Genomic DNA, 57671 nt, shown 5'->3' with positions numbered 1-57671 from the left:
CAGCAGCTTGCCGTCCAGCAGCAGGCGGGCACGCAGGTCAAGGAACTCCAGCGTCAGCTCGAGGAGTCCCGTGAGCGTGAGAACAAGCTTCGTGCGCAGATCGAAAAGGTCGAGCCGAGCACCGAAACCGGCAGCCTGCAGAAGATCGCAGGTGCCGCACAGAGCGCTTCCAGCGAACCGGAACGCGCCACCGCGATGCTCACCTTGGCCATGCAGCTGCACGACCAGTATGTTGACAAGGGCAAGGCCAAGGCCAAGGAAATCACCGAGGCAAGCCAAGCCAAGTACGAAGAGCTTGTCACCAAGGCCAACGACTATTCAAGCCGTACCCGCACCGAGGCTGACGACTACAACAAGACCACTCGTGCTGACGCTGACGCGTACAAGAAGCAGGTTCACTCCGATGCTGACGGCTACTCTGTCAAGACCCGTCAGGACGCCGACCTGTACGCGAAGAACAAGCGTGAGGAAGCCGACAACTACGAAGCTGAAGTGCAGCGTCGTGCCGCCGACTATGACAACAAGACCCGTTCCGGCGCAGACAACTACGCCAAGCAGGTTCGCAATGAGCTTGAGAACCAGGTCAAGGTCATCGAAAGCAATATCCAAGGGCTCAAGCAGTTCGAGACCGAGTATCGTACCCGTCTCACTGATTTCCTTGGCCAGCTGATGAATCAGGTGTCCGATTCCAACAACTACAGCAAAGTGGACCAGTCCCAGTCCAGCCCGCGTCGCCACTGATCGCGCTCCGGTCAGGTAACGGTTTTCAGGGTTGGAATCAATGCATCCACCGAAAGTAACAAGACGGTCGCGTAGCAAGTACGTGGCCGTCTTTGCTGTTGTGGCAGTGATCGTGCTCGTCCTCGACCAAGGGACAAAAGCGTGGGCGAAGCAGGCGCTGTCAGGCGGCAATATCATCGAGGTTATTCCGCACGCCTTGAGGTTTGTGCTCGTGCACAACCCGGGCGCATCACTCGGTTTTGGCTCGGGACATACATGGATCATCTCCGTGCTGGCCATAGTAGCGTGCGTGTTGCTGGCGTTCGCGTCCGCTCAGACCGATTCGCACGAGTGGGCGGTCATGCTGGGAGCGGCGTTCGGCGGAGCAGCTGGCAATTTGATTGACCGTGTCGCATACGCGCAGTATGGGCTTGACGGTCGTGTCGTCGATTTCATCGACTACGGCTGGTCGGTCGGCAACGTCGCGGATATCTTCCTTACCCTTGCCGGGATTGGCGTTGTCGCGCTCGTACTGCGCGGGGTCGCCTTCCGCAGTGGTCGTGATGGGCGCAAGGCCATCATGGGTGATGAGCCTGACGGTGAAGACACTGATGGTGACGTGTCCGGCCATGACGAGCCGGTCGTCATGCCGCGGCAAGCATCGCAGCCGGGCGAATACGCAGACGGTGCCCGGCGGGACGTTGAACCGCACGTTGAATCGCGTGTCGCACATGCCGACAATGCCGGAACCGCCAACAAGGATAGCGAGGTGAACGGCCAGGGGAGTGAGGCCCGATGAGTCGTCTTGCACCAGCCCCCGACGCCCTGATCGGCAAGCGTTTCGATGTCGCCGTCTCCAAGATGCTCGGCATGTCACGTGCAAAAGCGGCGGAACTGATCGAAACACACCAGGTCCGTGGCCTGAACCGTGAAATGGCCAAGTCAAGCACCCTGCTCGAAGGTGACATCGTCGAATTCGACCTTGTTGAAGAACGGCAGGAGCCTGAGCCTCTTGCCGAGGACATGGCTGTCGCCTATGAGGATGACGATGTGATTGTCGTAGACAAGCCGGTCGGGGTCGCTGCCCACGCCTCAGTCGGCTGGACCGGTCCGACTGTTTTAGGAAGCCTGCTGCAGCGTGGCGTGCATATCACCTCGCTTGGGGCGGCGGGTCGGCAAGGCATTGTCAGCCGACTCGATGTCGGCACAAGCGGGCTGATGCTCGTATGCAAGTCGGATCTCGCATACAAGGAGATGCGCCGGCAATTCGCCGAGCACGAGGTCGTGAAAACCTATCATGCGCTCGTCCAAGGCAATCTCAAAGAAGACAAGGCGACCATCGAGGCGCCGATCGGACGCGCCAAAGTCTCCGACTTCCGATTCACGGTCACGCCGACCGGCAAAGAGGCGATCACCCACTGGGACGTGCTGGAGCGCTTCGGGGAAGCCACGCTGGTCAAAGTCAATCTCGAGACCGGCCGCACCCACCAGATCCGCGTCCATTTCTCGTCCATAGGTCACCCTTTGGTAGGCGATCCGATGTACGGAGCGAACCCGGTGATGGCGAAGGAACTGGGGCTTGAACGCCAGTGGCTGCACGCCATGCAATTGGAATTCCGCCACCCGCGCACCCGTGTGTGGACGACCGTCAAGTCGCGGTACCCCGCGGATTTGCAACACGCATTGGATTCGCTGGAAGCCAAGCACGCCACGCCGCCGGTCAACTCGCTTGGTTAGAGTGGACGGCATGACAGATTCCGGAAACTTCGTCCAGCTGCACAACCATACGCATTATTCGCTGCTCGATGGCGCTTCGAAAATACCGGATCTGGTCAAGCGTGTCAAGGAACTCGGCATGCCGGCCGTCGGCATCACCGACCACGGCAACATGCATGGCGCATACGAATTGTGGAGCAACGCAGTCAATCAGGGCATCAAGCCGATTATCGGCATTGAAGCGTATGTGACGCCGGAGACCGCACGTCAAGACAAAACCCGCGTCTCTTGGGACACCAATTGGGTGCCGCAGCCGCATCATGAACGCAATCCTGACGACGTGTCCGGCGGCGGTCTCATCACTCACTTGACCTTGTGGGCGGAAAACGACGAGGGGCTCGTCAACCTCATCAAAGCTTCATCTGTCGCCAATCTTGAGGGGCGCGTCATGCGTTACCCTCGTATGGACAAGGAAGTGCTTCAGCGCTATCACAAGGGAGTCATCTGCTCGTCAGGCTGCCCTTCAGGCATCATCCAGACCCGATTAAGGCTCGGCCAGTTCGATGAAGCCCTGCGCGCCGCCGGCGAAATGCAAGACATCTTCGGCAAAGACAATTTCTACATCGAGCTGATGGACCACGGGCTCGAAATCGAAAAGCGCGTCACCAAGGACCTGCTGACCATCGCCAAGAAACTGAACGCCCCGCTGCTCGCAACCAACGACTCCCATTACGTGCATGAGGAGGACCGTGACGCACAGGACGCCATGCTGTGCATCAACTCCGGTTCGCGGCTGGACGATCCGGACCGGTTCAAATTCGACGGTTCCGGCTACTACATCAAAACCGCGCAGGAAATGCGAGACCTGTTCAAAGAGCTGCCTGAAGCGTGCGACAACACCCTCGTTGTCGCCGACCGGTGCAACGTGATGTTCGACGACCACGAGGACGGCGCCTTCATGCCGCGCTTCGACTGTCCCGAAGGCTGGGATGAGACCTCCCTGTTCCTCAAGCATGTGGATGAGGGGCTCAAACGCCGGTACAACGGCAATCCGCCCATCGAAGTGCTCAAACAAGCCGACTACGAGTGCGGTGTCATCTGCCAGATGCAGTTCTGCGGCTACTTCCTCGTCGTGGCCGATTACATCAACTGGGCGAAATCGCACGGCGTCATGGTCGGCCCCGGCCGTGGTTCCGCAGCAGGCTCCATGGTCGCCTACGCGATGGGCATCACCGAACTCGACCCGCTCAAACACGGCCTGATTTTCGAACGCTTCCTCAACCCTGAACGCGTGTCCCTGCCTGATATCGACGTTGACTTCGACCCTGACGGGCGCATGAAAGTCCTCGACTACGTGGCCAACAAGTACGGGCACGACAAAGTCGCCCAATGCGTGATTTACGGCACGATCAAAACCAAGCAGGCGTTGAAGGATTCCGCCCGCATCATGGGCTACGAGTTCTCCGTGGGCGAGCGCATCACCAAAGCGTTGCCGCCGAGCAAGAACGGCAAGGACGCGAGTCTGCACGACATTTTCGACCCCACATCGAAACGATACGCCGAGGCCCGTGAGTTCCGTGAGCTCTACGATGCCGACCCGGATGCCAAGCGCATCACCGAGGAAGCCAAGGGCATCGAAGGGTTGATTCGCCAGACCGGTGTGCATGCGTGTGCGACGATCATGGGTTCCGAGGCGATCACGAACACGTCGCCGCTGCTGGAACGCACCGATGGCACCATCACCACGACCTTCGAATACCATACATGCGAGACGCTCGGCTTGGTGAAGATGGATTTCCTTGGCTTGTCCAACTTGACGGTCATCCGTGACACGCTGACCAATATTCAGAACAACGGCAAAGAGCCGATTGACTATACGAAGATTCCGCTGGACGACAAGCCGACGTACGAGCTGCTCGCCAGGGGGGACACGCTTGGCGTGTTCCAGCTGGATTCCGACGGCATGCGTTCGCTGCTGAAAACCTTGAAGCCTGATAACTTCAATGATATTTCCGCTCTGATTGCGCTGTACCGTCCGGGCCCGATGGATATGGATTCGCATAACAATTATGCGAAGCGCAAGAACGGGTTGCAGAAGATCACGCCGATTCACCCGGAGGTGGCTGAACCGCTGAAGGAAGTGCTTGGCGAGACGTACGGCCTGATCGTCTACCAGGAGCAGGTGCAGTCGGCGGCGCGAATCCTTGCCGGCTATTCGCTGGGCAAAGCAGATGTGCTGCGTCGAGCGATGGGCAAGAAGAAGCCTGAAGTGCTGGCCAAGGAAAAAGTCCCGTTCTTCCAAGGCATGAAGGAACACGGGTATTCGATGGAAGCCGCGCAGGCGGTGTGGGACATCCTGGTTCCGTTCTCCGGGTATGCGTTCAACAAGGCGCATTCCGCTGCATACGGCTTGATCTCGTATTGGACGGCGTATCTCAAGACGCACTACCCTGTCGAATTCATGGCCGCCCTGCTGCAGAACGAACGCACAAACAAGGACAAAACCGCACTGTACTTGGGTGAAGCGCGGCGTATGGGTATCAAGGTGCTGCCGCCGGATGTCAACGAGTCTCGACTCGAATATTCGGCAGTCGGCGATGTCGTGCGTTTCGGCCTTGGCGCCATTCGCAATGTGGGAGACAAGGCGGTTGACGATATCATCGCCGAACGTGAAACCGCGCGCGGCAAGTACGTGAATTTCATGGACTTCATCCGCCGCGTGCCGGTCACCGCCTTGAACCGCCGTCTGGTGGAATCGCTGATCAAGGCGGGCGCGTTCGATTCGATTGACCCGAACCGGCGTGCCTTGTATGAAATCCATGAAACCGCCATAGATTCGGTGATTGGGCTCAAACGCAAGCAGGCAGAAGGGCAATTTGACCTGTTCGCCGATGACGATGACGGTGGTGCGGACATGATGGGTGATGCCTCCGTCGTAGTGCCGGACATCGAGGAATGGGACAAGAAAACCAAACTCAATTTCGAGCGCGAAATGCTCGGCTTGTACGTGTCCGATCACCCGTTGAGCGGAATGACCGCGATTCTGGCGAACCTTCGGGAAATGTCGATCGCGCATCTGATTGACCGGGCGAAAACCATGGGCGATGGCCAGCAGGTGACGATCGCCGGACTGGTCACGAATGTGGATCGACGGGTGTCCAAGAAGGGCAATCCGTGGGCGATTGTGACGGTGGAGGACATGGAAAGCTCCATCCAGTGCATGTTCTTCGGCAAGGTGTACGAGAACGCCGCCGCACAACTGGCGATTGACGAGGTTGTGCAGGTGCGCGGGCAGGTGGAAGTGCGTGACGAGACGGTGAGCTTGCGCGCCACCGAAATGCAGGTGCCGTCGCTGGAAGCTGACGATTCGCGGCCTGTGGTGATCACGTTGCCGCCGGTTGCGCTTGATCGGGACCATGCGATGCAGCTCGGGCGCGTGTTGATGAATCATCCGGGGTATTGCCCGGTGAAGCTGGCGATCATGGGGGAGAAGGGCGACGCGCAGGTGCTGACTTTCGGCGACCGGTTCCGGGTCAAGCGCGATACCTCGCTGTTCGCGGAGATCAAGACTCTCTTTGGCCCCAGCTGCCTGCCTGCCGCTTGAGGTATCGGGCATCTGCCTGCCGTGTGACGGAATGGTCACATGGCAGGCAGATATCGCGGTTTGGACGGGTTGCGTGTGGGGATATCGGTGTGCGGTGTGACCGGATCGTCACACGGTGGCCGTGTTGCGTCGAGTCGGAACGGGTTATGGCGGTCGCGCGTGAGCCTGACTGGCTGTCATCTCAGCATGTGACAGAGCTCAGGGTTTTTCCCGCACAAGGTTTTTGCCCGTTGCTACCATGGTGGCTATGAGTGACAATACGATGCGAATCATTGACCTGCGCGGAAAGCGCCTCACCCGTGCCGAGATGCTGGCAGCGATGCCACGCGCCGAGATGGGCACGAAGGAAGCCACCGATTTGGTGCGCCCGATCCTCGACGATGTGAAGGAGCGCGGCGCTGCTGCCCTTCGCGATTTCGAGGAAAAATTCGACCACGTGCGCCCCGAGCATCTGCGTGTGCCGGTGGAAGCCATGAAGCAGGCGCTGGATGAGCTTGACCCTGAGGTGCGTGCCGCCATCGAGGAGTCCGTCCGTCGCAGCCGTGCGGTATCCGCCTCCCAAGTTCCTCAAGATTTCCATACCGATTTGGCTCCCGGCGCCCGTGTCGCGGAGCGTTGGATTCCTATCCAGCGCGTTGGCCTGTACGTGCCGGGCGGCAAGGCCGTCTACCCGAGCTCCGTCATCATGAACGTGGTGCCCGCCCAGACGGCAGGCGTCGAATCACTCGCCATCGCCACTCCGCCGAGCAAGGCGACCGCAGACGGTCTGCCGGACAAGACGATCCTCGCCACATGCGCGATTCTCGGTGTTGACGAGGTTTACGCGGTCGGCGGCGCCCAGGCAATCGCCATGTTCGCTTACGGCGCCCGCGGCAGCGAGCCGCAGGACGGCGAGGTGCTGTGCGAGCCGGTCGACAAGATCACCGGACCGGGCAACATCTTCGTCGCAACCGCCAAGAGCATGGTGTCCGGCATCGTCGGCATCGACGCTGTCGCCGGCCCCACCGAAATCGCGATTATCGCCGACGCCGGCGCGAACCCCAGCTGGGTCGCGGCCGATCTGATCGGCCAGGCCGAGCATGACGAACTCGCCGGCTCCGTCCTGATCACCGATTCCGAAGACCTCGCCAAGCAGGTTCAAGCGAGCCTCGACCAGCGTGTGCCTCGCACCGAGCACGCAGAGCGTGTGGCCACCTCACTGACCGGCCGCCAGTCCGGCATCATCCTGACTGACAATCTTGACCAGTCCATCGACGCGGCGAACGCCTATGCGGCCGAACACCTCGAGATCCAGACCGCGGACGCGGACGCCGTCGTGCCGCGCATCAAGAACGCGGGCGCGATCTTCCGTGGCCCATATTCCCCGGTCCCGCTGGGCGATTACATGTCCGGTTCGAACCACGTGCTGCCGACTTCCGGCACCGCACGGTTCGCTTCAGGGCTGGGCGTGCACACCTTCATGAAGCCGGTCGAAGTCATCGAATATGACGAGGAAGGCCTCAAGACGCTCGCCGCGCGCATCAACACCTTCGCCGTCTCCGAAGATCTGCCGGCGCACGGTGAATGCGTGCTGAGCCGCTTCATCAAGGACCCATACGACAAGGCGACCATCAAGCAGCAGGAAGAGCAGGCAGGACTGCGATGAGCGACAACACCATCCCGTCCAGCCTTCCGCTGCGCAACGACCTGATCGGCGAGGAACCCTACGGCGCCCCGCAGCTCGACGTGCCGGTCTGCCTCAACGTCAACGAGAACCCGTATCCGCCGAATCCGGACGTCATCGACACCATCGTCGAGCGTGTCCGCGAAATCGCCCCCACGCTCAACCGCTATCCGGATCGTGAGCATATCAAGCTTCGTCAGGCATTCAGCGACTATCTCGCCAAGGAATCCGGCGCACGGCTCGATATCAGCCAGTTGTGGGGCGCAAACGGCTCGAACGAGATCATGCTCCAACTCTTCCAGGCCTTCGGCGGCCCGGGGCGTACCGCGCTGAGCTGCGACCCCACGTATTCGATGTATCCCGAGTACGCGCGCGACACGTTCACCGGCTGGAAGGTCGTTCACCGCAACGCCGATTTCACGCTCGACGTGGACCGCACCATCGAGGCGATCAACGACATCAAGCCATCCATGGTGCTGCTGACAAGCCCGAACAACCCGACCGGCACCCCGTTGCCGCTCGAGGACACCGAACGGCTGCTCGACGCCTGCGAACACGCCGAAGTCGCTGGTGCCGCACCTGGCGTCCATCCGATTCTCGTGATCGATGAGGCCTACGTGGAGTTCCGCAATCCGGGTACGCCGAGCGCAGTCACGCTGGTCAACAAGCATGACAATCTCGCGGTCAGCCGCACCATGAGCAAGGCGTTCGCCTATGCGGGCGCGCGTGTCGGCTATCTTGCCGCATCGAAGGGCATCATCGACAGCGTGCGCATCGTACGCATGCCGTACCACCTGTCCGCAGTGACCCAGGCCGTGGCGCTCGCCGCGTTCGAACATACCGACGAGCAGCTCAGCCGTGTCGCCCATCTGCGCGAGGTTCGCAACCAGACCGCTGCATGGCTCAAGCGCCAGACCTACAAAGGCCAGCCGCTGGAAGTCGCCGATTCCGAATCGAACTTCCTGTTGTTCGGCGGTCATTTCGACAATCGTGAGCGGATTTTCCAGGAACTGCTCGACCGCGGTATCCTCATCCGGGTCGTCGGCCCGGACGGTTGGCTCCGCGTGTGCATGGGCACCGATGACGAGATGGCGCGCTTCTGCGAAGGACTCACTGAAGTGCTGCGCATCGTGGAAGCAGAATAATCCGCAATAGCTGAATACACCAAGCCAGTCAGTGCGGTTCGTGACAACGAGCATTGACCGCAACCGGATCAATCCGGCCTGTCGCAAGACCGGAGCTGAGGAGGAAAGATGGCACGTACAGCCCATATCGTGCGCAGGACCAGCGAATCGACAATCGACCTGTCACTGGATCTCGACGGCACGGGCAAAACCCAGATCGACACGTCGGTGCCCTTCTACAACCATATGATGACAGCGCTCGGCAAGCATTCCCTGATCGACCTGAACATCAAGGCGAGCGGCGACACCGATATCGACGTGCATCACACGGTTGAGGACACTGCGATTGTCTTCGGCGAAGCCCTGCGTCAGGCGCTCGGCGACAAGCGGGGCATCCGCCGGTTCGCCGATGCGACCGTCCCGCTGGACGAAGCCCTCGCCAAAGCGGTCATCGACATTTCCGGCCGCCCCTACGTGGTGTGCTCCGGGGAACCGGAAGGTTTCGAATACTGCATGATCGGCGGGCATTTCACCGGTTCGCTTGTACGTCACGTCATGGAATCGATCGCACTGCATGCCGGCATCTGCCTGCACCTGCAACTGCTCGCCGGCCGAGACCCGCATCATATCGCTGAAGCCGAATTCAAGGCGGTCGCCCGCGCGCTGAGGTTCGCCATCGAGCCGGATCCGCGTGTTGACGGCATCCCCAGCACCAAGGGAGCCCTGTGATGGCCGACGATCTCAGCGATTCCGGTGCCGAGAACGGGGACGGCCTGCATTTCAACGACGCCGACCTTGACGCTGCGATGGCGGATTTTGAACGCGAATTCGACCAGACGCAGCAATCCGAAGGCCAAGAGGATGATTTCTCCCAAGGTGAGGCATCGTTTGCTAATGACGATACCGGGACTCCCACTGAACAGCCGGACGGCCAGCAATCCTTCGAAGCGAGCTTCGACGACGAATTGCAAGGACTGCTCGGCAACAAGGCGAAAGCGGCAGCCATCATCACTCGTCTGACCTCAGCGGAATTGCTTGCCGCGTTCTGCCAGCTCAGCGATATCAGCGCTGTCTGTCTTGATGACCCGCAAGGCGCTGTGGCGGTGCTGCGCAACCTCGACGGCGACAGCCCCGAAGCCGCGGCAAAAGACTTGACGACCGTGGTGTCGGGCATGCCCGCGATCCTCACAGTCAACCGCGCGGACAAGCTTGAAGCGACACTGTTCCTACAAGGACAGGCGGGGGACCAATTCGCGCCACCCATCCTGTTCGCATCCGCAGCGCCGTTCGTTGAAGATCTGATGCTCGGCATCACCCCGCTCGAAGACATTCTGGCTGACAGGAAAAGCTTCGACTCCGCCGACCTCGATCACCAGCAGGCCTTGGCGGTGCTCGCGAAACACACGCGGTTCGGGCGCGGCAACTCCTCCATCTCGTAAGGCGCAGGCAAGAAGCGTGCGGCGAGACAGAGACATAGAAGACACAGAAGACACGGAAACAATCCCGAAGTACCGTGGACATGTCCACGGACACCGGGAGACGGGCTGCACTTGCCGCATGACCCGGAACGAAAACAGGAAGGACAACGGATGACATCGGTAGTGGTCTTCGACTACGGTTTTGGCAACGTGCGTTCCATGGTGCGTGCGCTCGCCAATCTCGGTCTTGATGTAACCCTCACGTCGGATTACCGTCAATCCGTCGAGGCGGACGGTCTTGTCGTGCCCGGCGTCGGGGCATTCGGTGCTTGCGTGGATAGCCTGCGCAACGTCGGCGGTGACCGCGTCGTCTACGATCGTTTGCGCGCTGGACGTCCGGTGCTCGGCGTGTGCGTCGGCGAACAGATCATGTTCGACCATGGCAATGAGCTCGGCAAGCCGGCGGACGGCTTGGGTCTGATTCACGGGGATGTGAACCTGCTGGACGCCGATGTGGTTCCCCATATGGGGTGGGATACCGTCGAGGCGCCGCAAGGCTCCGTGCTGCTGCGTGGACTGACTGGGGAGCGGTTCTACTTCGTGCATTCCTACGCGGCGATGGACGCTCAGCCTGTGGAAAACGGCACCGAGGACATTGATTTCGGTGGGGAAGAGCAGAAGGTGACGTGGTGCACGTATGGGCGCAGCAGGTTTGTGGCGGCCTATGAGCGCGGACCGCTGTTCGCCACCCAGTTCCACCCGGAGAAATCCGCGGAGGCGGGTGCGCAATTGCTGCGCAACTGGGTTTCGACCTTCTGAACCGCGCTCAGCTGCGTGTCTGACACGGCTGATGCGGCAGACACGGGATGCAGCAGACACGGCGGTGTGCAGGTGCGAACGCATACCGGACGGCACTTCGGGCGTGTCTGGACGTCGATGTGTAGTCCGCGGCAATCGCGAAACAAACCAGCCGGATGATACCGGCACGACAGCGGGAAACCCGCAGAATCGAGGGCAATATGGCACTCACCCTTCTTCCGGCAGTAGACGTGCGTGACGGCAAGGCGGTACGTCTGCGCCAAGGCGAATCCGGATCGGAAACCGATTACGGCAGCCCGCTCGAAGCCGCCCGCACCTGGGTGGAATCCGGCGCGCAGTGGATTCACCTCGTAGACCTTGATGCCGCCTTCGGCACCGGGAACAATCGTGACCAGCTCAGCGCGATCGTCAAAGAGCTGGGTGACAAAGTCAACATCGAAATGAGCGGTGGCGTGCGTGACGACGACAGTCTCGAAGCCGCGCTCGGAGCCGGTGCGGCACGCGTGAACATCGGCACCGCCGCGCTCGAAAACCCCGAATGGACCGCTTCGGTCATCAAGAAGTACGGTGACCGTGTCGCCGTCGGTCTCGACGTGCGCGGACATACGCTCGCAGCCCGCGGCTGGGTCAAAGAAGGCGGCGACCTGTTCGAAACCATGGCATTCCTCGATTCCGTTGGCTGCTCGCGATACGTTGTCACCGACGTGGCGCGTGACGGCATGATGAGTGGGCCGAACCTGACGCTCCTGCGCGAAGTCGCCGAACGCACCGACGCTCACGTCACCGCATCCGGAGGCATCAGCAGCCTCGATGATCTGCGCGCGATCAAAGAGCTTGCCCAGCTCGGCGTGGATGCCGCGATCCTCGGCAAATCGCTGTACGCCCGCGCATTCACCCTTGAAGAAGCGCTCGAAGTGGCGCGCTGACAGCGCTCGGCGGCGGTCGGGACGCTCCAATCCTCCCGGCCGCCGACACACTCGCCGTCTAACACACCGTGAATGCATCAAGGTCGACGATGACCTGCTAAATCCGCGGAATCACAGACAAAACACAACGCAAAACGTGGCGTGGGCACGGGAATATCGCATCCGTGTAGCATGTCCGTAATAATTCGATGGGACGATGAGGACTATGGATAAACAGCAAGAGTTCGCCCTGCGCACGGTGGAAGAACGAGACGTGCGCTTCATCCGACTTTGGTTCACGGATGTATTGGGAACACTGAAATCAGTGGCAATCGCCCCCGCCGAACTCGAAGCGGCGTTCGAGGAGGGGCTTGGCTTCGACGGCTCGTCGATCGAAGGCATGACACGTGTTTCCGAGGACGACATGATCGTCAAGCCGGACCCGTCCACCTTCCAGGTGCTGCCGTGGCGTGGCGGCCCGCAAGGCACAGCCCGCATGTTCTGCGACATTCTCACCCCGGACGGTGAACCGTCGCTCGGCGATCCGCGGCACGTGCTCAAGCAGGCGCTCGCCAAAGCGAAGGAGAAGGGCTTCACCTTCTACGTGCATCCGGAAATCGAATTCTATCTGTTCGAAAACCAGGAAGATTGGTCCCAAACCCCCAAGCCGATCGATGAAGGCGGGTACTTCGACCACGTGCCGCGCAGCCCAGGGATGGATTTCCGTCGCGCGACCGTTAACATGCTCGAGCAGATGGGCATTTCCGTCGAATATTCGCACCATGAGGCCGGTCCGGGGCAAAACGAGATCGACCTGCGGTATGCGGATGCGTTGACCACTGCAGACAACATCATGACGTTCCGTACTGTTGTCAAGGAAATATCCCTTGAACGCGGCATCCACGCGAGCTTCATGCCCAAACCGCTTGCCGACCAGCCGGGATCCGGCATGCATACGCACCTGAGCCTGTTCGAGGGCGATTCCAACGCCTTCTATGAGGCCGGCCAGGAGTTCAACATGTCGCTGATTGCCCGCCAGTTCGCGGCAGGTATTCTGTACCATGCGGCGGAGATCTGCGCGGTCACGGACCAGTACGTCAACTCGTATAAGCGGTTGTGGGGCGGTGCCGAGGCGCCGAGCTACATCTGCTGGGGCCACAACAATCGGTCCGCGCTGCTGCGCATCCCGCAATACAAGCCGGGCAAGGGCAATTCCGCGCGTATGGAGTTCCGCGCGCTCGACCCTGCGGTCAATCCGTATCTTGCGTTCTCCGTGCTGCTGGCCGCAGGCCTCGACGGTATCGAGCAGCAGATGACTTTGGGCGAGCCGACCAGCGACGACGTGTGGGAGCTCACTGACGCCGAACGCAAGGCGATGGGTATCCAGCCGCTGCCTGAATCGTTGGATGAGGCGCTCAAGATCATGGAGAAGTCCGATTTCGTGGCCGGTGTCCTCGGCGAGCACGCCTTCGAGTACTTCCTGCGCAACAAGCATCAGGAGTGGGAAGAGTACCGCCGTCAGGTGACACCGTATGAGCTCGGCAAGTATTTGCAGCGCTTGTAAATATCCGGCTGTATATCCGACTGTCCGCCTCGCGTAGGTTCGATGGTTCGGCTGATTACATACGCCCCGTTTGCGTCCAACGCAGCGGGGCGTACGTGTATTCGCGTGATACTCGGTGTGCACGTGTGCGTTCCGCTCACAACCTTCTGCCGACGCTGATGGGGTTGTGAGTGTCGGCAGAAGCTGGAGCGTGACCTTCTCTGCCGACACTGGCAGCGCGCTTAGTGTCGGCAGAAGATGGGGAGAAGAATTGGGCATCCTGGGCGACTTACCAGCCAGGTGACGCGCCGCGCAGCACTTCGACCAGACCCGGTGGTTCACTTGGGTGGGCGGTCGAGCGGGCCGTACAGGAGGGAATGCGGCACATGGATGGACACGCGCAGGATCAGACATCGGATATGGCACACCACAATCAGGAACGGGAAAACAGCCAACAACGCGAAGACAGACAACAACGCGAAGACAGCCAGCAGCGTGAAGACCATCCGGTCGTGCGCTCGCGGTTCTTCACACCTGCGGTCATCACGTTGATCGCCCTTAGTTTCATGCTCGGGCTCAGTGAATTCATCATGGTCGGCATCCTGCCCCAAATCGCGCGTGGATTGCAAGTCAGTGAAGTCACCGTCGGCAACCTCGTCTCCCTGTTTGCGGTCGCGTACGCACCGGCAACGCCAATCGGCTCGGCATTGTCGGCACGTTTCCCACGATTCGCAACGCATATGACCTTGGTGGCAGTGTTTCTCGTCGGCAACATGCTGTGCATGATCGCGCCAAACTATCCGATACTCCTGATTGCCCGAATCATGATCGCACTCGTCGCCGGCACCACGGTCGCCGTGTCCATGACATACGCGCCGGATGTCGCCAGCGCAAGCAATCGCACACGATTCATCGCCTGGGTGTTCTCGGGATTCTCCATCGCCTCCGTCGTCGGCGTGCCTGTCGGCACATGGGTCGCGGGGACGTTCGGGTGGCGTGCGGCTTTCGCGCTGATTGTTGTGCTGACCATCATCCTGATGCTCGCCATGATTGTCGTGCTGCCGCGAAACAGCCACCCGATGACCATCGGTTTTCTGCCGCAATTCCGCCTTTTCGCCGATCGGCGTATCCGATTGGGCGTGTTCGCCGTCATGTTCGGGGCGGCCGCAAGCTACGTGTTCTACACGTATCTCACGCCGATTATGCGCGACGAAATCGGCATTCCACAGCGTTTCGTCAGCTTCGGACTGATGATTTTCGGCGCCGCATGCCTGTGCAGCAATCTGTACAGCGGACGGCTTGCCAACCGGGGGACCGGCGTGGCGCCCCTCGCGCGGATCCGCCCGATTTATCTCATGCAAGCGGTGCTGTTGTGCCTGCTTGCTTTCGCCGGTCTTCAACCGATTGTCGGGGCGCTGCTGCTCATCGTGCTCGGCCTGTTCATGTATTTGCAGAATTCCGCATCCCAAGTGCTGTATATGGATGTTGCGGCGCAGGCACACCCGGGATCCATGAATCTTGCGGCGTCATTGAACTCCATGTCGTTTAACATCGGCATTGCACTCGGATCAGCCGTGGGCGGGGTAGTCAACGATCAGCTTGGGCTGGTTTGGCTCGGTCCTTTCGGTGCTGTGTTCGCGGTGCTCGCCGCTTTGACGGTCAGCGGATTGCATCCGACACGCGCGGAACTCGGAGCGTAGTGGCGGAGCTGTTATCGTGAGCGACGACCGTGCCCCGGCTGCGTTTTACAATGACAGTGACGACAGTGATGACAGTGACGACCAGGAACAACCAGCATGATGAAGGACGGAACGATTCCGATAGCAGGGAAGACGCTTCGCGGAGCGTCCAGCAGACTGCCCGCGACAACGTCCTGCACAACCATGATGCGGTGGATGACACTGTTCACGACAGTACGGAAGAATCCAGCATGAGCGACAACACATCAAAGGGCGCAGCGGCGGCATCACGCCATGCGACATCAGCACAATCGGCGGCAGCGGGAAAGTCGGGAACAACCGGCAAATCAGCGAAATCAAAGAAATCCTCGGGATCGTCGGCTGAACAAGGATCACGACGGCGTGCAGCGGGCTCCGCAGAATCCGCGCCAAGCAACAAGTCCGGACGGAAACCATCATCGCGCGGCACAGCCAAGACAGCTTCATCGTTCGCACAACGGATGCAGCGATTCACAACCCGATACCGCCGCACATGGAAGACGGCGAATCCCGGCAAACGGTGTCTGATTGCGCTGGAAACAATCGTTGCGATCATCTGCATCATGGCACTGGTCATGGGACTGATCCGGGTTATCCAGTGGCGGACAGAAATCGCCATCGCCCAATATCGGCAGAATCAGACCGCAGAAAAGTACGGATACAACCCAGGCAACATCATTTCAGACGGGCAGTTCTTCAACGGCAACGCCATGAGCCAAGCGGAAATCCAAGCATTCCTTGATAAACAAGGCGCCTCGTGCACTGGGAGCCAATGCTTGCGCGTCATGACCTTCGACAGTGAAAACGAGCCGGCCGGCAACGAATGTGAAGCCTACCAGGGCGCGCAAGGCGAAACCGCGGCGGCAATCATCAGCAAATCAGCCAAAGCATGTGGAATCAGCCCGAAAGTGCTGCTCACCGTACTGCAGAAGGAACAGCATCTGGTCACCGCGACCAGTACAACCGCCTTCCAATTCAAAGCCGCAATGGGACTGAGCTGTCCCGACGATGCCAGTTGCGACCCGCAATACGCCGGATTCTTCCGACAAGTGTACGGGGCAGCCAAACGATACAAGTACTACTTGCAGCATGAAGACGCATACGGATACCATGCCGGCAGCATGAATTACATTCAATACAATCCAAATGCGAGTTGCGGCGGCAGCCAAGTGTACATCGAGAACAAAGCCACTGCGCTGCTGTACATTTACACGCCATACCAGCCGAACACTGCGGCGCTCGCGGCTGGTGCGGGGGAGGGGGACTCCTGCTCGGCGTACGGCAACCGCAACTTCTCGATCATCTACACCGGCTGGTTCGGCAACCCGCGCTCGTAAGGTTCAGGCTGCTCTGAGGGTGAGTGTTGCCGGGTTGTGGGCTCTTCGTGGGTGTTGGGTTGTGTGAGGATTTGCTCACAATCCGGGTGGTTGGGGAAGAAAGTGTTGCTGGTTTCGGTGGTGCGGCATATAGGAACCAAAGTTATTGCTTTAGACTTCTCGTTCAGGTGTTGAAGACAGGCATGTGCAGGTCAGTCTATTCGATTGAGGTGCCAGATTCCGGGGCGTCTCCGTCGAAGTTTCCGTCTGTTTCGACGTGGGAGGGTGGTGTCGTGCCATCAGGTATGGCGAAGCGGTAAGGGGCCGGCTTGGCGCCCGAGCCGGTCATGTCCGTTGTTATTCATCCTCGCCCCGCGCAATCCGCACTCCGGGGCCCTGTTCGATCGTGTCCTCATCACTCCATGAAGATACGGGAACCAAGTTCGACACCCCGACACGCTTACGGCCACAACGCCTGCGGGGATTATAAGCAATAACTTTGGTTCCTATATGCCGGTGGTGCTGAGGCTGTCTGTGTGAGGATTGGCTCACAATCCGGGTAGTGGGGATGCGGGTTTTGTGGGTTTCGGCGGGGTGCGGGTTGGGTTGTGTGAGGATTCGCTCACATACTGGGTGGTGCGGATGCGGGTGTTGCCGGTTTCGGCGGGGCTGGGGCTGTTTGTGTGAGGATTCGCTCACATGGATGGGTATGAACCTGCCCGCCGTCTGCCGTCTGCCACCCGTCGTCTGCCGCCCGTTGGACATACCCGCATCCCGATGTCCCCGCCCCGCGAGCCGCAGCGCCCCGCCTACGCGAGTGCTTTGCGGATGCGCTGGATACTCACCGGTTTCGCGGTGCCCAGCTCCTGCGCCCACAAGGACACGTAGAACTCTTCGAGCATCCACCGGGCTTGGGTCGCTTTGCCCAGCAGCATCTCATGGCGCGGCCCGGCCGGCTCCGCCTTGGCGCGTTCCATCGCCTTGTCCACGAGCCCACGCGCTTCATCGGCCTGCCACGCCCAGCGCACGTCCCGGTTCTTGTCAGTTTTCGCTTTGGCTAGTCGCATCAGATCAGCGTGGAGATATCGTTCGATATTCGGCAACGCATCCGGTGGTGCAGCTCCGACGAATCCGGGGAACACGAGTGTGGCGATATGCTCCCGCACCGATTGCAGCACTGACAGCATCGGCAAATCGGCTTTGCCGGACACCGCCTTATCCACTTCAGCGTATCGTTTGAGAATCGCGATCACGTCATGCGCCACCGCATACACGGTGTCCTCGAACACTTCCGACACGTCGTTGACCGCTTGGGCGAGCGCCTGATCATCCGGTAGCGTATCCACGTGTGGCAACAAGCGCTTGACGGCGGCGAGCTGCAAATCCTCCACCAGATCGGCGGTGGAACGGTATGGCGCGCTCGCCAGCATCAAGGCTTCAGTTCCGAGCCACCGGGAGGAGATGCGTTCCGAAGGCAAGCGCAGGGTTTGCAGCGCGCCGTTCCACAGGATGTCTGCCCGCGGTTTGGTGGTGGCGCCGGCTTTGTGCAGCAGATTCGCCTGCTGAACGATGTTGCCTTGCGCTTCGGCGGCTTTCGCTTGGCGTTGCACGACTTTGCGCGCTGACGCGGCGGCGAGTTGGGCGAACTGCCGTTGCAGTCCGACCAAGGATTTCCCGGTGCCGAGCACTTTGACGGTTTGCCGTCCACTGTGTCCAGTGCTGTGCCAGGTCCCGTGTCCCGCCCCGGACTCGTGCCCATGCCCGCGCCGATGCTTGGATGACGCGTGGGGCAAGGGTTGCTCGATGCTGAAGGTCATGCGCAGGTAGGGCGCGAGCTTGGCGATTTGCTCGTCGGTGTACACTTCGGGGTGAATTTGCGCGCCCACGGTTGATATTGCGGCGGCGGTAAACGCATGGATGATGTCAGGCCATGTGCCCGCTCCAGTCGTCTGCTGGCCGCTCTCGGAGTCATCCGTCGTATCCTGTGCAGGCAGATTCGGATGCCCCATTTCCCCGGATCCAGGCAGATCCGGGTATTGCTCATCAATCGCCTCGCGGATTGCTCTCGCCGTGTCGGGGGCTGGCACGAATTGGACGCGCAGCGCCTTGGGCAGGGATTTGATCATGCCGAGCAGCAGTTCGTCCAGCAAACCGGGCACGTTCCATGTGAACTGTTCAGGGGTCAACCTGGACAGTTCTTTGATGGGGATGTGCACGGTGACGCCGTCGTCAGGCGCGCCGGGCTCGTACTTGTAGCTCAGTCGCAGGTCGATCGGCGTGCCGTCGGTGCCGAGCGTATGCCAGTACTCGGGGTAGTCGTCCATGCTGACGCTGCCGAATTGTTGGAGCCGTTCGACGTTGGCGGGGTCGAAATCCAGCAGGTGCGGTTGGCTGTCGTGCTCGTGCTTCCACCATTTCGACAGATCGGCGACGCTTGTGATATCGGTAGGGACAACGGCATTGTAGAAGTCGAACAAATCCTCATCGCTGACCGTGTCGGCGACTTGTCGTGTCCGGTCAGCATCCTGTGCGGCTTCCTCGAGGATTTCCCGGTTGCGTTCGATGAACCCGTCGAACGGGAAGCGCTGTTGGATATCCCCCTCGACAAGCCCTTGCCGGAGCAGGAAATCACGCGCCTGTGTGGGGTTGATGCGTCCCCATTGCACCGGACGGTCTTGTACGATCGGCAGCCCGTACAACAGGATTTTCGATTGTGCGACGGCCGATCCGCGCGACCCGGACCAGTGAGGTTCGGCGTAGGTGACGCGGGTGAGCGACCCTGCCAGTGGTTCCGCCCATGCCGGGTCGATTGCCGCAGAGTAGCGCGCCCACAAGCGTGACGTTTCCACCAGTTCCGTGCTCATCACCCATGGGGGTGTGGTTTTTGCGACCGCCGATGCGGGGAACAGCGCGAATCGTGTGCCGCGCGCGCCCTGGTAGTCGTTTTTCGCGGTTTTCTGTGCGCGTTTCATGGCGCGGGCTTTGGCCGCCCCTTTGAGTCCGGCGAAATCCGAAGCTTTTGGCTCGCGTACCACCTGCATGCCCATCATGGACAGCAGCCCGGCGAGCATGGACTGGTGGATGCCTTGTGCATCCCACGTGCAGCACATGGAGTGTGCGGCTTGCTGATTGATGGGCAGGTTGCGGATGTCCAGCCCCGGCCGGGAGATTGGTTGCGGCTCGCCGACCCGGAATTTCAGTTCGCGGCACATTTGGGACAGTTGGGCGACCAGATCCTTCCACTGCCGCATGCGCAGGAAGCTGAAATATTCGGCTTTGCAGATGCGACGCAGCGCGTTGTTCCCCGGCTCGCCGTCAACTTGGAACACACGGTCCCACATATTGAGCGCGGTGAGGAAATCGCTGGTCGGATCGGCATAACGATTGTGGATTCGGTCAGCTTCCTCACGTTTGTCTTCCGGCCGTTCCCTGGGGTCTTGCAAGCTGAGGAACGCGACGACGACCAGCACGGCGGCAAGCGTGTTCGGCGTGGTATGAGTGGCGGCTTCAATGACCATGCGCCCAAGCCTGATATCAATCGGGATATGGGACAATTGCCTGCCGATGCGGGTCAACCTGACTTCACCGTGATTATGGCTGACCGCTTTGAGCTCAGTCAGCTCATTGAAACCGTCGGACACGGATCGCACATCCGGCGGGTCGATGAACCCGAAATGCGTGATGTCTTCGACCGTGTGCGCCACACCGACCGACAGCATGTGCAGCACCACCGCGCCAAGTGAAGTCCGTAGGATTTCAGGCTCAGTGAACCGTGGCCGCGTCTGATAATCCTCATTCGAATACAAGCGGATCGCGATGCCGTCAGCGACACGTCCGCAACGACCGGAACGCTGATCGGCGCTCGCCTGTGAGATCGGCTCGATCGGCAGACGCTGCACTTTCGCCGTTTTCGAATACCGCGAGATACGAGCGGTTCCCGGGTCGACGACATAGCGGATTCCCGGCACGGTCAGTGATGTTTCAGCCACATTCGTGGCGATGACGATGCGTTGATGGGTGTGCGGCTCGAACACTTTGTGCTGTTCTTTGGCGGATAGCCTTGCGAACAGCGGCATGATCTCGATCGCATCCGGCCGGCGCATGTCTGCGGTGCGCGGACCGAAGTGATGATGCAAAGCGTTCTCGAAGTCATGGATGTCGCGCTCGCCGGACGCGAAGACGAGAATGTCCCGCGGGCCGTGATCATGACTGGAACGGATGACCAGTTCCGCGCAGGCGCGTGCCACTGCGGTCGGCATGTCGCTCTGGTCGTCATCGTTGTCACCCCTGTCGTCTCCACCGAGCGCTGGATTGCGCGGGTTGGCGAAACCGGGCACGTGATTCATGAGCGCGGGCAGTGAACCCAATGGTTCGTAGACGATTTGCACCGGGTAGGTGCGTCCGGACACTTCGATGACCGGGACGTTCGTGTGCAGCGCGTGTTCGAAATGGTCGCGGAATTTCTCCGAATCGATGGTCGCCGAGGTGATGATGAGCTTCAAATCATGGCGTTTCGGCAGCAGTGCGGTCAAGTAGCCGAGCAGAAAGTCGATGTTGAGGCTGCGTTCGTGCGCCTCGTCGATCACGATGGTGTCGTAGCGGCTCAGCTGGGGGTCACGTTGGATCTGCGCGAGCAGAATGCCGTCGGTGACCACACGCAGCCTGGTGTTGGGGGAGCTTTCGTCGGTGAATCGCACTTGGTAGCCGATTTCATCGCCGAGTTTCGTTCCCATTTCCATCGCGATGCGTTCGGCGACTGTTCGGGCGGCGAGTCGACGCGGCTGGGTGTGCACGATTTGGTGACCATGCGTCCCGCGTCCCATTTCCAACAGCATTTTCGGAATCTGGGTGGTTTTGCCTGAGCCGGTTTGTCCGGAGACGATGACGACCTGTGAGTGTTTCACCGCGTCGATGATGTCGTCATGAGCCGCGGAAATCGGCAGTTCCGGAGGATATGAGAACTTCATGCCTGACGCAGCACCTCGATGACACGATATCCCTTGGAACTCGCGTATTTACTGACCGCATACCCGTCTGTGAGCGCTTGGGCGAGCCAGGTGATCAACGAATCGGATCCGAGGTTCTTCTGCACTACCAGATATGCGGCGCCGCCCCGGTTGAGCCGTGGCAGCCACGCCATGAGCAGCTCATGCAACGCTTCTTTGCCGATGCGGATCGGCGGATTGGACCAGATTACGTCGAAGGTCAGGTCGGCGGGGACGGCTTCAGTGGTGACGGCGTGCACGTGATTCAAGCCGTTGGCTTTCGCGTTTTCGGCGGTCAAGTCCACCGCGCGTTCGTTGATGTCGACCGCCCAGATGTCAAGGTCGGGGGATTCGAAGCCAAGAGATAAGGCGATCGGACCCCAGCCACACCCCAGGTCGAGCCCGGTGCCGTGTTGCGGCGGCATGGGCGCGTGGCGCAGGAGCACGGAGGTGCCCAGATCGACACGATTGCCTGAGAATACGCCGTTGGATGTCTGGACGGTGGCATCATAGCCGCGTAGCGTCACCTTGCGTTCACGCCTGACGTCAGCGGACTGGGGGTTCGCCGCGAAATACTGCTCATTACCGGTGGTCTGACGCTTGCCGGCGTGTTCCTGCCCTGCTCCGTTCTCGTGGTCGTGGCGCTCGCCGCGATGCGTGTCATTGCCCTGATGTGGTCTCGATACTGCCATGCTGATATGTCTTCCTATACGTTGCTTTCTGTCTGCCGCCGAATGCCGGTGTCCTGTCGTGGGGGCGTGCCCGCCTGTCGCTGACGGCGGAACCGGCTTGGTGTTGTCGTCTAACATGTTGATAATAAAGACAATAGTTGATACTAGGAAGATACCGCCGATCGTGCCGCTGATTCGGCGGTGCGAGAAGAAGGAACAGCCATCACCACCACAGCTTTCGCACGTACGGATGACACTGACGACACGGACAATACCCGGGGGATCCGGAACAGTACGGCGGGCGTGACGCCGCAACAGGCGGATTATCGTACGACGCCAGAGATGGCGGAATCCTTGCCGGATCGTGTCGCGGAACAATCAGAGCGGCAACCGGAGCAGTCCACACGTCAATCCGGCGGATTGGGCGGGCAACAAGCGCAGGAGCAAGGCGACGGCGTGCTTGCGGAGCATTCCGAAGTCCTGCTTGACGATTCCGCCGCACACCCTTACGCGCATGAGGATCAGGAATGGCGTGAACGTGAGGCTCGCAACGAGCTTAAGCGTGTCGCCGGCCTTGGCGAATTGCAGGACGTCACCGAAGTCGAGTACCGCAAGGTCCGTCTCGAACGCGTGGTGTTGGTCGGCGTGTGGTCGAGTGCGAAAACCACCCAGGCCCAAGCTGAAGAATCGTTGCGTGAGCTCGCGGCGCTTGCACAGACTGCCGGTGCACAGGTGTGCGACGGCCTGTTGCAGCACCGTTTGCGTCCGGATGCGGCAACGTATGTGGGTTCAGGCAAAGCCAAAGAAATCGCGGGTGTTGTCGCACGGGATGAGGCGGACACGATTATCGTGGATGACGATTTGCCGCCAAGCCAGCGGCGAGCTTTGGAAGATGCGACGAAAGTCAAGGTCGTTGACCGGACTGCCGTAATTCTTGATATTTTCGCCCAGCATGCGACCAGCCGAGAAGGCAAGGCCCAAGTCGAACTCGCCCAACTGCAATACATGCTGCCGCGACTGCGCGGATGGGGCGGGTCGCTGTCCCGCCAAGCCGGCGGCCGGGCTGCCGGTGCGGACGCCGGAATCGGCTCGCGTGGCCCGGGCGAGACGAAAATCGAAATGGACCGTCGTGTGATCCGCAACCGGATCGCCAAATTGCGCAAGCAAATCGCCCATATGGCCCCCGCGCGCGATGTCAAACGCGGGTCCCGCAGACGTTTCGGCCTGCCCACGGTCGCCGTGGTCGGATACACGAATGCCGGCAAATCCTCATTGACCAATCGACTGACTGGTTCCAAGGAACTGGTGGAAAACGCGCTCTTCGCCACACTCGACACTGCGGTGCGTCATGCGAACGCGAAAGACGGCCGACAATACGCGTATGTGGATACCGTCGGTTTCGTGCGTCGCCTGCCCACGCAGCTGGTCGAAGCGTTCAAATCCACACTTGAGGAAGTCTCGGACGCCGATGTGATCGTGCATGTGGTCGATGCCTCGCACCCCGATCCGTTCGCCCAAATCGATGCGGTCAATGCGATTCTCGCCGATATCAACGGGACGGAAAGCATTCCACGCATTGTGGTGTTCAACAAAATCGACAGGACGGACCAGACGACCCGTGAACGTCTCGAAGCGCTTGCGCCTGAGGCACATTTCGTGTCCGCGTTCACTGGAGAAGGCATCGACGCGTTGCGCGCCGAGGTCGAGGGGCTGCTCCCCGTTCCCGGTGTGCATGTCAGTGCGTTGCTGCCCTACACCGCCGGATCGTTGGTTTCGAAGATCCGCGAATACGGTCAGATGGATTCCATCGAGTACCGTGGGGACGGCATGATGGTCGAGGCGCAGGTCGACAGCCAACTGGCCGCGCAAGTGGTCGATGCCGCAATCGACGAATAAGTGCTCAACGGCAAGACCGTTTGATATTGCTGTACTGTGAACGCTCCCATAATGTTCGTTGAATATGCTCGGCGTCAAGGCGTTTTCCTCCCGGAAACGTCACGGAGAGCCACTAGAGTGGAAGTGTTACTGAATGAAACCCGTCACAATCGGGTCATTGCCAAGGAGAAGTAGCAAATGGTGAATTCAGCTGTAAAGCCCACGAAGCTCGCTATCATCGGTGCCGGCGCTGTCGGCTCAACGCTTGCCTTCGCGGCCGCCCAGCGTGGCGTTGCACGCGAAATCGTTCTCGAAGACATCGCCAAGGAACGTGTCGAGGCTGAGGTGCTCGACATGCAGCACGGCTCAAGCTTCTATCCGACCGTCTCCATCGACGGTTCCGACGATGTGGAGATCTGCCGTGACGCCGACATGGTCGTCATCACCGCAGGCGCTCGCCAGAAGCCTGGCCAGTCCCGTCTCGATCTCGCCGGCGCGACCATCAACATCATGAAGTCCATTATCCCGAATGTGGTGAAGGTCGCCCCGAACGCCATCTACATGCTCATCACGAATCCGGTGGATGTTGTGACCCACGTGTCCATGAAGCTGTCCGGTCTGCCGGCCAACCAGATGTTCGGTTCCGGCACGAACCTTGATTCCGCTCGTCTGCGCTTCCTGATTGCGCAGCAGACCGGTGTGAACGTGAAGAACGTGCACGCCTATATCGCCGGTGAACACGGCGATTCCGAGGTTCCGCTGTGGGCTTCCGCCACCATCGGTGGCGTCCCGATGTGCGATTGGCAGCCGCTTCCGGGCCATGAGCCGCTCGATGCTGCCAAGCGCGAGGAAATCCATCAGGAAGTCAAGAACGCCGCATACAAGATCATCCAGGGCAAGGGCGCGACCAACTATGCGATCGCCATGTCCGGTGTGGACATCATCGAGGCTGTGCTGCGCGACACCAACCGCATTCTGCCGGTGTCCTCCATGCTCACCGACTTCCACGGCATCTCCGACGTGTGCATGTCCGTGCCGACCCTGCTGAACCGTCAGGGCGTGAACTCTCGCATCAACACCCCGCTGTCCGACCATGAGCTCGAGGAGCTCAAGAAGTCTGCGGAGACGCTGCGTGAGACCGCTGCGAAGTTCGGCTTCTGATGCATCAGCGGGGATCTATGACGGCATCGTGACATTGCTTCGATAACGTCGGATATCCCGTGACGCACATCGTTGTGCCGGTTGTCATGCCGGCCGCGAACACAAGGAACCCCGGTTGCCATGCCGGGGTTTCGTCGTATTGGTGCCGATGAGAATGGTAATGAGAAGCGATTTCGGCAGGCGTGACCGGGTAACGGCACCGGGTTTCATAAGAACGAGTCTGCGGCTAGCCAAGGAGATTATGTGATGGCGCACGTGCAAGAGACATCCCGACAGCGGGGAAGTAACGCGGAACATCAGCGCAGACTGATGATGTCGCTGGCGTTGACGTCAACGGTGTTCATCGCCGAAGTCATCAGTGCGGCGGTGACCGGATCATTGGCCTTGCTCGTCGATGCCGGACATATGCTCACTGATTTGTCGGTGCTGGTCGCATCGACGGTGACGGCTATGCTGATGCGTCGCAAGCCCAGCAACACCAGGACTTGGGGATGGGCTCGGCTGGAAGTCATTACCGCGGCGCTTGGTGCGTTGGTGCTGCTGTTCGTCGGGGTGTATGCGCTGGTGGAAGCCGGGATGCGTCTGTTCGGCGGGGCGGATGACGGTGTGCGCAGCGTCGGTCTGCTGCTGTTCATGGGCGTATTGGGTCTTGCTTCGAATATCGGCTCGATTGTTATTCTCCATGCGAATAGTGAAGACAACATGAATATGCGTGCGGCGTTCCTGGAAGTGGTCAATGACGCTTTGGGCTCGGTCGCCGTCATTGTCTCCGCGATTGTGCTGCAATGCACGGGCTGGGGCGGTTTTGACGCGATCGCCGGCGGGATCATCGCGTTGATGATGATTCCGCGCGCGGTGCTGCTGCTGCGCAAGGCGGTGCGTGTGCTGTTGGAGGAGACGCCGGAAGGATTGGATCTTGATGAGGTTCGCGCGCATATGGAACGTGTGCCGCATGTGGTGGCTGTGCATGACCTGCATGCGAGTACGGTGTCGACCGGCATGCCGGTGCTGATGGCGCATGTGGTGGTCGATCCGGGGTTGTCGATGGCTCAGGGGGCGCAGATTCTGGCTCAGTTGCAAAGCTGCCTGCGCGAGCATTTCCCGGTGTCGATCCCGCATACGACGTTCCAGTTGGAGCCGGCCGGGTGCGAGGCGACTCGCGCAGAACACTTGCATGATGCGCCGGAGGGTGTGGACGGGCGCGACGATGGTGACAGTGCTGATGGTGCTGCGGGTGGCGGCGGTGTCGATGCCGATGGTGACCGTGATGGCGGTCGCGGTGATGTTGGGCTCGGGGAAAGACAATAGCGCAGATGATGGCGGTCGCGCCGAAGTCGACGGTGCCGGTCGTGTTGGTGCCGATGGCAGTGCGTCGGTTTGATGGACGTTATGGCAGCGGCTCACATGATCCCGGTCATGGTGCTGGTGGTGCATTGAGACTCATCTACTCGCGAGATTGTGTGAGGATCGACTCGCATACTTGACCGTTAGTCATTCCAAACCGTCTTGCGCGGTGGTTGTTGGCCACTGCGCGACAGGTGTGTTGCACGGCGGCGTGTTTGGCTTGAGTTCTGTCGATGAGGCAAAAGTATCTGTCTGCCGTGCGACTGCCGGATCCGCACACGGGGGCAACATCACTATCAGGCGAACACATGTAAGGACAATGCGGTCGGATCCGCACGCCACGGGGAACAACAGATGATCGCGGTGGCTGCCGGATTTAGATTTTGCGCAGCACCGTGACCACTTTGCCCATGATTTGTGCGTGGGTGCCGTCGATGGGCGAATAAGCAGGGTTATGGGGGATGAGCCACACGTGACCGTGTTCTTTGCGGAAGGTCTTGACGGTGGCTTCGTCGTCGAGCAGCGCCGCGACGATGTCGCCGTTCTCGGCGTTCTGTTGTTCGCGCACGACGACGAAATCGCCGTCGCAGATGGCCGCGTCGACCATGGAATCCCCATGGACTTCAAGCATGAAGAGATTGCCTGTTCCGGTGAGCCGTTCGGGCAGTCTCATCACGTCTTCGATATGCTGCTGGGCTGTGATCGGAGTGCCTGCAGCGATTCTGCCGACGAGTGGTACATCTCGTGATTCGAGAATGGTTTCGCGGTCGTCAAGGGAGGTGTCGGCGGCGGGGAAGGGGAAGATCTTGGCTGCCTGTTGATGTGTAGCCTCCTGCTGCGAGGGTTGTTCTGTCACAGACTGGCTTTCGACCAATTCGATGGCGCGGCCTTTTTTCGCGCCGATGCGAATATATCCGCGATCGGCGAGCACTTGCAGCTGGTGTTTGACCGATGACGGGCTTTTCAAACCGACCAGATCGCCGATTTCCCGGAATGATGGGGCATAGCCGTGTTCGGCTACATGGGAGCGGATGGCGTCCAGTACTTGGCGTTGGCGGTCGCTCAATGCCGAAGATTGCTGGTCTTGCTCGTCATCATGCCGAGATGGGAATGCGATGGTGCCCACATCAAATCCTTTCGTTCTCCACTAGCATAACCGAGCATGCGGTAAAAATCAAACAAATGTTCGACACACCCCCTTGTCAACTTCGAACGCCTGTGTCATAATTAGAACATCTGTTCGATAGAACATGTGTTCGAATAGATTGCGGCAACTCGCAACATCGCTGTACGGCGGTGCGGTTGCAAACAGCACGGTCGCATGTGCTGGTCGTTATGGCGAAGAGCCATGGCGCCTGGCGCATCAGACAAAGGAAAGGTGGAGAAACATGCGTGCTCAGGAGTATGTGGGGATGGGTGCTGCCGGCTATCGCGCTGTTCAGACACGTCCTGGTGAGGGTGTGCGAGTGTGCAATCGGCGTAGGGCTGCGCGTGAGTCTGCTATCAGTGCAGACCATAGCCAATCATTGCTGGCCAAAGGGCTGATCATCGCGTTACTTGTGTTTGCGGCGGTGTTCGGGTGGAGCGTGGTTGAGTCGAAAACCGCCGAATCGGCGACTCCAACAAGAACCGTCACGTATACCGTGCAGGCGGGTGATACCCTCTGGCGGTATGCGCAGGAGACTACACCTGCTGGGGGAGACGTGAATCAGAAGATTGACGAGATCGTCAGACTCAATAACTTGCAGTCCACCGGTCTCAAGCCCGGCGAAACGATTGTGGTGCCCATTGAGTGAATGGCATCGGCCATTGACGGATGTCGATGCCATGCCGTCAGTCGGTAGTGACCGCTGGCTGGCCGGAAATGGCTGCAAGTTGGGGCTGTCGACTATTGTGGAGGATATGCATTGCCCGTATTGCCAAAATCCTGAAACCAAGGTGGTCGACACCCGTATCAACGAGGACGGTCATTCCATTCGTCGTCGTCGCGAATGCCTCAAATGTGGTAGGCGGTTCACCACGGTGGAAACCACCATGCTTTTGGTGCAGAAAAGATCCGGCAATGTCGAACCGTTTGATCGTAACAAGGTGGTCAACGGAGTGCGCAAAGCCTGCCAAGGCAGGCCGATTGATGAAGACCAGCTGAAAATGCTCGGTCAACGCGTGGAGGAGGATTTGCGGTCTCGCGGTCTGGCAACCGTGAAATCCGACGAGGTGGGCAAAGCAATTCTCAAGCCATTGCGTGATCTCGACGAGGTCGCGTACATGCGGTTCGCCAGCGTGTACCAGAATTTTGAGAATTTGCAAGACTTCCAGCATGCGATTGACGAGCTGAATGCTAACAAGGCAGCCGAGCTGAATAACGCTCGCTGAGACACCGAGATGCTGCGCGTCGTTGGGCGATTCCGATATTGCATCACGGATTGAATGCGTGACGGCATCCAGAGGGCTGAACCCCGATGTCTCTCGCTCCTGCTCTGATTCGGAGAGTTTCAGAACAACTCACGTTCAACATCGCCGGTTCAGGCTGCTACGTGAAATCCAAACGCCTCGGTATCTCCCGGAATTCGCTGCACATGAAGACATGTCCAATCATGCGAGTCTCTCCAATATCTGACTGGAGCGGAAGCAGAACTTCGATGCCCATACGTTTGTTTCTGCCGATGCTTACGGGGTGTTCAGTGTCGGTAGTGGGGTGGCTCAGTTTCTGCCGACGCTTACGGGGTGCTCAGTGTCGGTAGAAGGGGGTAGCGGTCTGTTTTGCGGACGTTGATTATGCGGTGAGTGTTGGTGGGGTTGTTGTTCTGTTTCTACCGACACTTACGGGCACTCAGCGTCGGTAGTGGATTGTGGCTTTTCTGCGGATGTTTATGTGGTGTTGAGTGTCAGTGGAGGGGTTGTTGCTCTGTTTCCGCCGACGCTTACAAGTCGCTCAGTGTCGGCAGAAGGTTATGATGCTGCCGACACCAGGCACCCCATAAGCGTCGACTGCGGGCTGATTGCCGAAACTGGTTACGAATCACGGTTCGGAGCACCGGCTTCGAACCGTGACCGGTGATCACAATAAACGCCCATATGCGATTGGCCCTCACTGTGATCTGCAATCACAGTGAGGGCCAATCTCCTAGACCTTCCAAGCCGTGACCACCAGCCACGGTCTCACCAGCGATTACCGTTCGATATCGCTCGCCGTGTCGTCATCGGTGAGCACGCGCATGCGAATCGTGCCTTCGATATGGCTGAGCGCGTCGATAGTCGCCTGGTCGGGGACTTCAGCCACATCCGTGACCACATATCCCAATTCGCCTTCGGTGCCCAAGGACTGCGCCGAAATGTTGATGTTCTCCTCGCCGAGGATATGATTCATCTTGCCCAGCACACCCGGCAGGTTGGCGTGAAGATGCGCGATACGGGCGACGCCACGGTTGTTGCCGAGGTTCAGCTGCGGGAAGTTCACGGACAGTGCGGCAGAACCCTTGAACCAATAGTCCTCGAGTCGTTGCGACACGAAATGGCCGATCGATTCCTGCGCTTCCAACGTGGAACCGCCGATATGCGGCGTGAGAATCATATTGTCCTCGTCGGCCAACGGAGTGGTGAACGCGTCACCGCTCTTCTTCGGCTCGACCGGGAACACGTCAACGGCCGCACCGGAGATATGACCGGAATCCAGATGGCGCTTGAGCGCATCCAGATCGGCGACGAAACCGCGGGACAGGTTGATGAAAATGGCGCCCTGCTTCATGTGAGAGAACTGTTCCTCACCGAAGAACCCGGTGTTCGACTTGCGCCCGTCCACGTGCAGCGTCACGGCATCCGACTGTTCGAGCAGCTCGTTGAGGCTTGACATGCGCTTTGCGTTGCCCATAGCGAGCTTCTCTTCGAGATCATAGAACAGGACGCGCATGCCCATGGCTTCGGCGAGGACGGACAGTTGCGACCCGATGTTGCCGTAGCCGATGATGCCGAGCGTCTTGCCGCGCACTTCGTGCGACCCGCTGGCTGACTTGTCCCAGACGCCATGCTTCATATGGTGCGTGTGTGCAGGGATGCGGCGCATCAGGCAGATGATGTCACAGATGACCAGTTCCACCACGGAACGGGTATTCGAATACGGCGCGTTGAACACGGCGATGCCGCGTTTGCCGGCGTAGTCGAGATCGACCTGATTCGTGCCGATGCAGAAGCAGCCGATTGCAGTCAGATCAGGGCGTGCGTCGATGACTTTGCGCGTGACATTCGTCTTGGAGCGAATGCCCAGCAGATCAACACCTTCGAGCGCGTCGATGAGCTCGTCCTCGCTGAGGGCGCCCTTGAGCGTTTCCACTTCAAAACCGTGGTCTCGCAGCGATTGCGCCGCGAACGGGTGAATATTCTCTAATAACAATGCTTTGGGCATACTTCTACCTTAAATCATCAATTGACGTTCGTCATCTTCTGTCCGCACTATAAGCAGACGCTGTGTCGGACGGGTCATCGCCACGTACAGGTCCGCGGCTGCGACCAGTCGCGAGGGCGCGTTCTGTTCGATCTCGCCTGGCTCGGCGACGATGACCGCATCGAATTCCAAGCCTTTGACCTCTTCGGTGGTGCACACCATAACCTGTCGGTCCCAGCTGTTTTGTTCTGCGAGCCGTGAGTACCGATCCTTGGGGAGCCCTGTGCGCAGCGCGTCGTCGACTGCCGATCGCAAACCGGAAAGCCGCTCAGCAGAGGAGATGACGGCGATGCGTCCGGTACCGTCATCGCTGATGAACTCTTTGACCAAACTCAGTGTTCTCGAGGCGATTTCGCTGTTGAGCTCATCGGCTGAGGGTACGAGGATGCGCCGGACGGAATCATCGACGTGGCGCACAGCCTTGACCGTCGAAACGTACAGGCCTTCCCGCTGGGCGAAATCGGAGGCGAGATCAGAAACTTCCTGCGGATTGCGGTAGTCGATGGTCAGTTCGTTGAGATCCCAACGGTCCGGGCCGAACAGACGATCCATGGTCTTCGCCCAAGAGCGCGTACCGCCGAGCGCCGAGGTCTGGGCGACATCACCGACGATGGTGAACGAGCGTGACGGGCACCGTCTGATGAGCATACGCCATTCCATGGCGGTCAGCTCCTGCGCCTCGTCGACGACGATATGCCCGTAGGTCCATTCGCGGTCCGCCGCCGCATGCTGGGCGATGAGCTCGTCATCGCCCCCGTTGATATTGTCGAGCAGCATCTGCGAAGTGACGATGCCCGAGCCGATACCAGCCTGTGCCAGCGTGTCATTGGCGAACTGCTCTTCTTCGGCACGCTTGGCGTCTTGTGCTGCCTGCCGCGCCGCTTGCCGGGGGTCTGGGCCGAGCAGTTCCAATGCCTCATCAAGCAGAGGGATGTCGGAGCGGGTCATCGGCGAGCCTTTTGGCCTGGTCAGGATACGAATGTCGCTGTCCGTAAGCCATGGCGCATACGCGCGCAGCTGTTGTGGCTTGGCGAACATCTGGTCGATTAGCCATTCGCCGGTCATCGGAAGCCATGCCTTGTTCAAGGTGATACGCACCTGGTCGTTCATCCGCAACTGGGAGACGATATCGGACAATTCTGCTTGGTTCGGCTGATAGTCGAGCTGTTCGACATACCGGTTGCGCAACGCGCTGAGCATGCTGCGCACGAAGGTTTCGCGAGCCTTGTTGTGCGGCTGGCGCGTGCGTTTCGCATCGCCGATCGCCTGTTCGAAGTCCGTGCGGAGCATGGGCACCTTGAAGCCGTTGAGGGTGATGACCGGCAATCGTTGCGGTACGCGTTCGCGCGCGGCGACCGCATGTTCGATTGCATGGCGCATACGATAATCGCCTTTGAGCATGGCCGCCCTCGCGCTGTCTTCATGCGTTGCGACGACACCGGGGATGAGGTCGGCGATGGTGCGGCTGACCACACCGGTCTCGCCGAGTGAGGGAAGCACCTGATCGATGTAATGCAGGAAGCTGGTGCTGGGGCCGATCACCAGAACACCGGAATTGGCGAGTTTGCGGCGATGCGTGTACAGCAAATAGGCAGCGCGGTGCAGTGCGACCGCGGTTTTGCCGGTTCCGGGCCCGCCTTGGACGATGACGACACGGTCGAGGGGAGCGCGGATGATGCGATCCTGTTCCGCTTGGATGGTGGCGACGATATCGGTCATTTTGCCGGTGCGCTTCGAATTGAGCGACGCGAGCAACGCTCCTTCTCCGGTGAGTGTGCCTGCGTCGGATGCTTTGCCGACCTGGTCGGAATGCACGTCGAGTACCTCGTCTTCGACTCCGACGACTTCGCGGAAGTGAAGTGTGATATGGCGTCGCATGACGATATCGCCATGATGCGATGGGGTCGCCTCGTAGAAGGGGCGGGCGGCATCGGCACGCCAGTCGGTGAGGATGGGCTCATGCTCGGCGCTGGATAAGCCGATTCTGCCGATGTACCGGCGTTTGCCGTGGACGTCGTCGAGACGACCGAATACGAGACGATCTTCGACTGCGCGCAGCTGCATCAGCCGATCCTCGTACATGGTGGCGAAGGAGTCGCGTTCGGTGCGTTGGGTTGGCGAGCCGTGCGACCCTGCGGCGCGCACTTTCGCCAGGCGCTGCCGGGCTTGGTCGCGCAATGCGTCGAGCCGGGTATAGGCGTGGGTCACCGCTTGTTGTTCCTCGTGAAGCTGGGAGGAGTATGTCGTCATGCTGTTCCGTTTCTGCATTTCAGGTGCTGCAATTCAGGCATTCCAGTGTAGCGCGGGGCTTCTACGTTTCACTGGTCACTGATTGGTGCGCTGTGTGGATTGGTTCGTCAGGTGGTGGTGAGGGTAGGGCGGTCGTACAGGTGGACAGTTACGCGGGTGTGATGGTCGTACAGGATGGCGGCGTCGGACGGTCTGTGGTCCGTGGTGTGTGTGGCAGCCGAGCGGGTGGGGCGGCTATGCGGGTTGGAAGCGTCGTGTGGGTCGGGCGTGTGGTGTTGCCGTGTGGGCTGCCGCTCGGGTGTAGGCGGTCCGGTCTGACGGCGAACTGTCCGTCCTTCTGCAAGGGTGCCGTCTTTCGAGCGTCACGCCTACCGTGTGCGCGTTGTGAGCCGACTCTCGTGTGCCGTACACAGTGCGAAATGATCGCGAATCATGTCAATTTTAGGGATGATTCACCATCTGTGCACCATAAACGAAGATTTATCTCGGGGAAATCATGAAAAATGACACTGCAATCACCTCGGATATGGGATTTGTGCGAGGAGCCATTGAAAAAGCGCGGTCCAATCGGATGCAATGCGACTTGGATTGTGTGCGAAACGCCTGTGTCGAACCGGTTTTTGAGCGATGCCAACGGTTTAGGCACAATATCGTGAGTTTTTTGTGTCGTGATGGGGAAGATTGGGGAATTGTGGGGTAAAGTGGTGAGTCAGCTGTGGCGATGCGATTCAACATGATCAAAAGGAGGTGGGCGCAATGGCAGAACAACACGATGACGATCAGCCTGTGACCCCCTCTGAATCCCAATCCTCCGGCCACATCCCGCCACTCGGCCAAGCATCGCCCAACCCGCAGCCGTCCTCGGACTGGCCGCAATCCGTCAACGGCGCCAATGGAACCAATGGCGCCAATGGTGTCAACGATGCCGTCGGCGCCAACGGTTATTCCGCACCCCAAGTCCAAGCCCAAACTCCAGCCGCGGCATCATTCCTCCAACAAGCCCAGCCACAGACTGCGATGCAGCAGCCTTCCGCACAGGCATATCAGGCACAGGGCTATCAGCAGGTGCCCCCATACGCGGTGATGCCGTCCCAGCCACAGGCGGTAGCCCAGCCGTATCAGTACGCCGCTGCCCAAGTTCCCGCATCCTACGTTCAGCAGCAGCCGCAGTCGCCACAGCAGCCGCAGCAGTACGCCGCCATGCCACAGACCATGGCAGGCCAGCCGGTCGCATCGCAGCAGGCCGTAACGCCCCAGTCCGTTGCAGCCCAGCAGTCGCAGGGTATGTACCTCCAGCAGTCGCAGACCGGGATGCAACAGACCGGGATGCAACAGACCGTCATGCCGCAGCCGCAGTCCATGCCCCCGACCATGCCGGCGGATGGCGGCGAAGTCATGCTCTTGGGCACGTACACCCCGAAAATTGACGCGAAAGGCCGCATGGCGCTGCCGGCAAAGTTCCGCACCCAACTCGGCCCCGGACTGATCATGGCCCGCGGTCAGGAGCGTTGCGTGTACCTGTTCCCGCAGGCTGAATTCCGCCGGGTCGCCATGCAAATCCAACACACGTCGCTGGGCAACAAGGCGGCGCGCGAGTATCTGCGCGTCCTGCTGTCCGGCGCCGTCGACCAGACTCCCGACAAGCAGGGCAGGGTGCTGGTGCCGCAAATGCTGCGCGATTATGCCAAGCTCGGCAGCGATATCGTCGTGATCGGCGTGGGCACGCGCGCTGAAATCTGGGATAAGCAGGCTTGGGAACAGTATCTTGCCGACAACGAGCAGGGATACTCCGATATTGCCGATGACGTACTGCCGACCGTGGAATGGTGATCAGCGATGACAGATTTCTCTCAAATCCACCAGCCGGTTCTGCTCGAGGAGTGTGTGAGACTTGTCGCCCCGGCGCTCGCACGCCCCGGCAGCATTGTCGTCGATTGCACCTTGGGCTTGGCAGGCCACGCGTGCGCCTTCCTCAAAGCCGCCCCCGAAGCCCGTCTGATCGGCATCGACCGTGACAGCGAAGCGCTGTCGCTCGCCACACAACGGATGCGCCAGGAAGGTTTGGACGACCGGTTCACTCCGGTTCATGCGGCGTTCGATGAATTCAACCAGGTCCTCGACGATCTCGGCGTGCACACGGTTCAAGCGGTTTTCATGGATTTGGGGCTTTCCAGCTTGCAGATCGACGAGACGGATCGCGGCTTCTCGTATTCCCATGACGCTCCGCTGGACATGCGTATGGACATCACGCAGGATCTCACCGCGGCCCAAGTGCTTGCACAATACGATGAGCGCGATCTGGTCCACATCTTCAAAACGTACGGTGAGGAGCGTTTCGCTCGCCAGATCGCCCACGCCATCGTGCAGGAACGTGGGCAGGAGCCGCTGACGACATCCGGCCAGCTGAACCGTCTGGTCGACCGTGTCGTTCCCAAAGCGCACCGCCCGGCTGGCAATCCGGCGAAGCGGGTGTTCCAAGCGTTGCGCATCGAAGTCAACGGCGAACTGGACAAACTCGCCCACACACTCCCGCAAGCCGCGAATCATCTTGCGGTCGGCGGCCGTCTGGTGGTTGAGTCCTACCATTCATTGGAAGACAAGACCGTCAAATCCTTCATGCGCCATGGCCTTGAGGCGGATGTCCCCGCAGGATTGCCCGTCATTCCCGACGATGCACAGCCGTTCTTCACCGCGCTGACCCGAGGCGCTGTCATGGCCGATGACCGGCAGATCGCCGAGAATCCGCGCTCTGCGTCGGTACGGTTGCGCGCGGTCGAATTGAACCGGGAACTTCCCGAACGCTGGCGTGAACGCTTCGACCAGATGACCGTCGAAGGCGGTGGCCGTGACCGGCGGGCCGCACATGGCCACGTCGATGCGCATGACGGTTCCTCCCGCGCAGCACGTTCTGCCCATCCCGGGCGTTCCGGCCATACCGGTTATCAAAGCCATGCGAAAGGGGCACGGCGTGATCATGGATCGAGGAGGGGATGATGGCAGCTTCCGCCCGTAGAATCCGTTCGCAGGCGTCTCCCGCCAGCCATCCCGAGCGTCAACACGAGATGCGTCGGGCACCTGAGCGTCCCGCGCTGCATCTGGTCAAGAATGAGCAGGCCGGCGCCGTATCCTCGCAGGATCGTTTCCGCAGTTTCATCGAATGGACGCGCTCGCATACCGCTCCGGTCATTCAAGTCATCATCGCCTTCGTGTTCTTGGCGGCGACGATGGTGGGGTCGCTGACGTTGCGCACACAGATGGCGGAGAACTCGTTCGAAGCCAAGCAGACTGAACAGCAGATCGAGCAGCTTCAACAGGACATTCAGACAGATCAGACCAAACTCGACTCATTGCAGGCGTCCTTGCCACAGAAAGCGCAGGATATGGGCATGGTTCCGCAGCAGGATTCCGTCACCATCGATTTGAACGGCTACCAACCGAGCGACGGGAGCAAGTGACATGCGAAGCATCAGACGACTCTGGAATGCGCTGGGACAGTTCGGCAGGCGTTGCCTGCTCGTGCTGCTTGCATTCGCCATACTGTCCGCGTCGTGCGTCTGCCAGTTGACAAGCCTGCAGCTGATCAATGACAAAAGCCTCGCCTCGGCGGCCGAGAAGACCCGAACCGCAACGGCGACGGTTCAAGGCAACCGCGGCAAGATCGAGGATACCAACGGCACAGTGCTCGCACAAAGCGTCGAACGATACAATGTCATCGGCGACCCGCTGTTGGCGCAATCCTTCAAACCGGTGAACTGCACTGCCAACAACAAAACCGCTTGCCATTCCATCAACGGCAAACCCGTGGGCACGACCGGTGCTGCGGCGGTCGCCCGGTTGCTGGCCAGCGTGATCGACGTGGACGCGAAAACCCTGGGCGCTGAACTCAGCGGCAATTCGCACTACGTGGTGCTGAAGAAGAACGTGTCCCCGGCAGTCAAGCGCAAAATCGACAAACTCAACATCGGCGGGTACGTCATCACGAAACTGTCCAGCATCCGCGAGTATTCCAACGGCACGCTCCTGGGCGCGCTGTTGGGCGGTGTCGACGGCACAGGAAAGGGCGTCAGCGGTATCGAACTGCTGGAAGACAAGACCCTGACCGGAACCAATGGGTACAAAACGTATCAAAGCGGCGGCGGCGGAGAAATGATCCCGGGTACGCTGATCGATTCCAAGGATGCCGTCAACGGTTCGGATGTCAAACTCACCATCGACTCCGACGTGGATTGGTACGTCAAGAAAGCGCTGACAGACGGCGTAAACCAGTACCATGCGGCATGGGGCATCGCTGTCGTCCAGGACGTGCAGACCGGCGCGATCATCGCGCTTGAGGATTCGGACCAGATCAAGGCAGGCAGCACGGAAGCGATGCAAAACGCTTCCCGCGCGGTTGCAGAGACATTCGAACCCGGATCTGTCGGCAAAGTGTTCGCGATGGCCGGCATGCTGCAACTGGGTCTGCACCAAATGACCGATAAGTTCAGCGTGCCGAGCACCATCACCGTGGACGGCCAGACCTACAAGGATTCACACGAGCATGCCACAACCAATTGGACGCTCGCCGGCATTCTGCAACAGTCCTCGAACGTCGGCATGATCATGGCCGCAGACCAGTACACCAGCGAGGAACGGTACGAATTCCTGAAGAAATTCGGCATCGGCCAGGCCAGCGGATTGAATCTGCCGGCGGAATCCAACGGATCGCTGAGCAGTGCGAGCGCCTGGGACGGCCGTACGCGCAACACCGTACTGTTCGGTCAAGGGTATTCGACCAACGCCTTGCAAATCACGAACGCGATCGCCACCATTGCGAACAAGGGCGTGAAGAACCAGCAGTACATCGTCAAATCCGTGACTGACGCCGAAGGGCGCACCACAACCCCGAAGCGCGGCGAAGCGTCTCGCGTCGTCGATGAATCCGTGGCGAGCCAGATGCTGAACGCCATGGAATCGGTCGGCGAATACTACCAGGCGCAGGCGGGCATCAGCGGATACCGTATCGCGGCGAAAACCGGTACCGCGCAGGTCGCAGGCGCCAACGGTTCGCTCACGTCGATTGTGGCGGACTGGGTTGGCGTGCTTCCGGCGGACAATCCGCGTTTCGTGGTTACGGTCATTCTCAAGGATCCGGACGGCACCTATGGTGGTTTGACGGCAGGCCCGATTTTCAAGACCATCGGTGAATTCCTTATGCAGAAGTATCAGGTGCCGACGTCCACGCCGCGCACCGATGCTATCCCGGTGACGTGGTGATTGACATGACGCAGCATACGACACGTCCGGCGTCGTACAGCATACGCAGGCCGGCTTGGATGTCGGCCGCATCGCAGCTTGGTGCGGTTTTCGCGGGCGCGCATACTGTGGAGACAGTAGGGCTTGCACAACAAGAAAGGGGCGTCTGATGAGCGTGGTGACTGAGGCCGTGGGACGGCGGATGACGCTGGGTGATATTTGCTCTCGGTACGGTTTCGAGCTCGTTCCCCAATTCGCCGGAGGGGTAACCATCACATCGATCAGCAGTGATCTTGATGCGATTATGCCTGGCTCGCTGTTCACCCCGTTGCAGGACGTGGATGCGGAAACCTTGCGCATTGCCCACTCTCGCGGTGCGTATGCTGCGATGGTGCCCCATTCGAGCGAACCGGTGGCGCGACAGGCCGGATACCCGGTGATTATCGCGCAGCCCACGCCCGAGCAGGTGGGCGCGCTTGCAGCGACGATGGCGGGGGAGCCCTCCCGCGCGCTGGCGGTGTTCGTAGTCGGCGGGCATGACGGCGATGAGGTCCAGGCTACAGCCATCCGTCTGGCTTCGTTCCTGCACATGCTTGGCAATCCGGTCGGGCAGGTCAATGCCGCCGGTTCGTCATCGCTGGAACGGCAGCTCAACCTGTCATACCCGCTTGACGTCTATGACATCCAGCATGTGATGGCGGTATGCGCTGAAGATGGCGCCTCTGCGATTATCATCGCCCTCGATCCCGGTACGTTGGCGGATCATGCGCTGGAGGGCGCGACCGTTGACGTCGCAGGCAGTTGTGATGCGCTGACGCCGTTTGCGCTCAAGGCCACGTTGGCTGAATGGACGCAACGGTACGGCTTCTCTCTTGAAAGCAACAATCAGATGATTTATCAGCGTGATGCCGAAACCGATGACATCGCCGCTGAAGCGATGGACGGGTCGGCGGGTGTCGGCGATGTATCGCGGCTGAGCTTGTCTATCGCGATGGTCATGGCGGCTGGCGTGCGCAAATCCAATATCCGCAACGCGTTGCGCGTATCGAGCGAAATGCAGTGAGCGCGGCAGAGCGGTACCGGTGGCGAGAGCCGTCGGCTTCCGAAAGGCAAGCGGCATCCATATGGTTCAACGTTTCGGCGGTTTGGGATGGCGATGCGTGACACAGCGGATTCGCAAGGAATGCAACATCGGACAGCGAAGCAGAACGATGAGCAGCAGACAGACGAGCAGGAAGGAACGGAAATGACACAGGAGACGGGCATGATGCCGGTAACCCTTGAACAGATCGCCCACGCTGTGGACGGCACACTGGTGATTCCCGATCACGTGCAGGCGCCACAAGGGCAGTTCGAGCCGTCAGTGGTCAGCGATTCACGGCAGGTGCGTGCGGAATCCGTATTCGTGGCGATTCCCGGTGAACATGTGGACGGTCATGATTTCGTGGGGAAAGCCGCCCAGAGCGGTGCCGCGGTCGCCATCGTCCAGCATGAGGTGGATGCGCCCGTCGCCCAGGTCGTCGTTCACGATTGCGTGGAGGCGCTGGGACGGCTCGCAGCCTATAATCTCGCAGCCCGGCGGAAAGCCGAAGGCGATTTCACCATCGTGGGCATCACCGGTTCGGTAGGCAAAACCACCACCAAGGATCTGCTGCACGCATTGCTGGAAGACATGGGGCAGACAGTCGCCCCGGTCGGATCGTTCAATAACGAAATCGGCCTGCCCCTGACCGCCCTCAAAGTCGGCAAGACAACCCGGTTCCTGGTCGCCGAAATGGGCGCCAACCATGTGGGTGAGATCGCGCATCTGACCACAATCGCACCGCCTGATATCGCGGTCGTCCTTAAGGTCGGCGTCGCCCATCTCGGCGAATTCGGCTCGCCGGAACGCATCGCTCAAGCCAAAAGCGAGATCGTGCGCGGCTTGGTGCCTTCAGGCACGGCAGTGCTCAACGCCGGGGACGTGCATGTCGCCGCCATGCAGGCGATCGCGCCGGGGGACGTGCTGTGGTTCGGCGTCGATGACATCCGGCCCGATTCTTCCGCCCCGAAAGTCACCGCCCGCGACGTGAATCTTGACGATCTGGGCCATCCGTCGTTCGCCCTGGTGGATGCCGATGGGTCGACCGCCCCGGTGACGCTCGGTATCGGAGGCAGACACAACGTCGTCAACGCGCTCGCCGCCGCGACCGTGGCCCGCCGGTGCGGTATGCCGTTGGAACGCGTGGCGGAAGTGCTCGGCGACGTGCACCATATCAGCGCGCACCGCATGGCCGTCTCGACCGTGCGCCGCGGGGACGTGTCGTTCACGCTGATCGACGACTCCTTCAACGCGAACCCGGATTCCATGAAAGCAGGTCTCGACGGCTTGGCCGCATGGCATGCGAAGGAGACCACACAGCCATACCGGATCGCCGTGCTCGGGGCGATGCTCGAACTGGGCGACAGCGAACGCGAACAACATCGCCTGATCGGCGAATACGCCCTCGCTCATGGTGTCGATGAGCTGATTGCGGTCGGCAACGTCGAAGACAAGCATTTCGACGCGCTCGCCGAAGCCATGTCCCAAGGTGCGCGGGAGTATCTCGACGCCGCCGCACGTGCCGACGTCCCGATACACTGGGTGCATGACACAGCTGAGGCCGACCGCCTTGTCATGTCCGCTGCGGCGCATCATACCGATACGGTGGTGCTGCTCAAGGGGTCGCATGTTTCCGGGCTGAGCGCATTGGCTGAACGTTGGTCTGACAAGGCTCTGTGAGCCGTGCAAGAAGTGGAGTAGACAGTGATTTCGCTTATCATCGGCATCGTGGTCTCGCTGCTGGTCGTGTTTTTCGGCACTCCAGTGCTGATCGACATCGTGCACAAGCTGCATTATGGCCAGTACATCCGTCAGGATGGTCCAAAATCGCATCAGATCAAACGCGGCACGCCTACGATGGGCGGCTTGATCATCGTGCTGGCGATTGTGCTGGGGTGGGGCGCCTCCGCGGTGTACCGGTTCTGCACGGGCGGCTCGGTGCCCTCATGGTCGGCGGCGCTGGTGCTGTTCGCCATGATCTCGATGGGCTTGCTCGGGTTCATTGACGATTTTGCGAAGGTCCGCAAGAAGCAGAATCTGGGGTTGTCGGTGCACGCCAAGTTCATCGGCCAGTTCATTTTCGCGACCTGCTACGCGGTGCTTGCGCTGATCATCCCCACGAAGTCGGGGTTCCCAAGCGCACAGGCGGGTATGAGTTTCATCGAGAAGCCGTTTTGGAATTTTGAATCCGCCGGCAAGGTCGGTGCGATGATTCTGTTCATCATCTGGGTGAACTTCCTGATGACGGCATGGACGAACGCCGTGAACCTGACCGACGGTCTTGACGGGTTGGCGTCAGGCTCATCGATGATCGCCTTCGCCGGCTACGCGATCATCGCCTACTGGGAGTGCTACCACCTCAAGGGTACCGGGCATGAAGGCTACGCGTATGCGGTATCCGACCCGCTTGACCTGTCCATCATCGCGGTGTGCGCGGCGGTCGCCTGCTTCGGTTTCCTGTGGTACAACTCCAACCCTGCGACGATTTTCATGGGAGACACCGGATCCCTCGCCTTGGGCGGCCTGTTCTCCGCACTGTCCATCGCCACGCATACGGAGTTCCTTGCCATCATCTTGGGCGGCTTGTTCGTCATCGAAGTCATGTCCGACGTCATCCAGGTCAGCTGCTTCAAACTCACTCACAAGCGCGTGTTCAAAATGGCGCCGATCCATCATCATTTCGAACTGCTCGGATGGAGCGAAGGCAAGGTTGTCGTCCGGTTCTGGATGATCGAACTGCTGTTCACCTTGGCTGCGGTCATGATCTTCTACGGCGATTGGGTGACCCGTTCCGGATTGTTGCTGTAACACGCATTCCGTAACCGGAAGGCGTTACGGTCGTGTCGAAAACCTGCGGATTGCGCGCAAGCGCGGAAAAGAGATGACATGAACGACGAACGAAACGTCGGGACAAGCAACGGCGGCACAACGATCGCCGATATGACGGTTCTGGTCGCAGGGCTTGGCGTATCCGGCCGCAGCATGGTCGAGGTGCTCAAGGGGCGCGCCAAAGACGTGATCAGCGTCGACGAGCGCAAACCTGAAGCCGATCTGCATTCCTTCGACGATATCGATTGGGATCGGATTGACCTGGTGATGACATCGCCGGTGTTCACGCCCAGGACCCCGTTCATTCTCGAGGCGCAGCGCCGAGGCATTCCCGTATGCTCCGAAGTCGAGCTTGCCTGGAGGCTGCGGGTGGATTCCCGCCGCACGGGCAGCCCGGCACCGTGGATCGGCATCACCGGAACCAACGGCAAAACCTCGACCACCGAAATGACTTCCGCCATGCTCACCGCGTGCGGGCTCAACGCCCCGGCGGTCGGCAATATCGGCAAAGCCGTCTCGCATGCCGCAGTCGACCCGGACAATGATGCCTTGTGCGTCGAATTGAGCTCGTTCCAGCTGCATTTCACGGATTCCCTGGCGCTGGAATGTGCGGCCATCACCAATATCGCCGATGACCATCTCGACTGGCACGGCGGAATCGACAACTATGCCGCCGACAAAAGCAAGGTCTTCCACCGCGCTCAACGCGCGCTGGTCTACAATGCCGACGACGCCCGGGTGACCGCGTTGGCTCATGCCGCCCACACCGCGCCGGGTTGCCGCAGCATCGGTTTTACGCTGCACGCGCCTGATGACGGGCAGATCGGCGTCGATGAGGGGTGGATCGTCGACCGTAGCGGTATCGCCGGCGGACAGCCGGGCACCGCGCAACGTGTGGCGAAAATCACCGATTTCAGTCACTTGTGCGAACCTGACGGCACGGTTTACCCGCATCTGCTTGCCGACGCGTTGACCGCGATCGCGCTCGTGCTCGGTGCGGGGGCTGACTTGCGCACATCCTTGGACGCGCTGCGCGCCTTCGCTCCCGGAGGGCATCGAATCCAGACCGTCGCGACCGCGCATCTGGAAACTGGCGACATCCGGTTCGTGGATGATTCCAAGGCCACGAACGCGCATGCCGCGCACGCATCCCTGTCCAGTTTCGCCCCGAAATCCGTGGTGTGGATCGCCGGCGGCCTGGCCAAAGGCGCTCGGTTCGAACAATTGGTGCGCGACCAAGCCAAGACCATCAAGGCCGCGGTGATCATCGGCGTTGACCAGGAGCCGATGATTGACGCGTTCAAGGTGTCCGCGCCCGACATTCCCGTCACTGTCATTGATCCGGCCGACGCGTCCACGGTGATGCAGCGCGCCGTCGAAGCCGCGGGAAGGTATGCCAAGGCGGGTGACATCGTGCTCATGGCGCCGGCATGCGCTTCCATGGACCAGTTCCGCTCGTATGCAGACCGTGGCGACCAGTTCGCGCGGTCGGCGCAACAGTGGGTTGATTCGCATGGCGAGCACTGAACCGAAGCGACGCGGCGAACGCAGAGCGCGCACAGCCCACTCGACCGTGTTTCCAAGGCAGCGGCGGGACGAAGCCCGTGGCGCCGAGGATTTCGACATTCTCACGCCGACCGGGTCGCAACCCGTTCAGCCGCCGTCCCGGCGCTCTCGCCGGCCTGCCGAAGCGGGCGGCACGCCAAGCGCCTACAAGAAAACCGGGGGAGCGCGGAGCAGGCGCGCCATTCCAGCCGCCGAAGCCGAACCGCCTGTACCCCAAGGCAGGCTTGCACGCCTGTGGGAACAATTCAAAGACGGCATGTCCCCGAAACGCATCATGGCGATGGAAAAAACCATTCCGGACATCAAGCCGGTCATCAATCCGGCCACCACGGGGGATGCGCGTGGAATCCATATGCTCAAAAGCCCCCTGTGGTGCTATCACGGCTTCATCGGAGCGGTGTTGTTCCTCACCTTCCTCGGTGCGGTCATGGTGTTCTCCAGCTCGGCGATCAGCAATATCTCAAGCGGCAAAAGCCCATGGTCCCAAGCCTTCACCCAAGGTAAATTCTGCCTGATCGGCCTGGTGCTCTGCTTTGGGGCATCCCGCGTCAAAGCGCCGGCATACCGCAGGTTTTCCGGCATCATCCTCCTGATCGCATGGGCGTTTCAGCTGCTGACCATGTCCCCGCTTGGCGTCAACTATCAGGGCAACACCGGATGGGTCAACCTCGGCATCGTCACGATGCAGCCCGCCGAGTTCATGAAACTCGCGGTGTGCCTGTGGATGCCGCTCGGTGTCGTCATCGCATCCCAACGCAGCGTCGGCAAGGACCACTGGCCATACGCCTTGCCGGTCATCATGCTGATGTTGTGCTGCATGCTGGTGATACTCGGCCGCGACATGGGCACCGACATGATCATCCTGATCATCGGTGTGGTTGTTCTGCTGCTGGGCGGCATGCCTATGTCATGGTTCGGCGTCATGGGTGCCGCAGTCGTCGCACTCGGAGCGCTGCTCGTTGTTCAAAGCCCGAATCGTCTCGACCGTGTGCTTTCCGCATACACCAAGTGCAACACCGCCCAGCTGCAGGGGACCTGCTATCAAAGCGTGCACGCGAAATTCGCGCTCGCCTCAGGCGGTTTCGCCGGGGTGGGACTGGGTAATTCCCGTGAGAAGTGGAACTATCTGCCGGAAGCGCACAACGATTTCATTTTCGCGATCATCGGCGAGGAACTGGGGTACGTCGGCGCGATCATCATCGTGCTCATGTTCCTGCTGATCGGCTGGTGCCTGGCATGCATCGCCCTACAATCAAAAGACCGGTACACATCCATCGTGCTGATTTCTATCGCGGTGTGGATCGTCGGCCAGGCGCTGGTCAACATCATGGTCGTCATCGGACTGCTGCCGGTGATGGGCGTGCCGATGCCGTTCGTGTCGGCAGGCGGTTCATCGCTGATCATGTGTCTGACCGCAGCAGGAGTGGCGATGAGTATGATGCGTCAGGAGACGCAGATCGCTACGGCGACCAACCGGCTCAATTCGTGAACGCCGGCGAGTTGCCGTTGCTCGGAACGCGGTTTCGATAGGTTCGACAAACGGATCTATTGCGGGGCAAGCCGAGCGGTAGAGTAGTGGGGATGGCCGCGCCACGCGAAAGGCGTGGAACAGGTGGCATCGAACCAGCACAGTACAGGACCATAAGGCAACCCACGAGGTGAGCTGAAAGCATGACGAATATCGTATTGGCCGGCGGCGGCACTGCCGGACATGTGAACCCGTTGCTGTCCGTCGCGGATGCGATTCGGCGGATTGAACCCGATGCCGGATTGAGCGTCATCGGCACGGCGGTCGGATTGGAACATGATCTGGTTCCGCAGGCGGGCTACGAGTTGGACACGGTGGAAAAAGTCCCGTTCCCGCGACGCCCGAACAAGGACGCAATCACCTTCCCATGGCGGTGGAACCGCGAAAAACGCAAGGTGCGTGCGATTCTGGAACGTCGGGAAGCGCAAGTCGTCGTCGGTTTCGGCGGGTATGCTTCCGCACCTGTCTATTCGGTCGCCCATACGATGGGTATCCCCGTGGTGATTCATGAGCAGAACGCTCGCGCGGGCATGGCCAACAAGCTTGGCGCGAAATGGGCGTCCTTCATCGGCACGGCATACGAACATACCGGCCTGAAACCCGGCAAGGGGACCGTCATCGAGCGGGTCGGCCTGCCGTTGCGCCCGGCGATCGCACAGCTGGCGGCAGATATCAGAACCGATTACCCGACCGTTCGCGCGCAGGCAGCAGCCCAGCTGGGCATCGATCCCGACCGCCCGGTGGTCGTCGTCACAGGCGGTTCGCTCGGCGCGCTGAGCCTGAACAAGGCTGTCGCTGGAGCCGCCGCCGACCTGTTGCAACGCGCCCAAATCATCCACCTGACCGGCAAAGGCAAGCATACGCAAGTCGAAGCCGACGTGACAGCCCAAGCAGGGGCGGATGCGTTGAACGATCTTGACCCCGCGCACGCCGGGCAAGGCGATTATCATGTAGCGCAATACCTTGAGCGTATCGATTTGGCGTTCGCTTGCGCTGATCTGGTGATCTGCAGGGCGGGTGCCGGCACGGTATGCGAGCTGACCGCGCTCGGTCTGCCTGCGGTGTATGTTCCGCTGCCGATCGGCAATGGTGAACAGCGATTCAACGCGCAGCCGGTCGTTGACGCGGATGGCGGCATGATGGTCGCTGACAGCGATTTCACGCCCGCGTGGGTGCGCGGCCATATCGCCGGACTTCTTGATGATCCGCAACGGTTGCATGAACTCGGCGACCACGCGTGGCAGTACGGCATTCGTGACGCGGCGGACATCATGGCCCGGCATATCCTCAGCCTCGCGGCGGCACGCCGGTAGGTCCGGGGATCCCAGACGGCGAACGAGCCACCATGCCAGCGTCATGCCGGTATCGTGCACCGTGCCGATATCATGCCATAATAGGGACAGCAACCAAGAGAAAGCAGTGCCTTCCATCATGAATACAGAGCCCATCGTGCTTGACCCAACCGTCGCGGCCTTCAACGAAGACCAGCACATCAGCGATTTGGGAACCACCCACTTCATCGGCATCGGAGGGGCGGGCATGAGCGTCCTCGCCGAAATGCTGCACGAGCAGGGGGTCAACGTCACCGGCTCGGACAGGGAACGCAACGCGAAAACCGAACGTCTTGAAGCCCTCGGCATCCAGGTCGCCATCGGCCAACAGGCAGACAACGTGCGCGGCGCGTCAACCGTGGTGTATTCCAGCGCCATCAAGCCGGATAATCCGGAAATCGTGGCAGCAGCGGAACAAGGCGCGCATATCGTGCATCGCAGCGACATCCTCGCGCTGCTCATGAATCATCATGATGCGGTCGCCGTCGCCGGAGCGCACGGCAAAACCACGACCAGCTCACTGCTGTCGCATATCCTCGTCCACGCCGGCATCGGCGAGCTGGCAGACCCCAGCTACGCAATCGGCGGAACCATCCAAGGACCGGACGGCCAAACCCTCGACGGCGGACACGCCGGAACCGGACGTATCCTCGTCGCCGAAGCCGACGAATCCGACGGAAGTTTCGGCAAATACCGGCCATACATCGCCATCATCACCAATGCCGAAGCCGACCATCTGGACCACTACGGCACCGCCGACCACTATTGCGGAGCATTCGTCTCCTACGCGTCGCACGCGCGCGGCCACATTGTCATGACCGCCGATGATCCGGGCGCGCTCGATGTCCTGCGCGGCCTCGACGACGCCGTCATGCGTCGCACGGTCATCTACACCACGCACAGCCCGCAAATGATCCTTGACGCCGTCGCCCAAGCTTCAGACGCAGCCATCGTCACCATCACATCCGAAAGCGAACACGCCGGCGATGGGGAAGAACGGTTCACCATCGACATGCCCGCGGCACTCACCGGCGAAGCGCACGCCATCCCCGTCAGCTTGAAAATCCCGGGCATCCACAACGCGCGCAACGCGACCGCCGCAATCATCACCGCCACCCTGCTGGGTATGGATCCAGACGCCGCGGCACAGGCCGCAGGCAGCTTCCTCGGAGCCTCCCGCCGTTTCCAGGTGCGAGGATGCGAAAAACAAGTCACCGTCGTCGACGATTACGCGCATCACCCCACCGAAATCACCGCACTGCTCAACGCGGCACGCCGTCGCTACCCGCACGCCGCCATCCGCGTGCTGTTCCAACCGCATCTGTTCTCGCGCACGAAATTCTTCGCACGCGAGTTCGCCGAAGCATTGGCTCTCGCCGACGATGTGATCGTGACCGGCATTTACCCGGCGCGGGAGAAGCAGGAGGACTTCCCAGATATCACCGCGCAGACCATCGTCGATGCTGCGAAAGGTATTGAGCATCAGCCGCAGGATTGGATTCGTGCGGTTGACGATATGCATACCGCCGCCCTGATGATGGCGATGCGTGCGCATCACGGGGATGTGGTGTTCACCGTTGGTGCAGGCGATATCACCGCCATGGGGCCGGTGCTGTTGCATGCGCTTGAGGCGCATCGCGAGAACTGCGGGGACTGACATGCCGGGACGCGTGGCACGAAGCGGAGCTGGCGACGGGTCGTCGGACAAGTCGTCGAGAGACGGGCGGCTTCGCCAGAGCGGTTCCCAGAGCGGGCATCAAAACGATCGCCAGAGCGGGCATCAGGACAGCCAACGCAATGGGCACAAGCCGCGTTCTGCGCGTTCTGTTGCGGGGCGCGCCGAACACGGCGTCGGCGATACCGCATCCGTGGCAGGCGGAGCAACATCAAGGACGGTGTCGGGGAGTGCGGCATCAGGGAACAAAGTGTCGATGGACAAGGCGTCACAAGACAGCCGGATATCGTCGAGCGGTACATTTCCGCGCGTTGCCAGGAAATCCCGAGGTGTGCCAAGCACGGCCATTCCTGGCGTGTCATCCGGAGGTTCCAGGGATGCGACCTCGTCCAAACCGGTGTCACGCCGGGCGGCTTCAGGCCGTGCCGCGTCAGATCGCGGGCCGTCGGGGCGTTCCGCCGCATCCGGACACGCCACCGTACCCACGCGAACCACATCATCATTGGACAATACCGACAGCGCTGCAGAGTTAGACAAGAACGACAAGAGCAGTCGCAAGCGGTCTTTGCGTGCAATAGTGTCCCGGAAAGCGCGCAAGGACATCGTCGCAGGGAAAGGCAAAAGCCCGAAACAAGCCCGTGTGGCAAGCTCGGCGAAATACAACAAGCTGAACAAATCGGTCAGCGGCAGTGAACAGGGGAGAGCCTCCGATTCTACCGGCGTTGCCGAAAGCGGCAAGAGCGTCTCCGGCGGCAGCGGCGCATCCGCGGCCGCCGTGTCAAAAGCGACCGGATTCGTGGATGCCAGAGCGTTGCAAAGCGAAGATCTGGTCGCCAAAACGCTGAACGAAAGCACCGGGCCGTTAGGCGTCGCCGCACGGCCGAAAGTCGTGGATTTCAACGAGCGTGTCAAGGAACGGCAGCATGCCAACACGCTGATGGTCGTCAAGCGCGTGGCGATAACGATTATCTCCATCGCCGCCGTAGTGGGTATCGTGTGGGCGCTGTTCTTCTCGCCGTTGCTTCGGCTTGATGCCGCGCAGATCACCGTCACCGGCGCCAACGAGTGGGTCAGCAGCAGCAAAGTGGAGTCCATCGCATCGGCCGAGGCGGGAAAATCCTTGTTGTTGGTGTCATCGCATGATATCGAAACGCAGCTCGCCGCGATTCCCGGGGTCAGCAAGGCGACAGCGACGAAACAATACCCGAACGGCATGCAAGTCACCATTCGTGCGCAAGAACCGGCGGCCATGCTGAAAACCCCCGATGGGGCACTCACCGCGGTCGATGGCAAAGGGCGCGTGCTGAACTCCGTGAAGAACGCCTCAACTGCCGGGATTCCTGTGATTGAAGTGAATGATGTCGCCAAAAGTCTGAAGAGCCGGTCCGTGGTGACGGCGGTGAAGGTCGTGGACTCGCTGTCTGACACAATGCGGGCGCGGGTGAGTAAAGTCACCGCGCAGACGCAGGATTCCATCACCACTGAACTGGACAACGGCAACTACACGATCATCTGGGGGAACGCCTCGCAGATGAAGCTCAAGAAGGCTGTTGTTGACAAGATCATCAACGACCCGAATGTGATCGGCGACAAGCATTCCGTGGATGTGTCGGCGCCGTTGCGGCCGATCATCAAGTAGGCGTGGGCTTGGCGGCTGGTGATGCGTGCGCGTTGGTTCGAGCGTTGATGTGGTTCATACCGGTTCCGTGGGAGTTGCTGGCTTGTGCGGGCTTGCGTATGTGGCGGCATACAGGATGTGCCGTAATCCTAGGAGGCAGGCCGGTTTTGTGAGGATATGGCGGGTTGTGTATGCGGCGACATACGCAACGTACCGTTTGACGACATGTGCGGGCTGATCTAACGAGCATGTCACGAGTCTCGTATGCGGCGACATACGCAACTTGCCATTACTCTTGTCGGAGATACTGGTTTTGTGAGGATATGGCACGTTGTGTATGTGAAGCCATACGCGGCTTGCTCATCGGTACACCAGATTGATGCGGCATGCGCAATGGACAGACGGCTGCGCATGGATTGGCATACGCAATCCACCGATTCGATGGTAGGTGATTCGGCAAATACAGCAAGTTCAGCCAGCCAGTATGTTCAGACCAGCCAGACCGCCAGCCGGACCGGTTCAGTCCTCCCGACTGTTTTCAGCGGGCATCTGGAGCCGAAGACGGTATATGCCGCTTTCCCGGTCGGCCTTCGAATTGGGGATGTGTGCCACCATCACTGCGCCTTCAGGTGGAACTTGACCGCGGTGACGTTCTTCTTGGAGCGCGGGGATTCGTCCGATTTCAACACCGTCAAGGGCAACGCACAACGTCGGATGCCCGGTGTTCTTGCCGGATTCGATGATGCCATGGCTGACTGTCACCCACAGCCACGCGTCATACCCGTATCGGCTGAGCACGTCCTGATGCACGGTGTCACCGGAAACGGTGACACCGCTCACAAACTGGTCGATTACCATGCCGTCAGGCTTCGCGTTGACCGGAGTGGTGTTCCGGTTGCTTAGGTACGAGCTGCGCATATAGGCGTTGGTGCGGCGTCGCTTTGTCATGGCATGACGACGGCGCGACTCTTCGACTTCATCGTCGGGCAGCACCACCGGATCTTTCATGTGTTTAAGCTGCTGCAAACACTGCCATGTCTGCCGGGCATCCGAGATTGCACGATGCTCTTCGATTTCATTGATATCGAGCAGTCGCATTACTTCTTGCAACGAGCAGCTGGGAGCGTTGGGGAACATGCGGCGGGACATGGTCATCGTATCGAGAGAATCGTTGGAAACTTCGCGGCAGCCCAGCAGACCGCCCTCGACATTCAGCATCCTGATATCGAACGATACGTTATGTCCGATAAGCAGCAACGGGCGGATTGCGGTCAGGAACTGGGGAATGACGAATCCGGCGTCAGGTTGGTCGGCGAGATCGGACTCGGTGATGCCGGTCAGTTCCGTGATGCCTGCGGGCAGTCTGGTGGGAGGCTGGATCAGCTGGTCGTACTCGTAGATTGGGGCGTCGTCGCCGATCAGCAGCGCCCCGATTTCGATGATGCGGGCGTCGTCGCCGATGCCGGTGGTCTCTGTATCGAACACGACGGCATCGGCGTTGCCAGCTGCAGCGACGAATGACCACAGTTGCTCAATCGGGTCAGCCGTCGACATGCCCTGTCGGCGGCATGACGTCCATGACGATGCGACGCGCGAAGCCCAAGAGCACTCATGACCAGCCCCTCCAATCATCGCACTGTGACCGGTGTAACCATCGTTGCGATCACAGTGCGATTCCTGTGCAAACGTACACACCGTATCGTGACAATCAGACACGACATTCGGGCTACAGTGAGCGAGGTGGGGTGACAATTCCAGAGTTCGCAGGTTCCGTTCTTTGAGTTAGAAATGTCTGGAATTTGCGAATCTGGAAATGTCATTCATTAATTAGCAGACGACGCACTTCTTCGCGGATATTTTCCGAATACTTATAGATATCATTGAGACCGTTTATTGGTTCTCGAGAGCAGTTTTTATTTTCATCGAATAGTCCAAGATACTTATGCTTCGTGTTGAAGAACAATCGACAAATCGGCTTACGATTGTTGTCGTCGAGGAATATCGAGCAGTAGCTCTTTGCATCACGCATTGTGATGCGAGCCGGATCGACGTCGCTACATGCGATTGCTTTCACAATACGATATCCCGCAATTTCCTCTTCTGTGGTGATAATTCCATCATCGTCTGATGACCCCTCTTGGCTCGATGTGCCATCAGCGTCGTTTTCACTTTCATCGGCAGATGCCGGTGCAATTTTAATATCATCTGCACCTAAGGCGGTCTTTAGCCGATCGTTGACTTGGTCGGAGAGGAATTGTTTCAGAGCCTTAGCGACTAGCGGACGGAACTTTTCCATCACTGAAGCATAAAACGCTCCATCATAGACATGCCCGGCGAGAAGTTTCACAAAATCGTCCGAGGGATTAGTGAATTCCGTCGATACTGCTCTCTTCAATGCTCCAACGTATTTTAATTCTTCCGCACTACTAGCTATGGAATCCAAATCAAATGCCGGCTTAGTTAGTTTCTGTAGGGCAGGCAGAACGGTGTCGTCTATGTCAAGCAGGTCGAGCACAAGGAAGGGTTTGGAATCCATTTTATTGGGCTCATCGATGTCCATATAGAAGTTCCACACCTGACCATTGGTGAGTACGCCGATTCGTGCCTTGGTGCAGGCAAAATATCGGTAGAGCTGACTGGCGTTCTCGAGACTTAGTGGTTGACCAATTTTCTTGCACTCGATGAGAATTTGCACTTGGCCATCTTGAACCAAGGCATAATCGATTTTCTCGCCTTTCTTTACTCCAATATCAGCGGTGAATTCTGGTATTACTTCATTCGGGTTAAATACGTCATATCCCAATACTTGCCCGATGAAGGGCATAATGAAAGCATTTTTGGTTGCTTCCTCGGTCTCGATCCCGTCTTTGAGATCCCGTACTTTCGCTGAAATCTGATCCAGGCTTTCGTTGAATTCCATTATTCTCTCCCTGTCAGTAGCCGGTAATTCGCGGCTATGTTGCTGAATAATATACCGTATACATAGTACGAACATTAGCAACCGGTCTGATAGCAGCACGTTGGTGACAGCATTGGAAAATGTAAGCGGTTACTACAGTCCGGTTGACCATCCGCCCGCTGATATGCCGGTTGTGCAACTATCGTTTTAGTCAAGTAGTGCATAGGTGCTGCAGGTTCAAGTGCAGGGGAAGAAAATGATGCCTTCGAATTTAATCGACAACGTAATAGTATATTTGTGACCAGTTGTCAATCATAATGACTGTGTATTGTCAGAGTGCGAATCGCGGAAGCGGAACGTACGATGTCACCGTTTCTATTGCTCGTATGGGGTAGCTGTAGTCCTAATGAAATGAGTTATCTTCTTCAGCGAAAACAGAGACGTTCTTGTCTCAGACTCTCACGGGTGTGGCATTTCGATGTGTTGCGGATCTGCACTTTGCATCTGCTAGGAAAGTCGGATTTTCACTCGGTTTGTATCGCCGCCGGGTGCCGCTTGCTGAACCGCAGATAATACAGCGCCGAGCAGATGAGGATTGACAGCAGCGAGCCGAGTGGCGCGGCGCATCCCATGGGGAACAGGTTGTCCGGCCACAAGAGGGAGGCGACGTAAGCGCCTGGAATGCGCACCGTCAGCACCGAAATGATATTGTGCGCGAATGTGTACATGGATTTGCCGTACGCGCTGAAGAATCCGCTGAAGCAGAAGTGCACGCCCGCCAAAATACAGTCGAAGGAGTAGCTGCTCAAGTATTGCGCCCCGTACCTGACTACCGTTTCGTCGTCGGGGGAGAAGATTCGCACGATGCCGGCACCCCAGATTTGGCAAGCGATACATATGACCGCACCATATATCACACACATGGTGATGCCGTATCGCAACGCCGCCTTGCTGCGCGAATGTTGCCGCGCGCCCGCATTCTGCCCGGCGACCACTGACACGGTGGACAGCATTGCCGAGGGAACGAGGAAGAGGAAGGAGATGATTTTCTCGACGATGCCGACGGAAGCGGAGATTTCTAGCCCGCGGCCGTTGGCGATTGCGGTGATGACGATGAACGAGACTTGGATGCACAGTTCTTGGATGGCGATTGGCGTGCCGATGGTCAGGATTTGCCGAGTGCCTGCCCAGTCGTAGACGAGATCGGCTGCGCGTAGGCGAATGCCGCTGTTCGCGATGTTCAGGTAGACGAGAGCAGCCGCTACCGAGAACGCTTGGGAGATGACTGTTGCGAGCGCGGCTCCGGCGGCTTGCATGTGTGCGCCGCCGATGAACGCGAGGTCGAGTCCCACGTTCAGCAGTCCGGCGAGGGCGACGAAGTACATCGGGTGTCGTGAGTCGCCGAATCCGCGGAATATCGCGCTGATCACGTTGTATGCGACGATGAAGGGTGTGCCGAGGAAGCATATGGTCACGTAATCGTGTGCTTGGCTGAAGGCTTCCGTCGGTGTTGCCAGGAGGCGCAGCAGTGGGTCGGCGCATGTGGCGAGGATGATGGTGGCGATGATGGCGACGAGGGTGAACAGTCGGATGGATTGCCCGATTTGGCGTTGCACCTTGTCCATGCGCTTGGCGCCGATCGCGTGGCTGATGGTCACGGTGATGCCCGTGGTCAGACCGACGATGGTGACGGTCACCAAGTGGGTCATCTGGCTGCCCGTGGAGACGGCTGAGACGGAGTCCGCGCCGTTGAATCTGCCGACGATGAGCAGGTCTACCAGCTCGTAGCAGCTTTGCAGGAAGCAGGTGATGAGGTAGGGGATGGAGAAGCGCAGCATGGCGGGGATCAGCGGTCCGTGGGTCAGGTTGCCGGTGTTGGAATGTGTGCGGGATGGTGTGGACTGCTCTGGATTCTGTGGATTTGTGTGGTCGGTTGCGTGAGTCGGTTCTGTATTGGCGCTCGTGTTGGCGTCCTTGCAGGTTGGCTTCGTGCTGACTGGCTTTGTGTCAGTTGGCTTCGTGTCGATGGGTTCCGTCGTGCGGCTCGTGTTGATTGGTTCGACTGGGCGGGTAGCGCTGACTTGCCCGACCGTGCTGGTCGTGCGGTCGGGGCTGACTGGACTGGTCGTGAGGTCGGGTCCGATCGCTGCTGCGGTATGGTGCCGAGTATTGCTGGCGTGTGCCATGCTTCGTTCTCTCCTTGAAATAGCCGCGGGCCGCGTGTCAGGGCGGCGAGCGGTCGGCCGGCGGGAACCGGATAGTCCCATACGTAATGCCGGCTGTAGACAGGGGAGGACGGACGAGCGGTTACGCTTGGTTCGCCATACCGTCAGTATCTGCGTGGGGTTGTTGAATGATGTCATGGGAATCATGACATCTATTCGTGGAAGTCTCGAAGTCTCGTGTCGATGTCGATGGTGACGGTGACGGTGACGGCGCATCATCAATTGTCTTCCAAGGGATATGCATGATTTGTGGTCTTGTCAGTTGGTGGTATCGCAGGTGTCTGCAATGCCGGCCGTGATTTACCACTCTCATTACCACTCATGTGCTGCTTGAATAGGGCTGGGCGCGAGGCGGATCCAACATCCTGGCAATACGCTTAGCCGACTGAAACCGTTGGAATACCAACAAAAAACGCCACCCCTTGCGGGATGGCGTTCGTTGGTTGGTGGAGCTGCGGGGAATTGAACCCCGGTCCGGTGACCGTACCCTCAGTCTTCTACGTGCGTAGTCTGCTGGCCGTGCGGCAGTTTTTCTGCCCCCATCGATGTCGCAGACAACTGATGGCGAGCATATCCGCAGAAAAAGTCCCCCAGCCACCCTGCGGTGCGATGGCCGGAGCAAGTCTCCTAAACGACGCTCAACATCTCCCCGAAGACGAGGGGGAGTGAACGGAGCGGCTGCTCACTGGTTAATCCTGGCGCGAAGCTCAGGCAGCGAGAGCAAACTCAGTGCGGTTAGATTTAGCACTTATTGTTTCGCGGAGGGCATCACGAGTGGACTCCGCGTTCTCGGCACGCTTCCCTGCGACGAACAGGTCACCGTCGAAACCGATCAGCCCCTTTTTGAATTATCAAACCCCGGAATAGACCGGACTTTTCAGTATACGACATTTTGTCGTTCGGCTCAAATCGGCTGCGAGCCGAAGACGTCGGTGATACGCAAGATGATGGCGGCTGGCGGTGCGTGAACTCGGAATCGACGACGGAACGTCATATGGGACGGCGCCCGTGCGATTTCCGTCATGATTATCCTGCCGTGATTGTGCAATTTGAAATCGTGCAGCCGAGCAGGACGGAATCTGTGAAACCGAGCGGCGGATGCCAGGGAAGTGCCCGTGCAATCTTCCGCCGTAATCCTGCGATAGAGTGACGGTATGAGAATCGTGTTACAACGCGTAAGCGAAGCCGGCGTCGACGTGATCGACCCCGCTACGAACAGCGTCGATCCGACGTTCGAGAAGCAAACCATAGGCACAGGCTATGTGCTGCTTGTCGGGGTCGCGGATGCGGACGGACAGCGGGAGATCGACTGGCTGGCGGGCAAAATCGCCAGACTGCGAGTGTTCGAGGATGCCGACGGGCGCATGAACGAGTCGATTACGCAGCATAACGGCGAAATCCTTTCCATCTCGCAGTTCACGTTGTACGGCAACATCCGCAAAGGCAACAGACCGAGCTTCATCGCAGCCGGTGAACCTGAACACGCCAAACGAGTGTGGCTCGCCTTCAATGAAGCGTTGCGGGCGCAAGGACTCACCGTCAAAGAAGGCCGATTCGGCGCGCACATGCGAGTGTCGTTGGTCAATGACGGGCCGGTAACGCTGGTGGTGGACACGGCTGATGTGCTGGGGGAGTAGTGGCCAAGGCGCCCGAGTCGGCGGCGTGTGGATAGTTGCTGATTCGTTCGTAGTGTCTTGTTTCTTGGACGGTATTGCGAAGTGGGGCAGTGATGGGCTGACTGGCAAACGCAAAGTAAAGAGAAACGTTGAATGATACTATAGTGATTGGCGGGAATCCGCGCTTTCCGCAGCGTGTTCCCCGTGCATGCGGGGGTGGTTGCTGAGCAAAGACGTCGCCATTGACGTTGATGGCGTTTCGCTCTCCGTCCGTGTTTCACGGACAGGAAATATTGGTGAGCGGCGTATCTCGTCGTTCTTCCCGGTGGACTCGAATTGGAAGGAGAAGCGATGCGGTCGATAGACGAAACAGACCGACTAGCGGAACAGCTCGGCGCCGCCTTGTGTGAGCTTCTCGAGACCGCGGGGCAGCAGCACAGCGCTGAGCAGATCCGGGACAAGGTCCTTCCGTTCGACGCGGGCGGTGCGTTGGATATCGCTGCGAATGAGATTGCTATCTACGACATCGACCCGACCCCTGTCATGCAGCTCGCCAGAATTTATGACGATGCACTTGGCTATGACCATGAGGTTCTCGAGATTCTGAAGCGTGTACAGGCGCGGCATCACCCGAAGGATGATACTGACCAGAACGCCTAGTCGTCTCATATTCATATGAAACCCAGTCGCCTTTCGGGCGACTTTTCTGTTACTCGGCCAGCGGAATGCGATGAGCATCTCATACTTGGAGGATGAAAAAGCCCGCGTCGGTACCACCTACAGGTGGTATCGAGACGGGCT

General features: G+C 59.7%; 39 protein-coding genes, 1 other RNA gene and 1 pseudogene (1 of these 41 only partly in view). 32 read left to right on the top strand and 9 right to left on the bottom strand.

Annotated elements, in window-relative coordinates; translation table 11 throughout:
* From DSM100238_RS01065 to DSM100238_RS01005, 13 genes and pseudogenes are all read left to right on the top strand, one after another.
* Positions 1-741 carry the 3' portion of a DivIVA domain-containing protein gene (locus DSM100238_RS01065; protein ID WP_152354881.1) on the top strand. It extends 690 nt beyond the left edge of the window, so the window shows 741 of its 1431 coding nt (coding positions 691-1431); its start codon lies beyond the left edge, outside the window; it ends in the stop codon at positions 739-741.
* A gap of 40 nt (positions 742-781) precedes the next feature.
* A pseudogene (locus DSM100238_RS01060) lies at positions 782-1270 on the top strand (signal peptidase II); the annotation flags it as partial.
* A 245-nt stretch (positions 1271-1515) separates the two neighbouring features.
* Complete coding sequence (locus DSM100238_RS01055; RefSeq protein WP_152354879.1) at positions 1516-2457, top strand: RluA family pseudouridine synthase; 942 nt, start codon at positions 1516-1518, stop codon at positions 2455-2457.
* 10 nt (positions 2458-2467) lie between these two features.
* Positions 2468-6040, top strand: a complete 3573-nt coding sequence (dnaE, locus tag DSM100238_RS01050) for a DNA polymerase III subunit alpha (protein ID WP_152354878.1) — start codon at positions 2468-2470, stop codon at positions 6038-6040.
* Positions 6041-6287: 247 nt separating this feature from the next.
* Positions 6288-7685 carry a histidinol dehydrogenase gene (hisD, locus tag DSM100238_RS01045; protein WP_167510958.1) on the top strand — a complete coding sequence of 466 codons (1398 nt, stop codon included), beginning with the start codon at positions 6288-6290 and terminating at the stop codon, positions 7683-7685.
* Entirely contained in the window at positions 7682-8848 is a 1167-nt protein-coding gene (locus tag DSM100238_RS01040) for a histidinol-phosphate transaminase (RefSeq protein ID WP_152354877.1), read from the top strand. Before hisD ends, DSM100238_RS01040 begins: the two co-directional genes overlap by 4 nt.
* A 108-nt stretch (positions 8849-8956) precedes the next feature.
* On the top strand, positions 8957-9556 hold the full coding sequence (gene hisB / locus DSM100238_RS01035) for an imidazoleglycerol-phosphate dehydratase HisB (RefSeq protein ID WP_152354876.1): 600 nt from the start codon (positions 8957-8959) through the stop codon (positions 9554-9556).
* Positions 9556-10266 (top strand): hypothetical protein, encoded by a 711-nt coding sequence (locus DSM100238_RS01030; protein ID WP_152354875.1) that lies wholly within the window; start codon positions 9556-9558, stop codon positions 10264-10266. The genes hisB and DSM100238_RS01030 overlap by 1 nt, the downstream gene beginning before the upstream one ends.
* Before the next feature lie 150 nt (positions 10267-10416).
* Positions 10417-11064 (top strand): imidazole glycerol phosphate synthase subunit HisH, encoded by a 648-nt coding sequence (gene hisH / locus DSM100238_RS01025; RefSeq protein WP_152354874.1) that lies wholly within the window; start codon positions 10417-10419, stop codon positions 11062-11064.
* 200 nt (positions 11065-11264) lie between these two features.
* On the top strand, positions 11265-11990 hold the full coding sequence (gene priA / locus DSM100238_RS01020; RefSeq protein ID WP_152354873.1) for a bifunctional 1-(5-phosphoribosyl)-5-((5-phosphoribosylamino)methylideneamino)imidazole-4-carboxamide isomerase/phosphoribosylanthranilate isomerase PriA: 726 nt from the start codon (positions 11265-11267) through the stop codon (positions 11988-11990).
* 205 nt (positions 11991-12195) lie between these two features.
* Positions 12196-13533 (top strand): type I glutamate--ammonia ligase, encoded by a 1338-nt coding sequence (glnA, locus tag DSM100238_RS01015; RefSeq protein ID WP_152354872.1) that lies wholly within the window; start codon positions 12196-12198, stop codon positions 13531-13533.
* A gap of 545 nt (positions 13534-14078) precedes the next feature.
* The gene (locus DSM100238_RS01010; RefSeq protein ID WP_205730663.1) at positions 14079-15212 is read left to right on the top strand and encodes an MFS transporter; all 1134 of its coding nucleotides are present in this window, start codon (positions 14079-14081) and stop codon (positions 15210-15212) included.
* Positions 15213-15691: 479 nt separating this feature from the next.
* Entirely contained in the window at positions 15692-16567 is an 876-nt protein-coding gene (locus tag DSM100238_RS01005) for a hemagglutinin (RefSeq protein WP_240812277.1), read from the top strand.
* 788 nt (positions 16568-17355) lie between these two features.
* On the opposite strand, the gene hrpA is transcribed toward DSM100238_RS01005, so the two are convergent.
* Both hrpA and DSM100238_RS00995 read right to left on the bottom strand, forming a co-directional pair.
* Positions 17356-21513, bottom strand: a complete 4158-nt coding sequence (hrpA, locus tag DSM100238_RS01000; protein WP_152354871.1) for an ATP-dependent RNA helicase HrpA — start codon at positions 21511-21513, stop codon at positions 17356-17358.
* On the bottom strand, positions 21510-22223 hold the full coding sequence (locus DSM100238_RS00995) for a class I SAM-dependent methyltransferase (RefSeq protein ID WP_152354870.1): 714 nt from the start codon (positions 22221-22223) through the stop codon (positions 21510-21512). Before DSM100238_RS00995 ends, hrpA begins: the two co-directional genes overlap by 4 nt.
* Before the next feature lie 282 nt (positions 22224-22505).
* Here DSM100238_RS00995 and hflX point away from each other — a divergent pair, with 282 nt between their 5' ends.
* From hflX to DSM100238_RS00980, 3 genes are all read left to right on the top strand, one after another.
* Positions 22506-24098 (top strand): GTPase HflX, encoded by a 1593-nt coding sequence (hflX, locus tag DSM100238_RS00990; protein WP_240812264.1) that lies wholly within the window; start codon positions 22506-22508, stop codon positions 24096-24098.
* Positions 24099-24275: 177 nt separating this feature from the next.
* On the top strand, positions 24276-25238 hold the full coding sequence (locus tag DSM100238_RS00985) for an L-lactate dehydrogenase (RefSeq protein WP_152354869.1): 963 nt from the start codon (positions 24276-24278) through the stop codon (positions 25236-25238).
* A 246-nt stretch (positions 25239-25484) separates the two neighbouring features.
* Positions 25485-26546: a cation diffusion facilitator family transporter gene (locus tag DSM100238_RS00980; RefSeq protein WP_240812263.1), complete on the top strand. Its 1062-nt coding sequence runs from the start codon at positions 25485-25487 to the stop codon at positions 26544-26546.
* Between the two features lie 412 nt (positions 26547-26958).
* Here DSM100238_RS00980 and lexA read toward each other — a convergent pair whose 3' ends face one another.
* Positions 26959-27708 (bottom strand): transcriptional repressor LexA, encoded by a 750-nt coding sequence (gene lexA, locus DSM100238_RS00975; RefSeq protein ID WP_152354868.1) that lies wholly within the window; start codon positions 27706-27708, stop codon positions 26959-26961.
* 262 nt (positions 27709-27970) lie between these two features.
* On the opposite strand from lexA, the gene DSM100238_RS00970 reads away from it, so the two are divergent.
* Together DSM100238_RS00970 and nrdR are read left to right on the top strand one after the other, a co-directional pair.
* Positions 27971-28378, top strand: coding sequence for a LysM peptidoglycan-binding domain-containing protein (locus DSM100238_RS00970; RefSeq protein ID WP_167510957.1), 408 nt, complete (start codon positions 27971-27973; stop codon positions 28376-28378).
* Positions 28379-28484: 106 nt separating this feature from the next.
* Positions 28485-28955: a transcriptional regulator NrdR gene (gene nrdR, locus DSM100238_RS00965; protein WP_152354970.1), complete on the top strand. Its 471-nt coding sequence runs from the start codon at positions 28485-28487 to the stop codon at positions 28953-28955.
* A gap of 796 nt (positions 28956-29751) precedes the next feature.
* Here the strand turns inward: nrdR and serA are convergent.
* Both serA and DSM100238_RS00955 read right to left on the bottom strand, forming a co-directional pair.
* On the bottom strand, positions 29752-30981 hold the full coding sequence (serA, locus tag DSM100238_RS00960) for a phosphoglycerate dehydrogenase (protein ID WP_152354866.1): 1230 nt from the start codon (positions 30979-30981) through the stop codon (positions 29752-29754).
* Between the two features lie 9 nt (positions 30982-30990).
* Complete coding sequence (locus DSM100238_RS00955) at positions 30991-33270, bottom strand: HelD family protein (protein ID WP_152354865.1); 2280 nt, start codon at positions 33268-33270, stop codon at positions 30991-30993.
* Between the two features lie 1017 nt (positions 33271-34287).
* On the opposite strand from DSM100238_RS00955, the gene mraZ reads away from it, so the two are divergent.
* The 12 genes from mraZ (at position 34288) to DSM100238_RS09500 (ending at position 50151) form a co-directional block, all read left to right on the top strand.
* Positions 34288-35100: a division/cell wall cluster transcriptional repressor MraZ gene (gene mraZ, locus DSM100238_RS00950; protein ID WP_412160346.1), complete on the top strand. Its 813-nt coding sequence runs from the start codon at positions 34288-34290 to the stop codon at positions 35098-35100.
* A 6-nt stretch (positions 35101-35106) separates the two neighbouring features.
* The gene (gene rsmH, locus DSM100238_RS00945; protein ID WP_152354864.1) at positions 35107-36264 is read left to right on the top strand and encodes a 16S rRNA (cytosine(1402)-N(4))-methyltransferase RsmH; all 1158 of its coding nucleotides are present in this window, start codon (positions 35107-35109) and stop codon (positions 36262-36264) included.
* Positions 36261-36725 carry a cell division protein FtsL gene (gene ftsL, locus DSM100238_RS00940; RefSeq protein ID WP_240812262.1) on the top strand — a complete coding sequence of 155 codons (465 nt, stop codon included), beginning with the start codon at positions 36261-36263 and terminating at the stop codon, positions 36723-36725. Before rsmH ends, ftsL begins: the two co-directional genes overlap by 4 nt.
* Position 36726: 1 nt before the next feature.
* Positions 36727-38523, top strand: coding sequence for a peptidoglycan D,D-transpeptidase FtsI family protein (locus DSM100238_RS00935; RefSeq protein WP_152354863.1), 1797 nt, complete (start codon positions 36727-36729; stop codon positions 38521-38523).
* Positions 38524-38671: 148 nt separating this feature from the next.
* Positions 38672-39565 (top strand): UDP-N-acetylmuramyl peptide synthase, encoded by an 894-nt coding sequence (locus tag DSM100238_RS00930; protein ID WP_152354862.1) that lies wholly within the window; start codon positions 38672-38674, stop codon positions 39563-39565.
* A 201-nt stretch (positions 39566-39766) separates the two neighbouring features.
* On the top strand, positions 39767-41263 hold the full coding sequence (locus tag DSM100238_RS00925) for a UDP-N-acetylmuramoyl-tripeptide--D-alanyl-D-alanine ligase (protein ID WP_152354967.1): 1497 nt from the start codon (positions 39767-39769) through the stop codon (positions 41261-41263).
* A 24-nt stretch (positions 41264-41287) separates the two neighbouring features.
* A complete protein-coding gene (gene mraY, locus DSM100238_RS00920) occupies positions 41288-42391 on the top strand; it encodes a phospho-N-acetylmuramoyl-pentapeptide-transferase (RefSeq protein ID WP_152354861.1) in 1104 nt (367 codons plus the stop codon).
* 78 nt (positions 42392-42469) lie between these two features.
* The gene (murD, locus tag DSM100238_RS00915) at positions 42470-43939 is read left to right on the top strand and encodes a UDP-N-acetylmuramoyl-L-alanine--D-glutamate ligase (protein WP_152354860.1); all 1470 of its coding nucleotides are present in this window, start codon (positions 42470-42472) and stop codon (positions 43937-43939) included.
* Positions 43926-45467, top strand: a complete 1542-nt coding sequence (locus DSM100238_RS00910; protein WP_240812261.1) for a peptidoglycan glycosyltransferase FtsW — start codon at positions 43926-43928, stop codon at positions 45465-45467. Before murD ends, DSM100238_RS00910 begins: the two co-directional genes overlap by 14 nt.
* Before the next feature lie 182 nt (positions 45468-45649).
* Complete coding sequence (locus DSM100238_RS00905) at positions 45650-46819, top strand: UDP-N-acetylglucosamine--N-acetylmuramyl-(pentapeptide) pyrophosphoryl-undecaprenol N-acetylglucosamine transferase (RefSeq protein WP_152354859.1); 1170 nt, start codon at positions 45650-45652, stop codon at positions 46817-46819.
* Between the two features lie 118 nt (positions 46820-46937).
* Positions 46938-48494: a UDP-N-acetylmuramate--L-alanine ligase gene (murC, locus tag DSM100238_RS00900; protein WP_152354858.1), complete on the top strand. Its 1557-nt coding sequence runs from the start codon at positions 46938-46940 to the stop codon at positions 48492-48494.
* Positions 48495-48843: 349 nt separating this feature from the next.
* Positions 48844-50151 carry a cell division protein FtsQ/DivIB gene (locus DSM100238_RS09500; RefSeq protein ID WP_240812260.1) on the top strand — a complete coding sequence of 436 codons (1308 nt, stop codon included), beginning with the start codon at positions 48844-48846 and terminating at the stop codon, positions 50149-50151.
* A gap of 498 nt (positions 50152-50649) precedes the next feature.
* On the opposite strand, the gene DSM100238_RS00890 is transcribed toward DSM100238_RS09500, so the two are convergent.
* The 4 genes from DSM100238_RS00890 to ssrA all read right to left on the bottom strand — a co-directional run bounded on the left by DSM100238_RS00890 (position 50650) and on the right by ssrA (position 56094).
* Positions 50650-51684, bottom strand: coding sequence for a 3'-5' exonuclease (locus DSM100238_RS00890; protein WP_167510956.1), 1035 nt, complete (start codon positions 51682-51684; stop codon positions 50650-50652).
* A gap of 262 nt (positions 51685-51946) precedes the next feature.
* Entirely contained in the window at positions 51947-53050 is a 1104-nt protein-coding gene (locus DSM100238_RS00885; RefSeq protein WP_015450146.1) for a type I restriction endonuclease, read from the bottom strand.
* Positions 53051-53553: 503 nt separating this feature from the next.
* Positions 53554-55215, bottom strand: a complete 1662-nt coding sequence (locus DSM100238_RS00880) for an MATE family efflux transporter (RefSeq protein WP_240812259.1) — start codon at positions 55213-55215, stop codon at positions 53554-53556.
* Between the two features lie 483 nt (positions 55216-55698).
* Positions 55699-56094: a transfer-messenger RNA gene (gene ssrA / locus DSM100238_RS00875) on the bottom strand.
* Positions 56095-56408: 314 nt separating this feature from the next.
* Here ssrA and dtd point away from each other — a divergent pair.
* On the top strand, positions 56409-56891 hold the full coding sequence (dtd, locus tag DSM100238_RS00870; protein ID WP_152354856.1) for a D-aminoacyl-tRNA deacylase: 483 nt from the start codon (positions 56409-56411) through the stop codon (positions 56889-56891).
* Between the two features lie 330 nt (positions 56892-57221).
* Complete coding sequence (locus tag DSM100238_RS00865) at positions 57222-57530, top strand: hypothetical protein (protein WP_152354855.1); 309 nt, start codon at positions 57222-57224, stop codon at positions 57528-57530.
* Positions 57531-57671: the final 141 nt, after the last annotated feature.

Source organism: Bifidobacterium apri (assembly GCF_009299485.1).
GTDB classification, from domain to species: domain Bacteria; phylum Actinomycetota; class Actinomycetes; order Actinomycetales; family Bifidobacteriaceae; genus Bifidobacterium; species Bifidobacterium apri.
This window is presented reverse-complemented; position numbering and strand designations above follow the sequence as displayed.

What these genes read in the sequence shown, in the direction of transcription:
- DSM100238_RS00970 (WP_167510957.1), top strand. Translation starts at nt 27,971, where the DNA reads ATGCGTGCTCAGGAGTATGTGGGGATGGGTGCTGCCGGCTATCGCGCT.
- DSM100238_RS00925 (WP_152354967.1), top strand. Translation starts at nt 39,767, where the DNA reads ATGATGCCGGTAACCCTTGAACAGATCGCCCACGCTGTGGACGGCACA.
- ftsL (WP_240812262.1), top strand. Translation starts at nt 36,261, where the DNA reads ATGATGGCAGCTTCCGCCCGTAGAATCCGTTCGCAGGCGTCTCCCGCC.
- DSM100238_RS01005 (WP_240812277.1), top strand. Translation starts at nt 15,692, where the DNA reads ATGCAGCGATTCACAACCCGATACCGCCGCACATGGAAGACGGCGAAT.
- murC (WP_152354858.1), top strand. Translation starts at nt 46,938, where the DNA reads ATGAATACAGAGCCCATCGTGCTTGACCCAACCGTCGCGGCCTTCAAC.
- priA (WP_152354873.1), top strand. Translation starts at nt 11,265, where the DNA reads ATGGCACTCACCCTTCTTCCGGCAGTAGACGTGCGTGACGGCAAGGCG.
- hrpA (WP_152354871.1), bottom strand. Translation starts at nt 21,513, where the DNA reads ATGAAGTTCTCATATCCTCCGGAACTGCCGATTTCCGCGGCTCATGAC.
- DSM100238_RS00880 (WP_240812259.1), bottom strand. Translation starts at nt 55,215, where the DNA reads ATGGCACACGCCAGCAATACTCGGCACCATACCGCAGCAGCGATCGGA.
- DSM100238_RS00935 (WP_152354863.1), top strand. Translation starts at nt 36,727, where the DNA reads ATGCGAAGCATCAGACGACTCTGGAATGCGCTGGGACAGTTCGGCAGG.
- DSM100238_RS00930 (WP_152354862.1), top strand. Translation starts at nt 38,672, where the DNA reads ATGAGCGTGGTGACTGAGGCCGTGGGACGGCGGATGACGCTGGGTGAT.
- hisD (WP_167510958.1), top strand. Translation starts at nt 6,288, where the DNA reads ATGAGTGACAATACGATGCGAATCATTGACCTGCGCGGAAAGCGCCTC.
- DSM100238_RS00905 (WP_152354859.1), top strand. Translation starts at nt 45,650, where the DNA reads ATGACGAATATCGTATTGGCCGGCGGCGGCACTGCCGGACATGTGAAC.
- glnA (WP_152354872.1), top strand. Translation starts at nt 12,196, where the DNA reads ATGGATAAACAGCAAGAGTTCGCCCTGCGCACGGTGGAAGAACGAGAC.
- DSM100238_RS00995 (WP_152354870.1), bottom strand. Translation starts at nt 22,223, where the DNA reads ATGGCAGTATCGAGACCACATCAGGGCAATGACACGCATCGCGGCGAG.
- nrdR (WP_152354970.1), top strand. Translation starts at nt 28,485, where the DNA reads ATGCATTGCCCGTATTGCCAAAATCCTGAAACCAAGGTGGTCGACACC.
- hisH (WP_152354874.1), top strand. Translation starts at nt 10,417, where the DNA reads ATGACATCGGTAGTGGTCTTCGACTACGGTTTTGGCAACGTGCGTTCC.
- murD (WP_152354860.1), top strand. Translation starts at nt 42,470, where the DNA reads ATGAACGACGAACGAAACGTCGGGACAAGCAACGGCGGCACAACGATC.
- DSM100238_RS00955 (WP_152354865.1), bottom strand. Translation starts at nt 33,270, where the DNA reads ATGACGACATACTCCTCCCAGCTTCACGAGGAACAACAAGCGGTGACC.
- dtd (WP_152354856.1), top strand. Translation starts at nt 56,409, where the DNA reads ATGAGAATCGTGTTACAACGCGTAAGCGAAGCCGGCGTCGACGTGATC.
- DSM100238_RS01040 (WP_152354877.1), top strand. Translation starts at nt 7,682, where the DNA reads ATGAGCGACAACACCATCCCGTCCAGCCTTCCGCTGCGCAACGACCTG.
- DSM100238_RS01055 (WP_152354879.1), top strand. Translation starts at nt 1,516, where the DNA reads ATGAGTCGTCTTGCACCAGCCCCCGACGCCCTGATCGGCAAGCGTTTC.
- DSM100238_RS00890 (WP_167510956.1), bottom strand. Translation starts at nt 51,684, where the DNA reads ATGTCGACGGCTGACCCGATTGAGCAACTGTGGTCATTCGTCGCTGCA.
- dnaE (WP_152354878.1), top strand. Translation starts at nt 2,468, where the DNA reads ATGACAGATTCCGGAAACTTCGTCCAGCTGCACAACCATACGCATTAT.
- DSM100238_RS01010 (WP_205730663.1), top strand. Translation starts at nt 14,079, where the DNA reads ATGCTCGGGCTCAGTGAATTCATCATGGTCGGCATCCTGCCCCAAATC.
- DSM100238_RS00985 (WP_152354869.1), top strand. Translation starts at nt 24,276, where the DNA reads ATGGTGAATTCAGCTGTAAAGCCCACGAAGCTCGCTATCATCGGTGCC.
- DSM100238_RS01030 (WP_152354875.1), top strand. Translation starts at nt 9,556, where the DNA reads ATGGCCGACGATCTCAGCGATTCCGGTGCCGAGAACGGGGACGGCCTG.
- DSM100238_RS00885 (WP_015450146.1), bottom strand. Translation starts at nt 53,050, where the DNA reads ATGGAATTCAACGAAAGCCTGGATCAGATTTCAGCGAAAGTACGGGAT.
- DSM100238_RS00865 (WP_152354855.1), top strand. Translation starts at nt 57,222, where the DNA reads ATGCGGTCGATAGACGAAACAGACCGACTAGCGGAACAGCTCGGCGCC.
- rsmH (WP_152354864.1), top strand. Translation starts at nt 35,107, where the DNA reads ATGACAGATTTCTCTCAAATCCACCAGCCGGTTCTGCTCGAGGAGTGT.
- DSM100238_RS00910 (WP_240812261.1), top strand. Translation starts at nt 43,926, where the DNA reads ATGGCGAGCACTGAACCGAAGCGACGCGGCGAACGCAGAGCGCGCACA.
- hisB (WP_152354876.1), top strand. Translation starts at nt 8,957, where the DNA reads ATGGCACGTACAGCCCATATCGTGCGCAGGACCAGCGAATCGACAATC.
- DSM100238_RS00980 (WP_240812263.1), top strand. Translation starts at nt 25,485, where the DNA reads ATGGCGCACGTGCAAGAGACATCCCGACAGCGGGGAAGTAACGCGGAA.
- mraZ (WP_412160346.1), top strand. Translation starts at nt 34,288, where the DNA reads ATGCAGCAGCCTTCCGCACAGGCATATCAGGCACAGGGCTATCAGCAG.
- serA (WP_152354866.1), bottom strand. Translation starts at nt 30,981, where the DNA reads ATGCCCAAAGCATTGTTATTAGAGAATATTCACCCGTTCGCGGCGCAA.